Origin of the sequence: Micromonospora sp. NPDC005710 (genome assembly GCF_040630995.1) — a bacterium.
Lineage (GTDB): Bacteria > Actinomycetota > Actinomycetes > Mycobacteriales > Micromonosporaceae > Micromonospora.
This window is the reverse complement of sequence record NZ_JBEXYP010000009.1, coordinates 129,589-185,409: the sequence shown is the minus strand read 5'-3', so window position 1 is coordinate 185,409 and position 55,821 is coordinate 129,589. Positions and strand designations below refer to the sequence as shown.

The 55,821-nt window shown below is 71.3% G+C and carries 56 protein-coding genes and 1 pseudogene (2 of these 57 cut by a window edge); 22 read left to right on the top strand and 35 right to left on the bottom strand.

The window, feature by feature from the left end; genetic code table 11:
• From ABZ406_RS15255 to ABZ406_RS15245, 3 genes are all read left to right on the top strand, one after another.
• Positions 1–813 carry the end of an adenylyl cyclase gene (locus ABZ406_RS15255; protein ID WP_357761005.1) on the top strand. The gene continues 1,062 nt to the left of window position 1, outside the view, so 813 of the gene's 1,875 nt are visible here — the last part of the coding sequence; the start codon falls outside the window, past its left edge; its stop codon occupies positions 811–813.
• Positions 814–1,172: 359 nt separating this feature from the next.
• Entirely contained in the window at positions 1,173–1,319 is a 147-nt protein-coding gene (locus ABZ406_RS15250) for a hypothetical protein (protein ID WP_357761003.1), read from the top strand.
• Complete coding sequence (locus tag ABZ406_RS15245) at positions 1,319–2,548, top strand: putative sulfate exporter family transporter (RefSeq protein WP_357761000.1); 1,230 nt, start codon at positions 1,319–1,321, stop codon at positions 2,546–2,548. Before ABZ406_RS15250 ends, ABZ406_RS15245 begins: the two co-directional genes overlap by 1 nt.
• Before the next feature lie 63 nt (positions 2,549–2,611).
• On the opposite strand, the gene ABZ406_RS15240 is transcribed toward ABZ406_RS15245, so the two are convergent.
• The 6 genes from ABZ406_RS15240 to ABZ406_RS15215 all read right to left on the bottom strand — a co-directional run bounded on the left by ABZ406_RS15240 (position 2,612) and on the right by ABZ406_RS15215 (position 8,539).
• The gene (locus ABZ406_RS15240; RefSeq protein WP_357760997.1) at positions 2,612–4,087 is read right to left on the bottom strand and encodes an acyltransferase; all 1,476 of its coding nucleotides are present in this window, start codon (positions 4,085–4,087) and stop codon (positions 2,612–2,614) included.
• A gap of 128 nt (positions 4,088–4,215) precedes the next feature.
• Positions 4,216–5,376, bottom strand: a complete 1,161-nt coding sequence (gene wecB / locus ABZ406_RS15235) for a UDP-N-acetylglucosamine 2-epimerase (non-hydrolyzing) (protein ID WP_357760994.1) — start codon at positions 5,374–5,376, stop codon at positions 4,216–4,218.
• Between the two features lie 7 nt (positions 5,377–5,383).
• Positions 5,384–6,247, bottom strand: a complete 864-nt coding sequence (locus ABZ406_RS15230; RefSeq protein WP_357760991.1) for a choice-of-anchor P family protein — start codon at positions 6,245–6,247, stop codon at positions 5,384–5,386.
• A 6-nt stretch (positions 6,248–6,253) separates the two neighbouring features.
• A complete protein-coding gene (locus ABZ406_RS15225; protein WP_357760989.1) occupies positions 6,254–7,861 on the bottom strand; it encodes a glycosyltransferase family 2 protein in 1,608 nt (535 codons plus the stop codon).
• The gene (locus tag ABZ406_RS15220; protein WP_357760987.1) at positions 7,851–8,393 is read right to left on the bottom strand and encodes a hypothetical protein; all 543 of its coding nucleotides are present in this window, start codon (positions 8,391–8,393) and stop codon (positions 7,851–7,853) included. The genes ABZ406_RS15225 and ABZ406_RS15220 overlap by 11 nt, the downstream gene beginning before the upstream one ends.
• Entirely contained in the window at positions 8,390–8,539 is a 150-nt protein-coding gene (locus ABZ406_RS15215) for a peptidase (RefSeq protein ID WP_088989215.1), read from the bottom strand. Before ABZ406_RS15215 ends, ABZ406_RS15220 begins: the two co-directional genes overlap by 4 nt.
• A gap of 190 nt (positions 8,540–8,729) precedes the next feature.
• Here ABZ406_RS15215 and ABZ406_RS15210 point away from each other — a divergent pair, with 190 nt between their 5' ends.
• The gene (locus ABZ406_RS15210) at positions 8,730–9,782 is read left to right on the top strand and encodes an LCP family protein (RefSeq protein WP_357760984.1); all 1,053 of its coding nucleotides are present in this window, start codon (positions 8,730–8,732) and stop codon (positions 9,780–9,782) included.
• A gap of 135 nt (positions 9,783–9,917) precedes the next feature.
• On the opposite strand, the gene ABZ406_RS15205 is transcribed toward ABZ406_RS15210, so the two are convergent.
• Positions 9,918–10,127 (bottom strand): hypothetical protein, encoded by a 210-nt coding sequence (locus ABZ406_RS15205; RefSeq protein WP_357760981.1) that lies wholly within the window; start codon positions 10,125–10,127, stop codon positions 9,918–9,920.
• A 172-nt stretch (positions 10,128–10,299) separates the two neighbouring features.
• Here ABZ406_RS15205 and ABZ406_RS15200 point away from each other — a divergent pair, with 172 nt between their 5' ends.
• Together ABZ406_RS15200 and ABZ406_RS15195 are read left to right on the top strand one after the other, a co-directional pair.
• Positions 10,300–10,560, top strand: coding sequence for a hypothetical protein (locus ABZ406_RS15200; RefSeq protein WP_357760979.1), 261 nt, complete (start codon positions 10,300–10,302; stop codon positions 10,558–10,560).
• Positions 10,561–10,649: 89 nt separating this feature from the next.
• Complete coding sequence (locus ABZ406_RS15195) at positions 10,650–10,847, top strand: hypothetical protein (RefSeq protein ID WP_357760976.1); 198 nt, start codon at positions 10,650–10,652, stop codon at positions 10,845–10,847.
• Positions 10,848–10,996: 149 nt separating this feature from the next.
• Here the strand turns inward: ABZ406_RS15195 and ABZ406_RS15190 are convergent, their stop codons facing one another.
• From ABZ406_RS15190 to ABZ406_RS15140, 11 genes are all read right to left on the bottom strand, one after another.
• Positions 10,997–11,860, bottom strand: coding sequence for a TylF/MycF/NovP-related O-methyltransferase (locus ABZ406_RS15190; protein ID WP_357760973.1), 864 nt, complete (start codon positions 11,858–11,860; stop codon positions 10,997–10,999).
• 89 nt (positions 11,861–11,949) lie between these two features.
• Positions 11,950–13,959 carry a hypothetical protein gene (locus tag ABZ406_RS15185; RefSeq protein WP_357760970.1) on the bottom strand — a complete coding sequence of 670 codons (2,010 nt, stop codon included), beginning with the start codon at positions 13,957–13,959 and terminating at the stop codon, positions 11,950–11,952.
• Positions 13,959–15,158 carry a glycosyltransferase gene (locus tag ABZ406_RS15180; RefSeq protein WP_357760968.1) on the bottom strand — a complete coding sequence of 400 codons (1,200 nt, stop codon included), beginning with the start codon at positions 15,156–15,158 and terminating at the stop codon, positions 13,959–13,961. The genes ABZ406_RS15185 and ABZ406_RS15180 overlap by 1 nt, the downstream gene beginning before the upstream one ends.
• Positions 15,158–16,105: a glycosyltransferase family 2 protein gene (locus tag ABZ406_RS15175; RefSeq protein ID WP_357760965.1), complete on the bottom strand. Its 948-nt coding sequence runs from the start codon at positions 16,103–16,105 to the stop codon at positions 15,158–15,160. Before ABZ406_RS15175 ends, ABZ406_RS15180 begins: the two co-directional genes overlap by 1 nt.
• Positions 16,102–17,418, bottom strand: coding sequence for a hypothetical protein (locus ABZ406_RS15170; protein WP_357760962.1), 1,317 nt, complete (start codon positions 17,416–17,418; stop codon positions 16,102–16,104). The genes ABZ406_RS15175 and ABZ406_RS15170 overlap by 4 nt, the downstream gene beginning before the upstream one ends.
• Positions 17,415–18,581 (bottom strand): glycosyltransferase, encoded by a 1,167-nt coding sequence (locus tag ABZ406_RS15165; RefSeq protein ID WP_357760959.1) that lies wholly within the window; start codon positions 18,579–18,581, stop codon positions 17,415–17,417. The genes ABZ406_RS15170 and ABZ406_RS15165 overlap by 4 nt, the downstream gene beginning before the upstream one ends.
• Entirely contained in the window at positions 18,574–19,881 is a 1,308-nt protein-coding gene (locus ABZ406_RS15160) for a glycosyltransferase family 2 protein (RefSeq protein ID WP_357760957.1), read from the bottom strand. Before ABZ406_RS15160 ends, ABZ406_RS15165 begins: the two co-directional genes overlap by 8 nt.
• Positions 19,881–20,732 carry a class I SAM-dependent methyltransferase gene (locus tag ABZ406_RS15155; RefSeq protein ID WP_357760954.1) on the bottom strand — a complete coding sequence of 284 codons (852 nt, stop codon included), beginning with the start codon at positions 20,730–20,732 and terminating at the stop codon, positions 19,881–19,883. Before ABZ406_RS15155 ends, ABZ406_RS15160 begins: the two co-directional genes overlap by 1 nt.
• Positions 20,732–21,580 carry a class I SAM-dependent methyltransferase gene (locus tag ABZ406_RS15150; protein WP_357760951.1) on the bottom strand — a complete coding sequence of 283 codons (849 nt, stop codon included), beginning with the start codon at positions 21,578–21,580 and terminating at the stop codon, positions 20,732–20,734. Before ABZ406_RS15150 ends, ABZ406_RS15155 begins: the two co-directional genes overlap by 1 nt.
• A complete protein-coding gene (locus ABZ406_RS15145) occupies positions 21,577–23,142 on the bottom strand; it encodes an oligosaccharide flippase family protein (protein ID WP_357760948.1) in 1,566 nt (521 codons plus the stop codon). The genes ABZ406_RS15150 and ABZ406_RS15145 overlap by 4 nt, the downstream gene beginning before the upstream one ends.
• Positions 23,135–24,217, bottom strand: a complete 1,083-nt coding sequence (locus ABZ406_RS15140; protein ID WP_357760945.1) for a sugar transferase — start codon at positions 24,215–24,217, stop codon at positions 23,135–23,137. Before ABZ406_RS15140 ends, ABZ406_RS15145 begins: the two co-directional genes overlap by 8 nt.
• A 246-nt stretch (positions 24,218–24,463) precedes the next feature.
• On the opposite strand from ABZ406_RS15140, the gene ABZ406_RS15135 reads away from it, so the two are divergent.
• Entirely contained in the window at positions 24,464–25,516 is a 1,053-nt protein-coding gene (locus ABZ406_RS15135; protein ID WP_357760942.1) for a GDP-mannose 4,6-dehydratase, read from the top strand.
• 124 nt (positions 25,517–25,640) lie between these two features.
• Positions 25,641–28,028, top strand: a complete 2,388-nt coding sequence (locus ABZ406_RS15130; RefSeq protein ID WP_357760940.1) for a discoidin domain-containing protein — start codon at positions 25,641–25,643, stop codon at positions 28,026–28,028.
• 217 nt (positions 28,029–28,245) lie between these two features.
• Here ABZ406_RS15130 and ABZ406_RS15125 read toward each other — a convergent pair whose 3' ends face one another.
• From ABZ406_RS15125 to ABZ406_RS15115, 3 genes are read right to left on the bottom strand one after another with little or no spacing between them, the layout of a single operon-like run.
• Positions 28,246–29,109, bottom strand: coding sequence for a metallophosphoesterase (locus ABZ406_RS15125; RefSeq protein ID WP_357760937.1), 864 nt, complete (start codon positions 29,107–29,109; stop codon positions 28,246–28,248).
• A gap of 58 nt (positions 29,110–29,167) precedes the next feature.
• On the bottom strand, positions 29,168–29,452 hold the full coding sequence (locus tag ABZ406_RS15120; protein ID WP_357760934.1) for a hypothetical protein: 285 nt from the start codon (positions 29,450–29,452) through the stop codon (positions 29,168–29,170).
• A complete protein-coding gene (locus tag ABZ406_RS15115) occupies positions 29,449–29,769 on the bottom strand; it encodes a hypothetical protein (protein ID WP_357760931.1) in 321 nt (106 codons plus the stop codon). The genes ABZ406_RS15120 and ABZ406_RS15115 overlap by 4 nt, the downstream gene beginning before the upstream one ends.
• A gap of 181 nt (positions 29,770–29,950) precedes the next feature.
• Here ABZ406_RS15115 and ABZ406_RS15110 point away from each other — a divergent pair, with 181 nt between their 5' ends.
• Positions 29,951–30,802: an alpha/beta hydrolase gene (locus ABZ406_RS15110; protein ID WP_357760928.1), complete on the top strand. Its 852-nt coding sequence runs from the start codon at positions 29,951–29,953 to the stop codon at positions 30,800–30,802.
• Between the two features lie 89 nt (positions 30,803–30,891).
• Here the strand turns inward: ABZ406_RS15110 and ABZ406_RS15105 are convergent, their stop codons facing one another.
• The 6 genes from ABZ406_RS15105 to ABZ406_RS15080 are packed head-to-tail and all read right to left on the bottom strand — an operon-like array spanning position 30,892 to position 36,509.
• Positions 30,892–31,908, bottom strand: a complete 1,017-nt coding sequence (locus tag ABZ406_RS15105) for a methyltransferase (protein WP_357760925.1) — start codon at positions 31,906–31,908, stop codon at positions 30,892–30,894.
• A 42-nt stretch (positions 31,909–31,950) separates the two neighbouring features.
• Positions 31,951–32,580, bottom strand: coding sequence for a hypothetical protein (locus ABZ406_RS15100; RefSeq protein WP_357760922.1), 630 nt, complete (start codon positions 32,578–32,580; stop codon positions 31,951–31,953).
• A complete protein-coding gene (locus ABZ406_RS15095) occupies positions 32,577–33,983 on the bottom strand; it encodes a selenium-binding family protein (protein WP_357760919.1) in 1,407 nt (468 codons plus the stop codon). Before ABZ406_RS15095 ends, ABZ406_RS15100 begins: the two co-directional genes overlap by 4 nt.
• A 14-nt stretch (positions 33,984–33,997) precedes the next feature.
• Entirely contained in the window at positions 33,998–34,729 is a 732-nt protein-coding gene (locus ABZ406_RS15090) for an ABC transporter ATP-binding protein (RefSeq protein ID WP_357760916.1), read from the bottom strand.
• The gene (locus tag ABZ406_RS15085; RefSeq protein ID WP_357760914.1) at positions 34,702–35,535 is read right to left on the bottom strand and encodes an ABC transporter permease subunit; all 834 of its coding nucleotides are present in this window, start codon (positions 35,533–35,535) and stop codon (positions 34,702–34,704) included. The genes ABZ406_RS15090 and ABZ406_RS15085 overlap by 28 nt, the downstream gene beginning before the upstream one ends.
• Positions 35,532–36,509 (bottom strand): aliphatic sulfonate ABC transporter substrate-binding protein, encoded by a 978-nt coding sequence (locus ABZ406_RS15080; protein WP_357760911.1) that lies wholly within the window; start codon positions 36,507–36,509, stop codon positions 35,532–35,534. Before ABZ406_RS15080 ends, ABZ406_RS15085 begins: the two co-directional genes overlap by 4 nt.
• 190 nt (positions 36,510–36,699) lie before the next feature.
• Between ABZ406_RS15080 and ABZ406_RS15075 the strand changes: the two genes are divergently transcribed.
• A complete protein-coding gene (locus tag ABZ406_RS15075; protein WP_357760908.1) occupies positions 36,700–37,887 on the top strand; it encodes an LLM class flavin-dependent oxidoreductase in 1,188 nt (395 codons plus the stop codon).
• Between the two features lie 96 nt (positions 37,888–37,983).
• Entirely contained in the window at positions 37,984–39,255 is a 1,272-nt protein-coding gene (locus ABZ406_RS15070; protein ID WP_357760905.1) for a hypothetical protein, read from the top strand.
• A 34-nt stretch (positions 39,256–39,289) separates the two neighbouring features.
• Here ABZ406_RS15070 and ABZ406_RS15065 read toward each other — a convergent pair whose 3' ends face one another.
• On the bottom strand, positions 39,290–39,694 hold the full coding sequence (locus ABZ406_RS15065) for a hypothetical protein (protein WP_357760902.1): 405 nt from the start codon (positions 39,692–39,694) through the stop codon (positions 39,290–39,292).
• Positions 39,695–40,003: 309 nt separating this feature from the next.
• On the opposite strand from ABZ406_RS15065, the gene ABZ406_RS15060 reads away from it, so the two are divergent.
• The 6 genes from ABZ406_RS15060 to ABZ406_RS15035 are packed head-to-tail and all read left to right on the top strand — an operon-like array spanning position 40,004 to position 44,587.
• Positions 40,004–40,306: an urease subunit gamma gene (locus tag ABZ406_RS15060; RefSeq protein WP_357760899.1), complete on the top strand. Its 303-nt coding sequence runs from the start codon at positions 40,004–40,006 to the stop codon at positions 40,304–40,306.
• Positions 40,303–40,650 carry an urease subunit beta gene (locus ABZ406_RS15055; RefSeq protein ID WP_357760896.1) on the top strand — a complete coding sequence of 116 codons (348 nt, stop codon included), beginning with the start codon at positions 40,303–40,305 and terminating at the stop codon, positions 40,648–40,650. The genes ABZ406_RS15060 and ABZ406_RS15055 overlap by 4 nt, the downstream gene beginning before the upstream one ends.
• Positions 40,647–42,350, top strand: a complete 1,704-nt coding sequence (locus ABZ406_RS15050) for an urease subunit alpha (RefSeq protein WP_357760894.1) — start codon at positions 40,647–40,649, stop codon at positions 42,348–42,350. Before ABZ406_RS15055 ends, ABZ406_RS15050 begins: the two co-directional genes overlap by 4 nt.
• Positions 42,350–43,096, top strand: a complete 747-nt coding sequence (locus ABZ406_RS15045; RefSeq protein WP_357760891.1) for an urease accessory UreF family protein — start codon at positions 42,350–42,352, stop codon at positions 43,094–43,096. Before ABZ406_RS15050 ends, ABZ406_RS15045 begins: the two co-directional genes overlap by 1 nt.
• 19 nt (positions 43,097–43,115) lie before the next feature.
• Entirely contained in the window at positions 43,116–43,871 is a 756-nt protein-coding gene (gene ureG, locus ABZ406_RS15040) for an urease accessory protein UreG (protein ID WP_357761189.1), read from the top strand.
• A complete protein-coding gene (locus ABZ406_RS15035) occupies positions 43,871–44,587 on the top strand; it encodes an urease accessory protein UreD (protein ID WP_357760888.1) in 717 nt (238 codons plus the stop codon). The genes ureG and ABZ406_RS15035 overlap by 1 nt, the downstream gene beginning before the upstream one ends.
• A gap of 284 nt (positions 44,588–44,871) precedes the next feature.
• On the opposite strand, the gene ABZ406_RS15030 is transcribed toward ABZ406_RS15035, so the two are convergent.
• Positions 44,872–45,345, bottom strand: a complete 474-nt coding sequence (locus ABZ406_RS15030) for a MarR family transcriptional regulator (protein WP_357761186.1) — start codon at positions 45,343–45,345, stop codon at positions 44,872–44,874.
• A 77-nt stretch (positions 45,346–45,422) separates the two neighbouring features.
• Between ABZ406_RS15030 and ABZ406_RS15025 the strand changes: the two are divergent.
• A pseudogene (locus tag ABZ406_RS15025) lies at positions 45,423–46,451 on the top strand (hypothetical protein); the annotation flags it as partial.
• A gap of 104 nt (positions 46,452–46,555) precedes the next feature.
• On the opposite strand, the gene ABZ406_RS15020 reads toward ABZ406_RS15025, so the two are convergent.
• A complete protein-coding gene (locus ABZ406_RS15020; protein WP_357760885.1) occupies positions 46,556–47,515 on the bottom strand; it encodes a TIGR03557 family F420-dependent LLM class oxidoreductase in 960 nt (319 codons plus the stop codon).
• Between the two features lie 235 nt (positions 47,516–47,750).
• A complete protein-coding gene (locus ABZ406_RS15015; protein ID WP_357760882.1) occupies positions 47,751–47,957 on the bottom strand; it encodes a hypothetical protein in 207 nt (68 codons plus the stop codon).
• Between the two features lie 253 nt (positions 47,958–48,210).
• Between ABZ406_RS15015 and ABZ406_RS15010 the strand changes: the two genes are divergently transcribed.
• Entirely contained in the window at positions 48,211–49,038 is an 828-nt protein-coding gene (locus ABZ406_RS15010; protein WP_357760880.1) for a hypothetical protein, read from the top strand.
• Between the two features lie 44 nt (positions 49,039–49,082).
• Here the strand turns inward: ABZ406_RS15010 and ABZ406_RS15005 are convergent, their stop codons facing one another.
• The 3 genes from ABZ406_RS15005 to ABZ406_RS14995 form a co-directional block, all read right to left on the bottom strand.
• Complete coding sequence (locus tag ABZ406_RS15005; protein ID WP_357760877.1) at positions 49,083–50,291, bottom strand: low temperature requirement protein A; 1,209 nt, start codon at positions 50,289–50,291, stop codon at positions 49,083–49,085.
• A 139-nt stretch (positions 50,292–50,430) separates the two neighbouring features.
• Positions 50,431–51,387 (bottom strand): 5'-3' exonuclease, encoded by a 957-nt coding sequence (locus ABZ406_RS15000; RefSeq protein WP_357760874.1) that lies wholly within the window; start codon positions 51,385–51,387, stop codon positions 50,431–50,433.
• Between the two features lie 58 nt (positions 51,388–51,445).
• Positions 51,446–51,673, bottom strand: a complete 228-nt coding sequence (locus tag ABZ406_RS14995) for a hypothetical protein (protein ID WP_357760871.1) — start codon at positions 51,671–51,673, stop codon at positions 51,446–51,448.
• Between the two features lie 175 nt (positions 51,674–51,848).
• Here ABZ406_RS14995 and ABZ406_RS14990 point away from each other — a divergent pair, with 175 nt between their 5' ends.
• Positions 51,849–52,736, top strand: a complete 888-nt coding sequence (locus ABZ406_RS14990; protein WP_357760869.1) for a winged helix-turn-helix transcriptional regulator — start codon at positions 51,849–51,851, stop codon at positions 52,734–52,736.
• Positions 52,737–52,814: 78 nt separating this feature from the next.
• Here the strand turns inward: ABZ406_RS14990 and ABZ406_RS14985 are convergent, their stop codons facing one another.
• Positions 52,815–54,182, bottom strand: coding sequence for a glycosyl hydrolase family 18 protein (locus ABZ406_RS14985; protein ID WP_357760866.1), 1,368 nt, complete (start codon positions 54,180–54,182; stop codon positions 52,815–52,817).
• A gap of 201 nt (positions 54,183–54,383) precedes the next feature.
• Here ABZ406_RS14985 and ABZ406_RS14980 point away from each other — a divergent pair, with 201 nt between their 5' ends.
• Together ABZ406_RS14980 and ABZ406_RS14975 are read left to right on the top strand one after the other, a co-directional pair.
• Entirely contained in the window at positions 54,384–55,499 is a 1,116-nt protein-coding gene (locus ABZ406_RS14980; protein WP_357760863.1) for a Xaa-Pro peptidase family protein, read from the top strand.
• A protein-coding gene (locus ABZ406_RS14975; protein ID WP_357760861.1) for an acyl-CoA dehydrogenase family protein crosses the window boundary here: on the top strand, positions 55,496–55,821 show its beginning. Its footprint extends 817 nt past the window's final position; the window shows 326 of its 1,143 coding nt (coding positions 1–326); it begins with the start codon at positions 55,496–55,498; its stop codon lies off the right edge, out of view. Before ABZ406_RS14980 ends, ABZ406_RS14975 begins: the two co-directional genes overlap by 4 nt.

Sequence of the window (55,821 nt, the reverse complement as noted above, 5' to 3'; positions counted from 1 at the left end):
ACCGTCGTGCTCGGGATCGGGCACGCGACACTCACCGCTGTGAACGGTGCGATCCCGCTGGATGTGGCAGGTGTTCCGGGGGTCATCGTCGCCGGTGTCACGATCGACGCCGGCCTCGTCGAGTCACCGGTGCTGCTGCGGGTCGGGCGTGAGCACGGCCGCAACGCCAGCAGCCCGCACAACCCGACGACGCTCTCCGACGTGTACTTCCGGGTCGGCGGCCCGCACATTGGACGGACCAACACCGCCCTGGAGGTCAACAGCGACAACGTGCTCATCGACCACACCTGGGTGTGGCGCGGCGACCACGGCGTCGAAGGTTTCACCGAGGGCGTCAACGGTGACACCGACCGCTGGCGTACCAACACCGGTCGCTACGGCGCCGTCATCAACGGCGACCACGTGACAGCGACCGGCCTGTTCGTCGAGCACTTCCAGCGTTACAACACGGTCTGGAACGGTGAGCACGGCACCACGATCCTCTACCAGAACGAGCTGCCGTACGACCCGCCGACGCAGGCCGACTGGATGAACGGCGCGGTCGAGGGCTGGGCCGGGTACAAGGTCGGTGACCGGGTGCGTCACCACACCCTGTACGGCGGCGGGGTGTACGTCTTCAACCAGAACAACCCGTCGATCCACACCGAGAACGGGTTCGAGGTGCCGAACCGGCCGGGGGTGCGGCTGCACCACATCATGACCGTCAACCTCAGCGCCGGCACCATCGACCACGTGGTCAACGGTGTCGGAGACGCCGCCGACATGACCAAGGTCGGCGTTCCGATCTACCTCAACGAGTACCCGACCCCGTAGCGGGTTCGGGCGTACCGACGGGGCCGGAGCCGGCGACGGCTCCGGCCCCGTCGTCCGTGCCGGCTGCGGTACCGCAGAACGAGAATCCGCGTCGGCGGTCTTGAATTCCTATCGAGCCGGTAGGAAAACAGGTGAATGCCTGTTGGTCCGCTTCTTACCTCGCGTCGGGTCGTCGACCTGATGCGGACCTCCAGTGAGCTCTGTCCGGGCGCACCCGGCACCGACTGAGCACCGCAGCACCGCACCTTCCTACCGCCGTACCGCCGGTTCGTGACCCCGGCACGGCTTCGCACGCTCGTCACCGCGCTTCTGAACCGATCCGGCCGTGCCGGACCGGTTCACCACCATGGAGGTACGTCATGACCGCTGATCCGTCATCACCCGCCCCGGAGACCGCCGGCGAGTCCCGGCTCGCGCTCAACGAGGACTGGGCGGCGACCATCCTCGGCCTGGGCCTGCTCGCCCTGGTCCTGCTCGGTGCCATCCCGGCCGGGCTGGTGCCCTGATGACCGCCGACGCCACCCGCACGGGCACCGGGCCCGACGCCACCCGCACCGAGGAGGGAACCCCTGTCGACCCCGTGGTCGCCGACGACGCGGTCGAGCCGGGCAGTTCGCCGACCACAGTGGATCCCGCCGAGCCGACAATCGTGGCGCGGGACGGGACGTTCTGGGCCTGGACGGCGCTCGGCCTGCTGATCGTCGTCGGTCTCGCCGCGCTCACCCGCTACCTGGAGCAGAACGTCCCGGCCTGGGCCGAGGGCACCGCCGTCGAGGACGTCGGGGCGGCCGTCGAGTACCCGGTCTACGCGATCCTGCTCGGCCTGCTCGGCAACGTCGCCATCACAGCGCTCGGGTGGCGGGACCGGATCGCCGCCGCCTTCCGGACCGAGTTCTTCATCAAGACCGGCCTGGTGCTGCTCGGGGCGTCGATCAACCTGGCCGTCATCGCCAGCGCCGCCGGACCGGCGATCGCCCAGGCGATCCTGCTGATCAGTGGGGTCTTCCTGTTCACCTGGTGGTTGGCCGGCAGGTTCGGCCTCGACGACAAGCTGCGGGCGTTGCTCGCCTCGGCGGTGTCGATCTGCGGGGTCAGCGCGGCGATCGCTGCCGCCGGGGCGGTGCGGGCACGCCGCGAGCAGTTGGCCTACACGGCGAGTCTGGTCATCCTCTTCGCGCTGCCGTCCATCTTCATCCTGCCCTGGTTGGCCGACGTGTTCGGGCTGTCCGACGCGGTGGCCGGCGCCTGGATCGGCGGCAACATCGACACCACCGCCGCGGTCACCGCGGCGGGGGCGCTCGCCGGTGAGGAGGCGCTCCAGATCGCCAGCATCGTCAAGGTCACCCAGAACGCGCTGATGGGCGTGGTGGCGGTCGCGCTCACCGCGTACTTCACGCTGCGGGTGGAACGACGGCCCGGCGCGGCCCGACCGGGCCTGAGCGAGCTGTGGACGCGGTTCCCGAAGTTCGTCCTCGGCTTCATAGCGGCCTCGGTCATCGCCACCTGGTACCTCGACGCGGCCGGTACGGACGGCAAGGCCACCATCGCCATCGTCAACGACCTGCGCGTGTGGTTTCTGATCCTGGCCTTCGTCAGCATCGGTCTGGAGGTCCGGGTCGCGTCGCTGCGGGAGGCGGGTTGGCGACCGGTGGCGGTGTTCGCCAGCGCCACCGTGTTCAACCTGGCGTTGGCGCTCGGCCTGGCGTCCCTGTTGTTCCGCAACTTCTCGGCCTGAGTCGGCCGGCCCGCCGTTGCTGAGTGGTGGGGCCGGAGCCGTCCGGCTCCGGCCCCACCACCGTCAGCGGGGTGGTGTCGTCGAGATGGTCGGCGCGCGGTGGGACCGACCCGATCGGGTGTGCGAGGTTGGCGTCTTCGCCGGGTCGAACGGAAGGTCCTGCTTGGTCCGGGCTGGCACCTTCAGGAAGGTCGCCGCCGTCTCGGTGGGCCGCTTGAGGCGGCGCGGTGTGGACGCCGTGGCCGGGGCGCTGCTCGTCGACCGACTGTGCCGGGCACCGGCCTTGTGCCGTCCGCTGCCGGTGCGGGCCTCGGCTCCCGCCACTGTCACCGGGCTGGGGATCAGCGCGGGGCGTGGGCTGGTGGCGCGGCCAGCGCGCCGGTGACGTGCCCGCCCGCTGCCGGTCTTGAACCCGAGGGCGGGCCGTTCCACCAGGTGCCAGGAGAGGACGGCGAACAGGAGGGCGCCGAGCAGGCTCAGCACGATGTAGCCGAGCATCCCGAATCGGGTGCCACCGAGGAGGGCGATCATCTGCTGCACCGGGAAGCCGTAGATGTAGATGCCGTAGGTGTAGTCGTGCCGTCGGCTGATACTGGACAGCCGCTTCGGCAGCGCGACGGCCGCGAAGAGCACCAGGTAGGCGAACGCCGGCAGGCCCACCGCGAAGAACCCGCCCAGCCACAGTGAGCCGACAAGCGCGACCCCGGCCAGCACGGCCAGGTTTCTGGTGACCGGAATCCGGTGTGCGTACAGGCGGGCGGCGGCACCGAGCAGGAACAGGAAGCCGAGCATCAGCGTCCAGTCGGCGGCGAACGCGCCGAGCAGCGGGAACGGCCCGATCGCGCCGTGTTGCGGCGGGCGGGAGCTCCAGGTCGGTGCGGTGAAGAAGTCCCGCAGGACCAGGGCGTAACAGGTAGCGGTCAGGACCAGCACCGCACGGGGGGCCCGGTGCAGCACCGAGGTCACCACGAGGATGCCGACGATCCCGTAGAACGCCAGGTCGTACCGGAGAGTCCACAGTGAACCGTCGAACGCGCTCGGCCCGCCGACGATCGAGCCGTACGGGGTTTCCGCGAGCAGCCCGGAGATGGGGAACTGCTCCATCGAGGCGAGGAAGTTCGTCGTGACGTAGTCGAAGGGCCCGTCCGGGTGCGTCCAGAAGCCGTCGAGGCTGCCGTTCTCGTAGAGCGCCGCCAGCGGCGCGAAGACGAACGCGGTGACCAGCAGGCAGGCCCAGAGCCCGGGGAACACCCGCAGTGCGCGGGCGCGGACGTACTGGCGCAGCGTGGAGCGCAGTGCGCTGTCGGTGATCAGGAATCCGGAGATCAGGAAGAATCCGTAGAGGCACATGGTGCCGAGGTCGCTCTGTCGGCCGAAGCTGGCCGCCCCGACGTTCGACTGGGCGAAGCCGAGCGGGCCGGCGTGCGCGATGATCACGCCGCACGCCATCGCCAGGCGAAGTACGCCGAAGGCGTTGTGCTGGGCGGAGTACCTGCCCTGCAGCGTCGCGGATCGCTGCCCGTTCAACTTCGCCTGCACCTGACGACTCCTCTGATCACTGAACTGTTCGGGCCGGCGGCGGAAAGCGCCACCGATCGATGCGTCAATTATCAGTGGATAGAGGGCTTTTGTCCGGAAATTAGGGTGATTGTCCAAATCAGCCGTTGTCAGCCAACGGAAGCCGCAGTGCGACGCCTCTGCGCGACCCGACGGGCCGGTACGTTCAGGAGCCCTGCCAGGGCGACGACCGAGCGGTCACTCGCCCGCCCATCGCCGAACGGCGAGCAGACCACGGTTTCCCGTCCGCTGGCGAGGTGGCGAAGCCCGGCCGAGAGCAGCCGTTCAGGATCGGTGCCCACCAGTTCGCCGCGGCCGGGCGTGAGGGCTTCCGGACGTTCCGTGGTGTCCCTGGTGACCAACAACGGCACCCCCAGGGTGGCGGCCTCCTCCTGGAGCCCACCCGAGTCGGTGACGACCAGGTCGGCTGCCCGCAGCAGCCCGACCATCTGCGGATAGGGCAGCGGTGGGGTGACCCGGGCGTTGGTGACGCCCGCGAGGCCAGTGGTGACCTCCGCGCTGAGCTGTGGGTTCGGGTGGGTGACCATCACGATCTGGGCGTCCGGGCGCTGCCGCGCCAGGCGCCGCAGCCCGTCCACAGTGGCGGCCACTCCGTGACCCCAGTTCTCGCGTCGGTGCACAGTGGCCACCACCAGCTTGCGGGCCGGGTCGACCCAGTCCGGTGCCTGGGCCATGCCGCGCTCGACGAGGTCGTTGAGGGCGTCCACGACGGTGTTGCCGGTCACCACTATCGCGTCGGAGCGAATGCCCTCACCGATGAGGTTCGCCCTGGCCGCCTTGGTCGGCGCCAGGTGCAGCGCGGCGATCCGGGCGAGCATGGCCCGGTTGGCTTCCTCCGGAAACGGCCGGTCCAGGTCGTTGGTCCGAAGTCCGGCCTCCAGGTGGACGACCGGGACGTGCCGCCAGAACGCGGCAGTCCCGCCGGCCAGGGCGGTCGTGGTGTCCCCTTGCACCACGACCGCCGCTGGACGGTGGTGTGTGAGCAGGTCGTCGACTCCCGTGATCAGCGCCGCCGCCAGTTCGGCAAGCGAGCCGGTACGCCGTTGCGGGCGCATGCTCACCTCCGGGTGGAGACCGAACGGGGCGAGTGCCTCGGCGACGCGTCCCGGCTGTTGACCGGTATCCGCCACCCGTACCGTGAACCTCGGATCATCGAGGAGACGGCGGATCAGAGGCGCGGTCTTCACTCCCTCCGGCCTGGTGCCGGCGAGAATCAGGACCTCTCGCGGTGTCGACCTGCTCGCACACATGTCGGGGTCAGCTCCTGGCAGCCGCGCGGCGACGCCGGTAGAGCGAGAACCCGCCGGTGGTGCCGGCCACGAGCGCGCCGATACCGAGCGCGAGCGGTGCCCCGGCCAGCGGGATCACCGGAATGGGGGGTGCGACGGCGTTGGCGCCGCAGCTGGACGTGCCGATGGTCACCCCGGCCAACGCACCACCGAGCGCCGTCAGGTTCAGCGCCGTGACGGTGAGCTGACCCACGCCGGAGCTGCTCTGACCGTTGAGCGTCAGGTTGATCAGCCCCGGGATGCTCAGCCCGGTGTTCGGCGCCGGGTTGACCGGCAGGCTGAGCAGTGTCGTCTCGATGCCGAGGACCGTCGAGACGATCCGAGCGTTGACCAGACTCGCGGTGCCCGTCGCCGACGGGCTGCTGGTGGCCGTGCACGACGAGTAGATGGCGTCCGCGACGAGTGAGATCGTCGCGAGGCCGCTGGTCCCGAGGGTGAGGGTCACGCCGGCACCCGGTGTGACGAGGCAGGACCCGCCAGCACCGATGGTGATCGAGCCGCCGGTGCCGAGCACACCGGCGCAGGCCGCCGACGTGCCGTCGTTGAACGCCCGGACGCTCTGGCCCAGCACGCCGGCGGTGATGACGGTCTGCGCGCCGAGCACTGCCAGTGGGGGATTCTGGTTGCCGGAGATCGACTCGGTGGTGCCGTCGTTTGTGGCCGACGCCGTGCCGGAGCTGGCGAGGCCACCACCGAGCAGGCTGATCTGGAGCGCCGAGGCGGAGGACTGGGAGGTGTCGGCCATCGCCGGAGAGGCTGCCAGGACGACCATGGCGAGACCACCGGCCAGCACCGCGGCGGTGCGGGCGAGACCGGATCTAACTCGAGGCATAGATGTCTACTTTCTGGTGTGGGCGATTGTGGGGCGGTCTGTGGTGGGGGTGGTGAGGTGTGTGAGGTGACTGAGGTGTCGGGGCGGTCGGATCGACCGCGGCCCGTCGGTACGGCCCGACCGGCGCCCCGGCTGCAGGCGGCGCGGCTGGGCCGGTACGGCGGCCCGGCCCACGGCGGCTTGGCCGCCCACGGCGGCCTTGTCGCCCACGGTCACGCTGCCCCCGGCAGCCTGTCCGACGACGACGCGTCCGACAGCCCGAGCCGCGGCCGGTTCGGGCTGCGGATCGGCGGCGCGGGCGGTCTTCTGCCAGTCGGTGCGGGCCGTCACCATGCGGGCGAAGGCCAGCCAGACCGCCAGCGACTGGGCGTAGCTGTACAGCCAGTGGCAGACGCCGAGCAGCAGGGCCTTGGGGATCGACAGCTGCGGCTCACAACGGATCCGGTAGACGATGCCCCACAGGGCGAACGGTCCGATGCCGAAGACGAGCACCAGCGGGGGTACGCCCCAGCCGCCACTGCTCCACCAGCCGCGCAGGCCACCCATGGTGTTGTCGATGTACCAGGACATCACCACCAGGCAGGCGAGGTAGATCGGTGTGCCGAGCAGTTGGGTCCACGGTGCGGCGAGGAAGTGCGCGATCTCCAGGGTGGCCGAGTTGCGGATCCGCGGCGAGCGCAGCACCTTGCCGAGGTAGCGGCCACACTGCATCGACCCCTGGGCCCAGCGGGTGCGCTGCCGCACCAGCGGGCGGATCCGGGTCAACGCCTCCTGCGCCACCCAACTCTCCGGGCAGTACTCGGTGCGTCCTCCGGCCAGCAGGATGTGCAGGCCCAGCTCGAAGTCCTCCAGGAGTGCGCCGTGCCACGGTGTGCCGTGCTGGTCGGCGATCTCGTTGAGCAGGGACAGCCGCGTGAACTGACCGTTGCCGCCCATCGCCACGCTGCCGGTGCGCCGACGCAGCGACTGCATGGCGGCGATCGGGGCGCGGAACTCCATGTCCTGTAGCCGGATCAGCAGCCGTCCCCAGCCACTGACAGCGGTCGGTTGGGCGTACCGGCGCGGTGCGCACTGCAGCATCCGCACCTCCACCTGGACCGCGCCGACCTCTGCCGAGCCGAAGTACTGACGGCCGGACAGGGCGACCGGTCCCTGGGGGTCGAGTCGGCTGTCGGCGTCCAGGACACCGACGATCACCCGGGTACGGTCCGCGTTCGCCGGTAGGGACTGTTCGATGCGTCGCCAGGCGGCGTTGAGCGCGGCGCCCTTGCCCTGTCGCGCGTCCGGCAGTTGACGCTGGACCACGTGCACCCGCGGCTGGTCGGTGAAGGCCGCCAGCTCGGCGAGGGTGCCGTCGTCCGACGCGTCGTCGACGCACCAGACGGTCGCCTGCGGAAAGTCGCAGAGCAGCCGCCGCACCGTGTCGCCGATGACCGACGCCTCGTTGCGGCACGGCACGATGATGTGCCAGTCGAGGCCGTCCGGGCTGCCGCCCCGACTACGCCCGCTCTTCAGGTGGAACACCAGGATGCTCAGCACGTACGCGCAGAAGCTGACGCACAGCAGGAACGCCGCGGTGTTGAGCAGGGCGAGTGACTGCGTCTCAGTGGACACCGGCGACCGTCCCGGAGATCCGCTTGGTCCGGCTGACCAGGACGACGAAGAGGATCGTGACGGCGATCAGACCGGCGGTCGTGATCACCGAGCCGATCAGCACGTGGCTGCGTTCGTAGCCCAGCTTGAAGCCCCAGGTCTGCATCGAGACCACCACCGCGCCGAGTCGGATCTGGTTGACGGTGACCAGCAGGACGACTGCCATCGCCAGGGCGTTCAGTCCCCGCGCCAGTGAGATGCGGCGGAACCCGATCAACGTCGACGCGAGCACGATCGGTGGGATCAGCAACATGGCGACCGAGCAGCCGCTGGAAACCATGAAGCCGACCCACCGCTCGTCCAGCGGGAAGATCACTGCCGCGCCGATGGATCTGGTGTCCGCCAACCCGACGGCGTTGACGAGATGGGCGTTCAGCCACGCCTCCGCGCTGGCGATGTCGTGCCACCGCCAGAGGGTGGCAACGGCGATGAGGACTCCGATCAGGCCACCCGCGCCGGCGCGCAGCCATGACCCGCCTCGGGAACCTGTCATCGCTCGCGGCCCAGCATGGCGACGAGCCACAGTGCCAGACCCAGCACGACCAGCCCGACGCCGACCAGCAACCAGGACTGGACGGCTACCCCGGTGGCGGCAAGGCCTCCGCCGATGTGTGGCCCCTTGGTGGGTACTCCGTACATGCCAACTCCCTCGCTCACTCGAAGGCCAGAATGGCACCGGCGAATCGGGCAAACAGGATAAAGCGGCATAGAGACCCTAAAGAGTGATTAAATGCTTCACGAGTGTGGCAGGCGAGCGATGTGAACGGCTGCATCCCTTGCCCCGCAACAGGTTTCAGCGTCTTCGAGAGTCCGTACAGAGGTGGTCAAGATGGTGACCGGTATCCCCGGCCGCACGGTCACGCCGACGCCGTCGAGGTGGCGCGCGATGGCCGGCTGGAAGAAGGCGGGCCTCGCCCTGCTCCTCATGGTCGGCGTGCTCTGCGCCGGCCTCGTGACCGTCGGCTTCGGGCTTAAGCACCGCTACGAGAGCCGGGTGCAGCGCGAGGACATCCTCGGCCAGGGCACCGGGCCCCACGACGACCGCCGGTGGGAGTCGGGCCCGCTCAACCTCCTGTTGCTCGGATCGGACTCCCGCGACGGCGAGCCGGACCAGGCCCTCTACCCGGGTCAGCGGTCGGACACCATCATGCTGGTGCACGTCGACGCCGACCGGGAGGCGGCCACCGTCGTCTCGATCCCCCGGGACAGTTACGTCGACGTACCCGCGGCGGGGGAGACCTGGGCCGGCGGCCCCAACAAGATCAATGCCGCGTTCGCCTTCGGTGGGGCCGCGCTGGCCGCCGAGACGGTCGCCAAGCTCACCGGGCTGCCACTCGACGGCGTCCTGGTGGCCAACTTCGCCGCCGTCCGCAAACTGGTGGACGCGGTGGAGGGCATCAACGTCTGCCTGCCGTACACCGTCAAGTCGTCGGACACCGGCGTCACCTGGCCCGTCGGCTGCCACGACCTGGACGGCAAGGCGGCCGACGACCTGATGCGGCAGCGGCACGGCGTGCCCGGCGGCGACTTCGGCCGCATCTACGACCAGCAGCTCGTGGTACGCGCCCTGGCCGAGCGGGTCACCGCGACGAGCCTGCTCACCAGCCCGACGCGGCTCGACCGGGTCCTCACCACGGCAGCCGAATCACTCATCGTCGACCGCGACCTGAACCTGTCCGATCTCGCGCTCGCGCTGCGCAAGGTGAAGCCGGAGACGGTCCAGTTCGTCACCGTGCCGTTCACCGACGCGAATCTGCAGACCCCGGCCGGATCCGCCGTGCGACTGGACGAGGTCCGATCCCCGGCGCTCTTCAGCGCCCTGCGCGAGGACCGGGTGGCGCAGTGGCTCGCTGCCAACCCGCAGACACCGCCGGCGAACTGAGCAACCCCGACGTTTTCGCAGAATCCCTGACTGATCGGAAGTTGACGCGGCGGCGAGCAGGTCACGTCGAGCTTGTGCGGGACGATCATCACGTCGAGTAGTTCTCGGACGTCCTGATGTGCCCGTCGTCCTGAGCTACTCGTCCTCGTCGGCCGGGCGCGGGCGCCGGTGCTCCCGGATGTACTTCTCGACGTCCGCCTTCAGCCAGATCGACCCGACGCTCAGGACCTGGTACGGCTCGGGGAACGCGGGGTGCTCCCGGATCTGGCGGAACCGCGAACGCCCGACGCCGAGCATGGCCAAGATCTCGCCTGCGGCGACAAGCTCTCCCGGTCCCTTACCCATGCCGACGAAGGTAGACCGAGGCGATCGGGCCAATATGAACGCGCCTTTGTTGGCACGCCAATGTTGACAGGGGGGTAGGAGTCGAGGTCCGATGGACTCAAGGCCCCTGCCTAATGCCGGTCAGACACGGCAGGCGGGGTGCCGCCCTCGACTGACACCCCGGAGGTGGGACGTGAAGCCTGACCCTGAACTGGAGCGTCTGCGCGAGCGGGTGGGGGAGCTGGAAACCTCACTCCGACTCTCCCGGCGGCAGCTGTTCGACGCACGTAGTCGTCTGGCCGCCATCGCGCGGATCACCGGTGACCTGGATCGGGCGAGCCGGGCACCCGGGGTGGTGTTCGGCTCGGTCAACGTGGTCTTGAACGGCGAGCACTCACCGCTGCGCCGGCTGAATCGGTGGTCGTCGGTCCGCTACCGGGGGGTTCAGCGGTGAGTGGCCAGCGGCACAGCCCGATCCGACCCTTCTGGTTCTGCGCCTCGTGCGTCCGCCCTTGGCCGTGTGACAGGGCGAAGGCCGAACTGGTGGCGGACTACGCCGACGAGCCGAAGCTACTCGGTGTCGACATGGCCGACTGTCTGACCGAGGCCAGCCGCGACCTGGGCGCGCTGTACTGGGCCCCGCCTGATCCGGTCGAGCACTACGGGCGGTTCCTCGGGTGGGTGAAGCAGGCTCTGGCCGCCAGCCGGTCCCGGAATCCGGGTCACTTCCCCTGGTATTGAGCGTCGTGCTGCCGGCTATGGCGTCGTCACAGCGTGCCGCCAGTCGATCATCCAGTGCGGTTCGGTGCATGCTCACGCTACCGGGCGGGCACGGAAACGGCGGGTGGGAGGCCCGGAAACCCCCCATCCGCCGGCCCTGTCAAGAAGGTCTAGCGCGACCGGCGCCAGTAGCGGCAGGTCCAGTCCACCTGGTGCAGCTCGTCCACGATGCCGTGCTCGGCGCGGAAGTCGTCGACTGCCTGCTTGCAGCCGCGTACCGCGTGGTAGTCATCAATGATCACGTAGCCCCCGACGGACAGCTTCGGGTAGAGCGAGCGCAGCGCCACCATCGTCGAGTCGTAGAGGTCCCCGTCGAGACGCATCACCGAGATCTGCTCCACCGGCGCCGTCGGCAGGGTGTCGGAGAACCAGCCCTTGAGGAACCGGACCTGGTCGTCGAGCAGCCCGTACCGGTCGAAGTTCGCCTTCACCTGCTCCAACGACACCGCGAGGAAGGGCACCTGCCAGAGCGCGTCCTCGACATCCTCGACCCGGTGGGCTGCCGGCTTCGGCAGGCCACGGAACGAGTCAGCGACCCACACCGTCCGGTCCCGGTCGCCGTAGGCGCGCAGCATCCCGCGCATGAAGATGACCGCCCCGCCCCGCCACACGCCGGTCTCGATCAGGTCACCGGGCACGCCCCGCTCCAACACGTCCTTGACGCATCGTTCCAGGTTGTCCAACCGGCGTAGCCCGATCATGGTCTCGGCCTCCGGCGGCCAGTCCCGGCCATTGGCTCGCGCCTCCTCGTCGAAGGGGAACTGGAGCACCAGCTCCAGGCCCTTGCGTTGCAGCAGGTGCCGGCCGCGCTGGAGGATCCGGCCGTGCAGGGACCCCTGGCGCGGCTGGTAGGGCATCCACGTCTCGCGGAAGACGTACCTGGTCAGCGCCTTCTTGAGCAGGTCGCAGTACAGGGCGCGGGGGTCGTCCAGCGTCGGCTCGGACGTCTGGGTCGGTAGCAACATCTCACTCATCGGTCTGTCTCCTTGTCAGTGTGTCGTGTGTAGCCAGCTGGGCGGGCCGCCTGTCGCGGACGGGCCGCCGACCGTTGCTCCGGCCGTCGTCAGCCCCGGCGATCGGCGTCGCCGACGACCACCGCCCGCCGCAGGACGACGGACCCGGTGGGGGGTTGTTCCGCACTCGACCGCCCGGCGGCCAGCAACTCCTGGCCGAAGACCGGCCAGCGGTCCGCGAGGTCGGCCGCCGGGGCGTCCGGTGACGCCTCCGGCAGCGCCGCCTCCGCTGCCGGCCGTCGCCAGGCCATCTCGGGCCGGGCCAACGGTCGGCCGAGAACACCCACCGCGCCGCCCCAGGTCGCCGCCGCGGGCTCGGGCTGGGCCGTGGACGTCGGCACCTGCTCGGGCTGGTCCGGAACGTCCGTCACCACCGGGTTGGGCTGGGTGACGGCATCCTCGATCCGGGTCGGCTCGGCCGCCGCCGTCGCGGACGCGCCCCCGGTGCCGACCGGCGTTCGTTCGGCCGTCGTACTTGTGACCGTCGTACTCGCGGCCGGCTGACTGTCGACCGGCCGGCTGTCGACGGGCTCGTGGTCGACAGTCATGCCGTCGACCGTCCGGCCCTCGACGGTCCTGCCGGTCGCGCCCGACTCACCCGAGCCCGGGCTCTGCCGGCGGTGCCGTCCGGGTGGCCCGGACTTGTCCTCGACGAGGGCGCTGACCAGCTCACGAATGACAGCGCCCTGGGCGCCCGCCCTCGTCACCGGCAGCGCCAGGGCGTCCGGGGTCGCGCCCGGCACCAGGGCCGGTTGCGCACTGCTCGGCCGGTGGTCCGTCCGGGACACCGCGCCGATCACCACGACACCGGCGAGCGGAAGCCCGAGCTGTTGCACGAGTCGGGCCGCCCGGGTGCTGTCGTCCAGGTTCGTCCGACCGGAGCGGACGACGAGCAGCACACCGTCCGCGTGCTGGGCGAACGCCGAGATCTCGCGCCCGGCCAGGATGGGCGGGGCGTGGACGAGCACGCAGTCCTCGTCCTCACCCAGCGCGTTGAGCAGCCCACCCAACTCGTTCAGGGCCTCCGTGTCGGCGCCCTCGCGGGGCTCGGCCGGCAGCACGGTGAGGGTGGGGAAGTCGGCAAGGCGCACCGGAGGGCACTTCTGGGTCAGGACCTGCTGCCACGTGTGCGGCGCATCGGGAAAGTGGCCGGACAGCACCGGATCGCGTACCGCCCCGTCCACGAGCGTGGCCCGGCAGTGCTCGTCGGCCATGCCGAGACCGAGGAGGGCGGTCACCAACGCCTTTCCGTCGTCGTCGTGGGCGCTGGTGACGAGCAGCCGTCGACGGGGCAGGGGGGCGGTGAGCACGCTGAGCGTCGAGATCGCGGCGCGTACCGCGTCGGCGACGTCGCCGCGCCGGTACAGCGCGGAGGCGTGATGGCGGGCGAAGCGGCGCGGCAGCTTCGGTAGCACCCCCACCACCGGCAGACCCAGGCGCGCCTCGATCTGACCGATGTCGCGCAGGCGACTGTCGAACCGGTCGCGCAGGATGGTCGCGCCCCAGCCGGCCAGCAGGCCGGCCAGGGCCCCGAGCACGCCGTTGAGCAGCGGTTTCGGGAAGGCCGGCCGGGTCGGTGCGCTGGCGGTGTCGAGGACCCGGGCGTTGATGCTCGTGGTACCGCCCATGTCCAGTCGACCCAGCTGTTGACTGACGGCGTGGGAGGCGGCGTTCGCGATCGCGGCGGCCTGCGTACCGGTGCCGGCGCTCGCGTGCACGGTGATGATCTGAAGACCGAGTTCGTACTCGCCGCTGACGTGACCCAGCACCGCCCGTTCGGGCAGTTGCAGGGAACGCGCCGCCTCCAGCGCCACCTCCCGGGACCCGACCAGGCGGGCGATGGTGGGCGTGAGGGTCTGCGCGAGGGCCAGGTCCGCCGGTTTGTCCACGTCGGTCTGCTCGGCGCTGACCAGCACGGAGGCCTCCGCCTCGTAGCGGGCCGGAAGAAGCTGGGTCACTCCCTGCGCCGCGGCCAGGCCCGCGCACAGGCCGAGCAGCGGTACGCCCACCCGGCGCCAGGAGGCACCGAGCAGACCTTTGACATCTATCGACGCGCTCATCAGGCGATCGCCTCTCTTGTTGAATGCCCGGCCTCGGCGGGCGCTGTGCGGAGGGACCGGGCCGGGGACCGCAGTCCGCGCCAGGTAGTGCAGAGGGTCTCGGCGATCCGGTCCCAGCCGAACTCGGCGCCGGCGCGGGCCAGCCCTCGGTTGGCCAGTTGGCCGCAGAGGGCCGGGTCGTCGCGAAGTCGGGCGAGGCGGGCGGCGAGTGCGGGGACGTCACCGGCCGGAAAGACCAGACCGGCATCGCCCACCACGTACGGGATCTCGCCGACGTCACTGCCCACGACGGGTACGCCACAGGCCATCGCCTCGACCAGCACCCGGCCGAACTGTTCGCGCAGCGGGATGCCGATCCACGGCAGGGTGTTGCGCTGCACCACCTCGACCGACGGCATCGCCAACACGTCCATGTCGTTGAGCAGCGCCGGCAGGTCGGCGTGCCCGGCCCAGCCGTGCCGGTGCACCCGGCCTGGTCGGCGTTCGGCGGCCCGCTCGATCTCGGCGCTGAGGCTGCCGTCCCCGACGAGCGACACGTCGCAGTCGATCAGTTCGGCGGCCCGCAGCAGGTCGACCACACCCTTGTGCGGCTCGAACCGCCCGACGAACCCGACGGTGAACGGGCGGGCTGCCGCACCGGTGGGCAGCGGCTGGAACATCCGGGTGTCCACGCCGAGCGGCACGATCGTGGCGGGGCCCCGGTAACCCTTGACCCGCAGCACGTTCAGCGCCGCGGGCGTGATCGGGAAGGCGTGGTTGACGGACAGGTAGGACTGCCGCTCGATCCGGGGGAACGGCACCGGGAACCGGGTCACCACGTTCTGCGCGGCGTACAGCGTGGTGGGCACCCCGGCCCAGCAGCGTTGACGCAGCCGCAAAGCCTGCCAGGTGGTGAGGTACGCGGCCTCGCCGATGACGTGCAGGATGTCCGGGCGGGCGGTGGTCACGTCGTGCTGGCCGGGCAGCCGGAACAGCACCGAGGCCATGTGCCCGGTCAACGACTCACCGAGCAGGTGCGGAACGACGTGGTAGCGCAGCCGGTGGTGTCGGCGGGCCAGTCGGGCCAGTTCCCGTCGGGTCGCCGGGGACACGTCCGCGGCGAGCACGGTGAGGGTGACGTCCGGCTGTTCGCACAGCACGTCGAACAGGTCGGTCCAGTGCTCGGTGCGCTTGCCGACGACAGTGGTCAGGACGTGCATCACGCTCCTCCTCTCGTTTCGGGTCGGGTGACAGCGATTCGGCCGACGCGGGTCCAGGCCCGCAGCCGGGCGGTCCCGGCTCGGGGTTGCAGTGGCATCCGCGCCCCGGCCAGTCCGATACCGATCAGTGCGCGCAGCAGCACCACGCCGCGTACCGCGCGCAGGGTGCCGGCTCGGTGGCGGGCGAAGAACCGCAGCATGCTGCGGTACAGGTGGGGCCAGATCCAGGCCGGGTCGGAGCTGCTCGCCCCGCCGGAGTGCACGGCGGTCACCGAGGGCACGTAGAGCACCTCGGCGCCGCGCCGGGCGGCCTGGAGGCACAGTTCCTCGTCCTCGTAGTACAGGAAGTAGCCCTCGTCGAGGCCACCGATCGCCACGAACAGCTCACGGCGCACCGCCAGGCAGGCTCCGGACAGCCAGTCCACCGCGACCGGCGTCGCCCCTCGCACACACGCGTCGTACGCGGCCCGCCGCTGTCGGCCGCTGAGCAGCCGCCGTAGCGGGACCGGCACCAGCGCCCCACCGAAGCGGCTGGCGAGCACCGTGACGAGGGATTCGAAGCGGTGGGCGCTGATCGCGACCCGACCGTGCGCGTCGATGAGCCGTGGTCCCGCGATGCCCACCGACGGTCGGTCGTGGAGCACCCGGACCAGTTCCGCGACAGTGCCGGGGGCGACCACGCAGTCCGGGTTGACCAGGAGTACGACGTCGGTGTCGACCCCGGCGGCGGCCCGGTTCACGGCGGTGGCGAACCCGCTGTTCGTGGGGCTGGCGAGGACCGTCACCTCGGGGAAGTGGCGCCGGACGAGGTCGACGGTGCCGTCGGTGGAGGCGTTGTCCACCAACCGCACCGGCACCTGCGCGCGCCGCAGCGCGCTCAGGGCGGCGACGATCTGTCGCGCCGAGTTGTGGGTGACCACCACTGCTGTGGCGTCGGCCGCGATCATGCCGCCACCCCCGTTCGGGTGAGGGCGCCCCGCAGCAGCGGCGGCCGGGCGAGTCGCCGCAGCCGCGCGTGCTCATGGTGTGCCGTGAGGAGGGTCAGCGCCGGCAGCAGGCCCAGCTCCCAGTGCCCGTCGGTGGGTGCCGCGAACAGGGCGGCGGCCAGGAAGCCGCAGGACAACGCCGCGAACGGCAGCGCGATCCCGTCGCGACTGCGCAGACCGACGCGGATGCTGCGCACGATCGGCCAGAGGACCAGCAGCAGCCCGACCAACCCGAGGTTGGCGAGGACTGTGACGTAGAAGGCGTGGTAAACCGGCCCGACGTCGGTGAAGGTGAACCCGGACAGGTAGATGTCCGGAGTGGTCTGTCCGAGGCCCGCCCCGACCAGCGGCTGGTCGGCGAAGACCCCGAGGCCCACCTCGGACTCCACCCCGCGGTAACCGGCGGACTGCTCGAAACCCTTGGTGATCTCTGTGGCCCGCTCGCGTACCCCCGGTTGCAGGGCGAGGAACGCGGCCACCGCGACCGCCGCCGCGGCGGTCGCGGCCAGGCCGGTCCGGATCGTGCGCCCGCCGCGGACCAGCATGATCAGCCCGGTGAGCGCCGCGGCGAGCCAGATTCCCCGGTACGACGCGAGGAGCACGTCGACGGCGAAGAACCCACCGAGCAGGAGCGCACCGGCCCGACGCCAGCCCCGCACCCGGCCGGCGATCCAGATCAACGCGGGGATCGCCATGAGCGTGATGAGCCCGCCGTGCCGCCCCGGTGTCGTCACCGAGATGGCGGTGAAGGCCCCGGCCAGCACCACGTACAGGATGCCGGCGGCCAGGATCCGACGGGGCGTGGTGAGGGTGTGGGTGGCGACGAAGAAGTACACCGGGATCGTGGCCACCTGGTACGCGGCGACAAGCACCTCCGCCGGGAGGTTGCCGACGGCCAGGCCGTAGGTGGCCGCCACGACTGTCAACCCGACCAGGACCAGCATCCCCACGTCGGCGGCGGTGCGCCGGCTGCGCGTCTCCACCCCGAGCCAGTGACGGACGGCCAGCGCCGCGCCGCCGGCGGCCAGCAACAGCACCTTCACCGCGATGTAGCCGCGCACGTCACCGCCGCTGAGCAGAGCGCCGACCACGGCGCCGCCGATGATGCCGACCGGCAGCACGGCCCAGGGCCAGAGCAGGAACGCACCGGCACACAACACACCGATGGCGGCAGCCAGGCCGACCGGTCCGGGCAGCAGGGTGACCCCGGTCACCACTCCGCCCAGGGCGGCGCCGGCGAGCACCACGCCGGGGGCGACGACAGGCACTCTCATCGCGGCAGCCCCGCCAGCAGGGATCGCAACTGGACGCCCCGCGCCGACCAACTGTTGCGGGTGGCGACCTCTCGGCGTCGGGCGGCGGCGTCCGGCGCGTCGGCGCGCTCCAGCGCGTCGGCCAGCGCCGCGGCGAAACTCGCCGGATCGTCGGCGAGGGCGATGGTGTCGCCCAGTGCCCGCAGCGCCGGCAGAGGTGTCGCGACGACGGGCTTGCCGAGAGCCAGGTATTCGTAGCACTTCTTCGGGTGCACGTAGTCGATCAGCCCGCCGACCCGGTAGGGGATGATGGTGACGTCGCAGGCCCGCAGGATGCCCGGGACGTCCGCGAAGCGGACGCTGTCGACGAGCTCCACGTTGGACAGGCCGGTGAGCGGGGCACGGCCGGCCCGGGTGGACGGGCCGATCAGCACGAACGTCCACTCGGGGTGCGCCCGTGCCACAGTGGCGACGAGGTCCGCGTCGAAGGCCCGGGTGTCGACAGCCCCGCTGTAGCCGATCAGTGGTCGGCGCAGGCTGAGCAACCACGGCGCGACCGGGCCGTCCGGCGAGAAGCGGTCCGGGTCGCATCCGTTGGCCAGCACCACCGGCGCCGGGTCCGACGCGGGCATCCGGTCCGGCAGCGCGGCCGAGGAGGCGAGGACGAGGTCGGCGGCTCCGACCGCGGAGCGCAGCGCGCGGCGCAGGTGCGGACGGTTCCAGGGCCGGGTGAACGTCCAGTCCAGGTCGGTGGCGTCGTAGACGACGGCGGACGCGTCCAGCCGGGCGGCGACCGGCGCGGCCAGGTCCTCGTCCAGCCACAGCAGGCGGACGGACGCCGCCTGCCTCCGGAACCACCGGCGCAGGACGCGCGCGGCGAGCCAACGGTTCACCCGGTTGACCGGGGGCAGGTGCCGACCGAACGGCAGAAGCGCCGGCCCCGCGCACTGCCACAGACCGTCGGCCACCTGCTGAATCTGGACCCGCCAGCGGGGGAGGTGCCCGGCCGGGTCGACGAAGAGCACCCGGTGGTCGACGGTCAGCTCACGGGCCAGCGCGTGCTGACGGTGGGCGCCGTTCGCCCACGGCGTACCACTGAAGATGACCACCCAGTCGCGGTCCTCGGCGGGCGGCGGCACGATCGCCGGGGCCGCCGACCGCACGGCGGTGGTGTGCTCAGCCACGGCCAGACCGTTCCATCGGCCGTGGTGCACCGGCGGGCAGCAACTCGTCCTCGCCGAGGCGGCCGAGCACCGGGCGGGCACGCTCGTCGTCGAGTCGCAGCAGACGGGCGCCGGCGTGCCGGTCCAGCCAGCCCCGTAGTGCGCCGGCCGCGATTCGCCGGTTGATCCAGTTGAGCAGCGGCACCGCATCACCAAGCGGCAGTGCGGTCGGTGCGACGGCGTGCCAGGCCTCCGAACCGATGGGCGTCACCTCGCACCGCCAGCGCGGCCGGCGTCCCGGCGGGTCCACGAAGAGCAACCGTTGCCCGGGCGCCAACTGCCCCAGCACCGTCGAGTGCCCGTCGACGGACCATCGGGTCCGGCTGAACAGCACCACCCAGTCGCGGGTGTCACCGTCGGGCAGCGGGCCGACGTCGCCGCGCAGCGCGGCGAGCAGATCGCCCAGGCCCAGCTGTACGGATCGACCGAAGAGTCGCTTGACCAGGTGGTCGGCGAGCAGCGCGGCCCGGAACACCGGCAACCGGTACCGGGGCTGAGTCATCCGTAGATACCCGACCAGGCTGCCCAGCAGGTGCCGGAAGCGGATGGTCGGCCCGAGCAGCCGACATGACGCGCCCCGGCTGTGTGTCACCACCGCGTCCGGGAGCATCCACAGCTGGTGGCCGGCCTGGTCGAGTTGCCGGGCGAGGACCGCGTCGTTCCAGTAGACGGGGAACGTCTCGTCGAAGATGGTCTGCTGTCCGAGCACACTGCGGCGCAGCAGCATGCAACTGCCCGAGGCGAGTTGCCGGGGCCGGCTGAAGTCCTCGCCCCGCATCTGGAACCGGTGCAGCGCCTGCCGGAACCCGGGCAGTCGGCGCAGCGCGGTCACCAGCGCGATGGTGGCGACGAAGCTGGGCTGTTGGACGTAGTGCTGCTGGAAGGTGCCGTCCGGGTTGAGGTACAGCGGGCTGACCCCCGCCACGTCCGGCCGTTCCCGCAGGTGGTCGAGCATCCGGGTCAGCGCGCCCGGGTGGAACCGGATGTCGCTGTTGAGTAGCAGGATCAACTGCCCGTTCGCCCGGCGGTACGCCTGGTTGACGGCGGCGGCGAACCCGGTGTTGTGGTTGTTGCGGATCAGTCGGACCCGGGGCTGGGCGGCGAGCAGGTCGGCCGAGCCGTCGGACGAGCCGTTGTCGACGGCCACCACCTCGTAGTCCAGCTCGGGGTCTGCTGTCGACGCCAGCGACTCCAGACACTGCCGGGTCTGTTCGCGGGTGTTCCAGCTGACCAGCAGCACCGACAGCAGCGGGGCGCCCATCACGACACCACCCGGTCGTCACGGCGGGCGAAGATCCGCAGCAGGTCACCGAGCTGCGGGTGGGTGACCCTGGGCGAGCGGCTGGCGGCGACGTCGGCGACCAGCAGGTCCCGCGCGTTGCGCAGCCGCGCCGCCGGCTGCCAGTAGAACCGGGAGAAGACCGTGTCGTGGGAGATCACCCGGAAGCCGGACTCCACGAGCATCCGGCTCAACGTGTCCGGGGTGAAGTGCCAGCGGTGGTACGCGGGGGCGATCGCGGGCCAGTCGGTGCCGAGCCGGTGGGCGGCGGCGGAGGCGATGTTCGGTACCTCGAGAGCGAGCCAGCCGCCGGGGGTGAGGGTGGTGTGGGCGGCGCGGAGGAAGGCGCGGGGGTCTTCGACGTGTTCGAGGACGTGGAAGGCGCAGACGACGTCGGCGGTGAGTGTCGGTGCGATGGTCTCGAAGTAGCCCTGGCGTACGGGCATGTGGAGGTGGTCGCGGGCGAAGCTGGCGGCGGCGTGGCTGACCTCGATGCCGCTGGCCGCGATCCCGGCCTGGTGGGCGGCTTCGAGGAAGTAGCCTCCGGCGCAGCCGGCTTCCAGCAGGACCGTGGGTCGGACGCCGGACAGCAGCCAGCGCAACCGCCGACTCGCCTCGAACCGGCGCTGACCCGCGGAGGCGAAGTAGTCCTGGTACCCGTCCGTCGTGTAGTACGCCTCGTCGTACAGCTCCTCCGGGGCCGGGGCGCTGCCCGCGGTCCAGACGAAGCCGCAGTCCGGGCAGCTCCACAGCAGCTCGCCGAGGGTCGGCGTGTGCCCACCGGCGCGGCCGCAGAGCTGGCAGCGGACCAGCTCGATCCCATCGAGTTTCATCAGGTGCTCCGTCCGGTTCGTGGCGCCCGGGCGATCACCCGGAGCAGGTCGCCGAGGCGTGGGTGGGTCAGCCGCGGTGAGCGGAGCCCGAGCACGTCGGCGGGAAGAAGATGTCGGGCGTGCCGCAGTCGGTAGGCGAGCGGCATGTAGTACCGGAAGACGGTGGTGTCCTGCCGGACCACCTCGAAGCCGAGGTCGCTCACCAGTCGGACCAGGGTGTCGGGGGTGAAGTGCCAGCGGTGGTAGCGCGGCTGCAGGCCCGGCCAGTCGGTGCCGAGCCGGTGCGCGGCGGCGGAGGCGATGTTCGGTACCTCGAGGGCGAGCCAGCCGCCGGGGGTGAGGGCGTTGTGCGCGGCGTGCAGGAAGGCGCGGGGGTCTTCGACGTGTTCGAGGACGTGGAAGGCGCAGACGACGTCGGCGGTGAGTGTCGGTGCGATGGTTTCGAAGTGACCCTGGCGTACGGGCATGTGGAGGTGGTCGCGGGCGAAGCTGGCGGCGGCATGGCTGACCTCGATGCCGCTGGCAGTGATCCCGGCGCGGTGGGCGGCTTCGAGGAAGTAACCACCGGCGGGACCGGCTTCCAGCAGGACCGTGGGGCGAACGGTGGACAGCAGCCAGCGCAGCCGCCGCCGTGCCTCGAACCGGCGTGGCGCGGCCCGGAAGTAGTCGTCGTAGCCGCCCTCGGCGAAGTAGTCCTCGTCGTAGCGCCCGTCCTCGGCGGCCTGCTCCTGCGCGGTCCAGCTGAAGCCGCAGCCTTCGCACCGGCGCAGCAGCCCGCCGAGTCGGGGCAGGTGGGCCTGCCGTGGCCCACACAGCACGCACCGTGCGGTGCGGTGGTCGACGCTCATCGCGGACCGCCGGTGCTCGGCGACAGCACTGCTGTCGGCGCGCGCAGCAGCCGGTGCAGCCGCATCCGGTCGTTCGCGCCGACGTGTCCGCCGGCGATCAGCAGCGCGCCGGCGACGAGCACTGCCAGACCTGCCCGGGTGGACACCGCGAGGGCGGCGTCGAGTCGTCCCGGGCCGTCCGGCAGGAACTGACCGGCCGCCGCGGTGACCAGTCCGGCCGCGACGGCCGCGGCGAGCGGCGGCCAGATCGCCCGGGCCAGCGGGGCCAGCGGCCGGGCCGTGGCGGTGTGGAAGTGGACGAGGAAGTACCCGGTGCTGAGGACCACCGCCAGGGCTGTCGACAGCGGTACGCCGAGCGGCCCGCACAGCAGCAGCATCGGCACCGTGAGGGCCAGGTTGAGGACGACGGAGAGCAGCACGTACCGCGTCTCCAGGCCCGGTCGGCCCTCGGCGCGGGCGGCGATCGTCGCCGCCCCGGTGATGAGGTTGAGGGCGTACGCGGGCGCGAGGATCATGATGTTCGCCGCAGCCCAGGGGACCTGGTGGCCCAACCACAGCCGGACCAGCGGGTCGGCGCTGACCATCAGGGCCGCGGTGGCCGGGGCGAGGAACAGGGCGAGGTACCGGGTGGCGGCCAGGTAGAACCGGTCCAGCCAGCCGGTTCCCCTGGTGACAGTGCGGGCGACCGCCGCGGGGAACAGCACGATGAGGGCGAACCCGGGGGGCAGACGGAGCAGGTTGAGCAGGCGACTGCCCAGGTCGAAGCCGCCGGCCACGGCGGGGCCGAAGGCGCCACCGAGGACGAGGCGGTCGAGTTCCACGTTGACCATTCCGGCGCCGCTGGACACCTGCACCCGCAGGCCGTAGCCGCCGATCCGGCGGAGGTCGGCCCGGTCGGTCCGTCCCCATCGCGGGGACAGGTCCGGGCACTGGCGGTGGGTCGTCGCGGCGAGCAGGAGCGTACGGATCAGCCCGGTGGCGGCGGCCGAGGCGGCCAACGCCACCAGACCACCGCCGAGGCGGACCACGAGGATGGCGAGCGCCGCCCCGAGGATCGCGGTGCCGGCGCTGATCGCGGCGAGTGACCCGTACCGCTGGCCGCCTTCGAGCACGGCCCGCCACGGCAGTTCCACGGCGCCGGCCACCAGGCCGACGACCAGCCAGAGGGTGGCCTGCCACGCCTCGTCGGCCAGGTCACCGAGGCGCAGGAGCCCGACGAGCCACGGCCAGCACGTGCCGAGCGCCCCCAGGGTGAGCAGGCCCAGCAGCACAGCCCAGCCGAGCCCCAGCCCGAGCAGCCGACGCACCAGATCCCGGTCGGCCGGGCTCTCGGCCCGGGCCACCTCGCGGACCAGCGCGGAGCCGAGTCCGAGGTCGATCAGGGCGGCCATCGCCAGCAGGCCGGCGAGCACGACCCAGATCCCGAACTCCCGCGGCCCGAGTCGCTGGTAGATGACCGGCACCGAGACCAGCCCGGACACCGCCATGATCACCCGCGCGGCCAGCATGCTTGCCGTGTTGCGGGTGACCCGGGTTTCGACAGCCTGTGCCGTACTAGCCACGGGGGAACCCCCGGAACAGCTCGACGACTGTCAGCAGGAGCAGGGCCAGGTCGACACGCATCGAGCGGCAGTTGAGGTAGAGCAGGTCACAGCGGAGCTTGTCCTCGACGGTGGCCGCGTACCCGCCGGTGAGCTGGGCGATGCCGGTCAGCCCCGGTCGGATCAGGTGCCGCAGGTCGTAGTCGGGCAGCCGGGCGAAGCCGGCGATGAACTCCGGCCGTTCCGGGCGGGGCCCGACGAGACTCATCTCGCCGCGCAACACGTTCCACAACTGGGGCAACTCGTCCAGCCGGGACCGTCGTAGCCAGCGGCCAAGTCGGGTGATCCGGACGTCGTCCGGCAGCGCCAGGACCGGGCCGGTGGCCTGCTCCGCGCCGACCCGCATGGTCCGGAACTTGACCACCCGGAACAGCCGTCCGCCCGCGCCGACGCGGTGCTGGAGGTAGAACGGTGGGCCGGTGAACGACACCACGGCGGCGATCACCGCGATCAGCGGGATCACCACGACGGCGCAGAGCAGGATCACGCTGAGGTCGAAGAACCGCTTCAGCCGCTCGCCCCGGGGTCGGCCGGCCCCCGATCCGAGCCGGATCCAGGGCAGGCCACCGAAGCGCGCCATCGCGGGCGCCCGCAGCAGGCCGTAGACAGGTCGGGCCAGCACCATGATCTCGACGCCGGCACTCATGCAGCTGGTGACGATGCGGTCGTCGATGCTCTCCAGGGAGTGCTTGAGCAACAGGAGCCGAGGACGGACCCTGGCCAGCACCCTCGCGAATTCCTCGGCGCAGGTGGGCACCGGGAGTCGGACGGCGACATCGAACTCGTCGTCGAGGCGGTCGGGCGTGGTGGCGGCATCGTTTGCCTCGAGCACCACCACGCGGGCCCGCCGTCTGTGCTGGTCGGGCCGGTTGGCCTGCTCGTAGCGGGCGAACAGCTCCTGGAGCTGCAGCGGTATCTCCGGGCGTTGCCGCGTCTCGGACCTCGGCGCCGTGGCAAGGTCGTGCGAGGTCGCGCTCTCGTTGCCCGGCTCCGGAGCTGAGTTCGGGGTCACGGGTTCCGGGGTCTTTCTCAACACGCCGACCTCCTTCTCCGTCACGTACAGCGAGGGCTCGGGGTGAGCACCCGGGGAGTAAGTTACTAGTCCCAAATGCCCCAATAGTCCCGGATGGGCAAAAACAGGACATCTAGCTCTGAACCTCCCATACCGGCTCGAAACATTGGGTGAAACATCCCTTTCGTAGGTATTCGGTGGGTTACGGTCGTGCCCGGTCGTCCGGTTGCTGCTGAGGGCCGACAACCCCGTCGTTGCAAGGAGTTCCACATGGACCAGCCAGTTGTTGCCGTCGGTGTCGAACCGCCGGTGGACCTGATTCCCGGACGCGTGCTCGTGACCGGGGGCGCCGGCTTCATCGGCAGCCACGTGGTAGCCCGGCTGATGCTGATGGGTAGCCAGGTCCGGGTGCTCGACAACTTCTCGACCGGCCGGATCGAGAACCTGGCCGACGCCGCGTACGGCGGGCTGACCGAGGCGGACGTCGTCTCGGGCGACATCCGTACGCCGGAGGGTGTCGAGGTCATCCACCAGTGGCAGCCGGACGTGGTGGTGCACCTCGCGGCACAGCCGAGCGTTCCCGCGGCCCGTCGCTCACCCCTGTACGACGCCGACGTGAACGTGTTCGGCACCGTCAACGTGCTGGACGCCTGCGCCCGCGCTGGCGTACGGCTGGTGATCAACGCGGCCAGCAGCGCCATCTTCGGCACCGTCGCGGCCCACGACCTGCCGGTCCGCGAGGACCACCCGATCGCCCCGGTGAGCCCGTACGGCGTCAGCAAGGCCGCCGGTGTGCACTACCTCGACTGGTACGGGCGTCAGCACGGTCTGGCGTACACCTCGATGGTCTTCGGAAATGTCTACGGCCCTCGGCAGGAGGGCAGCGACTGCGGCGTGGTGTCCCTGATGGCCGACGCGTTGCTCGGGGGTCGGCAGGTGGTGATCTACGACGACGGCACCCAGACCCGGGACTTCATCCACGTCAGCGACGTCGCCGAAGCGATCGCCGTCGCCTGTCACCACCCCGGGGTGGGGATGGTCAACATTTCCTCGGGTCGGCAGACGAGCGTGAACGAGGTCTATGACACGGTCCGGGAGGCGTCCGGCGTCGGCAACGCGGCCCGGTACGAGCCGCTGCCCTGGCCGGGCGAGGTGCGCCACATGGCGCTGGACACCAGGAAGGCGCGCGAACTGCTCGGCTGGTATCCGAAGATCGGCTTCACCGAGGGCGTACGGATGACAGTGCGCGACGCCCGCCGCCGCCACGCCGGAAGCCAGATCCTGTCCCCGGTGCGGGCGCTGGAGCAGAGCGTCAGCCACTGACCGCCCAGCCAGTAATTCCCGTCATCTGATCCGGATTTTCATTGATCAGTCTAACTCTTGCGGGTCGGCATCCACTACTGCCACGATGGCCGTCAATGCCTTCCGTCCCGAAGGAGTGGTCGTCATGGCGGTATCCCGCCGCAGGTTCGTCACATCGGTGCTGGCCGGGTCCGCCCTCGCCACCGCCTCCACCACCGAACTGCTCACCAGCCTGTCCAGCCCCGCGCACGCCGCCAGTCCCCCCGGGGACGTGGTCGGCAAGGTGACGGTCGGCTACCAGGGCTGGTTCAGTGCCCCCGGCGACGGCGCGCCGATCGGCGGATGGTGGCACTGGGGTCGCGACCGGTTCCAGCCGCCCTCACCCGCCAACACCACGATCGTGTCCTGGCCGGACATGCGCGAGTACACGCGCACCTATCCCACCGCGTACCCCAACCTGGGCAACGGCCAGCCGGCCACCCTCTTCTCCTCGTACGACCAGCAGACGGTGGACACCCACTTCCGCTGGATGCAGGAGAACGGCTGCGACACCGCCGCGCTGCAACGGTTCAACCCGACGGGCGACGAGGGCCCGACCCGCGACGCGATGACCCAGAAGGTCCGCTCGGCGGCCGAACGCCACAACCGCAAGTTCTACATCATGTACGACGTCACCGACTGGCTCACCTTCCAATCGGAGATCAAGACCGACTGGACGACCAACATGGCGGCGCACACCGCGTCCTCCGCGTACGCCCGGCAGAACGGCAAACCTGTCGTCTGCATCTGGGGGTTCGGCTTCAGCGAGCCCAGCCGTCCCTTCACCCCGGGCCCCTGCCTGGAGGTCATCAACTGGTTCAAGGCGCAGGGCTGCTACGTCATCGGCGGCGTGCCCACCTGGTGGCGGCAGGGCATCGAGGACTCCCGTCCCGGCTTCCTCGACGTCTACCACTCCTTCCACGCGATCTCCCCGTGGATGGTCTACCGGGCCAGGACCGTGGAGGAGTTGGACTCGTACTACAACAACGTGAACGTCGGCGACATGGCCGACTGCGCGGCGCGCGGCATCGACTACCTGCCCTGCGTGATGCCCGGCGACCTCGCCGGTGGGCACCGCAAGCACGGCGACTTCTACTGGCGACACATCTACAACATGGTCCGGCTCGGCTCGCAGGGCCTGTACGTGTCCATGTTCGACGAGTACAACGAGGGCAACCAGATCGCCAAGACCTCCGAGACCCAGGCCACCACCCCGGCCGGCGCGAACATCAGGGCCCTCGACGAGGACGGCGTGGCCTGCTCCTCCGACTACTACCTGCGGATCACCGCCGACGGCGGCCGGATGCTCAAGGGGCAGCTCGCGCTCACCGCCGTACGCCCCACGCCACCGATGGTCGGCACCCCACCCCCGACCGGCGGTGACCTCGCCGCCGGCCGGTCCACGTCGGCCAGCAGCCAGGGCGGCGGGTTCCCGGCGTCGAACGCGGTGGACTCGAACGCCGGCAGTTACTGGGAGAGCGGCGGCGGCTCCTTCCCGCACTGGTGGCAGGTCGACCTCGGCGCCAGCCACCAAGTCAACAAGCTCGTGGTGCGGCTGCCCGCCGGTTGGGGCGCACGCACCCAGACCATCACCGTGCAGGGCAGCGTCGACGGCAACTCCTTCGCCACCATCGCCGGGGCCTCCGCGTTCGCCTTCGACCCGGCGACCGGCAACACCGTCACCCGCACGCTGACGGCCAACACGGCCCGCTACGTCCGCCTCAGCATCAGCGCCAACACCGGCTGGCCGGCGGGCCAACTCGCCCAGGTCGAGGTGTACGCCGGGAGCACCGTCCCGGACAACCCGCCGAGCACCCCGAGCGGCCTCACCGTCACCGGCAAGACCTCGACGAGCGTGTCCCTGTCCTGGACGGCCTCCACCGACGACACGGGGGTGACCGGCTACCAGGTACGCCAGGGCGGCACCGTCGTCGCCACCGTCACCGGCACCACGGCGACGGTGAGCGGCCTCAGCCCGTCCACCGCGTACACCTTCACGGTCGTCGCCCGCGACGCCGCCGGCAACACCTCCAGCGCGTCCTCGGCGGTCACCGTCACCACTGACGCCGCGGCCAACTCCGACCTGGCCCGGGGTCGATCCACCAGCGAGAGCAGCCACGTCCAGAGCTACGGTTCGGGCAACGTGGTCGACGGTGACGCGAACAGCTACTGGGAGAGCAACAACAGCGCGTTCCCGCAGTGGGTGCAGGTAGACCTGGGTTCTTCGCGGACGGTCGGGCGGGTGGTGTTGAAGCTGCCGCCGTCGTCGGCCTGGGGTGCTCGGACGCAGACCCTGTCCGTGCAGGGCAGCACCGACGGAAGCAGCTTCGGCACGCTCGTCGGCTCAGCGGGGCGGACCTTCGACCCGGCCAGCGGCAACCAGGTGACGTTGACCTTCACTGCCGCGCAAACCCGCTACGTGCGGATCACCGTCACCGGAAACACCGGCTGGCCGGCCGGGCAACTGTCCACTGTCGAGGCCTACGCAAGCTGACGAATCGCCTCGTCGACCCGCACGGCCTCGTCGATCATGGAGTTGTGGTGGGCTACAAAAGCCTCCTAGAGCCTCAAATCAGGCACCACAACTCCATGATCGACCGGCTCGGCCCGCGATCTTGCACTTTCTGTCCTGGCCAAAGGGGCGCTCTGCGCGAATGGATATCCGTAACTGCAAGATCGGCGCGAAGCTGGCCACGGCCACGGCCACGGGCTTAGCTGACAGACGTGCGGCGGCGTACGTCGTCGGCTGGGTTGATGGTGCGGATCGGGTTGGGTACCTCGCCTCGGGGCTGCCACTCTCTGGGGTAGCCGAGGGAGACCTCCTCGAAACGGACCCCGTCGTGGAACGTGGTGCGGGGGATGTGCAGGTGCCCGTAGACCACTGTGGCGGCGTCGAAGCGCAGGTGCCAGTCGCCGGTGCGCACGGTGCCGCACCACTGGGCGAAGACCGGGTACCGCAGGACGTCGGTGGGTTCCCGCACCAGCGGGTAGTGGTTGACCAGCACCGTTGGCAGGGCCCTGTCGCGTTCGGCCAGTCGGCGTTCGGTTTCGGCGACCCGGGCCGCGCACCAGGCCTCCCGGCTCGGGTACGGGTCGGGGTGCAGCAGCGCCTCGTCGGTGCACACCACCCCTGCCTCGTACGCCAGGGCCAGTGACTCCTGCTGGGTGCGCGCCTCGGGCACCCGGAACGTGTAGTCGTAAAGCACGAAGAGGGGGGCGATGGTGGCCGGGCCGCCGTCACCGTCCCAGACCGGGTACGGGTCCTCCGGGGTGAGCACCCCCAGCCGTCGGCACATCCGCACCAGTTCGAGGTAGCGTTCCTCGCCGCGCAGCGTGACCGGGTCACGCGCTGGCGTCCACAGCTCGTGGTTGCCCGGCGCCCAGACGACGCGGGCGAACCGGCTGCTCAGCAGCCCGAGCGCCCACTCGATGTCGGCGAACTGGTCGGCGACGTCCCCGGCGACGAGCAGCCAGTCGCCGTCGTTGTCCGGGTGCAACTCCTGCACGAACGCGCGGTTCTGCGGGTGGCCGACGTGCAGGTCGCTGACAGCGCGCAGCCGGGGCGGAAGGCTCACCACCCGAGGCTAGGCCGTCGGGACCGATGACGACACCCCTGTCGCGCGAGTGGGCACGTCAGCAGAACCAGCCGTCCTGCACCCAGCCGCGCCGGTTGATGTGCCCGTAGGCGAAGCCGTAGACGTAGCCGCCGCTGCGGGGGCCCTCGACCAGGAACGTCTGACCCTGGTAGAGGGTGCCCATCCAGGCGCCGACGGGCTGGGTGCGGACGAACAGGTCACCCGCGCACACCGTCTCCCGTTGACCGATCGTGCCGTTGGCGGCCTGAGCGGGGGCTGGCAGGGCGACTGTCGCGGCGACGATCGCGGCGAGCAGGCCGGCGAGTGCCCGACGTCGGGTCACCACGAGTCGTACCCGCCGATGCACTCGGCGCGCAGGTAGCCCCAGTCGTTGGGGCCGAAGTCGAAGGACGCGGCCCATCCGTTGTAGACCGGGTGCGCCCCCGGCGTGTGGCCGATCTTGTTGCCGTAGGCGAGGGTGCGCTTCAAGCCGGTGGGCCCGCCGGCCGAGTCGTAGTTGGCGTAGAAGCTGGCGCTCTGGCAGACCACTATGGCGTGCCGTGGCACCACCGGGTCGGCGTGGGCCGGTGTGGCGCCCAGTGCGACAGTGGCCGCTCCGATGGCCAACGCGGCGGCCGTCGCTCGCTTTCGTAGGGGCATGCCCACCTCCCGTACGCCGAAACTTTTCTACCGGCGAGCGTACCGATAGCGTCGATAAATGTCGATGGGGAGGCGGGTGGGCGAGTGGGCGGCCGAGGCGCCTTCGGTGGCCCGCATATCCGGCGGCCGGGCGGGAAAGCGCGGGGCGTCCGACAGCCCGAGACCGGAGCAGGAGACAAACATGCCTTTCATCACCGTGGGAACGGAAAACTCCGCGCCCATCGACCTGTACTACGAGGATCACGGTTCCGGTAAGCCGGTGGTGCTGATCCACGGCTTCCCGTTCAACGGCGCAACCTGGGAGAAGGAAACAAGGGCGCTGCTCGACGCCGGATACCGGACAATCACCTACGACCGGCGCGGATACGGCAACTCCGCCCAGCCGGCGTTCGGGTACGACTACAACACGTTCGCGGCGGACCTGGACGTGTTGATGACCGAACTGGACCTCAACGACGTGACGCTCGTGGGTCACTCGATGGGCACCGGCGAGGTCATCCGGTACCTGGGCAACTACGGCTCGCAGCGCGTCAGCCGGGCCGTGGTGCTCAGCCCGCTGCAACCGATGCTGGCCAAGGCGAACGACAACCCGGAGGGCGTCGACCGGAAGCTCTTCAAGGGCTTCCAGGACGCCATCATCAAGGACCGCTTCGCCTACCTGACGTCGTTCTGTGACGCGTTCTTCAACCCGGACCAGAACATGGGCAAGCGGGTCAGCGAAGAGGCGTACCGGGCGCACTGGCAGATCGGCGCGATGGCCTCCGGTAAGGCAACCCACGACAGCGTGGACGCCTGGCAGGAGGACTTCCGCCAGGACCTGCCGAAGATCAACATTCCGGTGCTGATCGTGCAGGGTGACCAGGACCGGGTGCTGCCGTATCCGGTGACCGGTCAGCGGCTCGCGCCGATGATGCCGACCGGCCAGCTCATCACCCTCAAGGGCGCGCCGCACGGTATTCCGTGGACCCACGCCGACGAGGTCAACAAGGCGATCATGGACTTCATGAAGCAGCCCGCGAAGGCTCGCGCCTGACCCGTGCCGGTAGCCGATCGGACGCCCGCGCCCTGAGGCGCCGCGACACCCGGCCCACGGTTCGCACCGGGGCCGGGTGTCCTCGTCGGTCAGGGTCGGCGGGCCACCACCGCGCCGTTGGCGCCCGGCGCGTCGAACGGCACGGTACGCACGTCGACGAAGCCGGCGTCGGTGAGCCAGGCCGCGTACTCGGCCCCCGAGTAGTTCCGCCCGCCCTCGGTCTCCACAAGCATGTTCATTCCCATCAGGGCCGCCTCCGGCGGCCCGGTGCGGTCGTCGTTGAGCAGCAGCTCGCAGACGACGATCGCCCCGCCGGGCGGCAACGCCGCGTGGCACCGGGCCAGCAACGCCCTGTTGGTGGGCTCGTCCCAGTCGTGCAGGATCATGCTGAGCAGGATGACGTCGTGCCCGTCGGGCAGCGCCGGGTCGGCGAGGAAGTCACCGGCCACGGCGTCGATCCGCCCGGTCAGGCCCGCCTCCGCGATCCGCTCCCGGGCCCGGACGCACACGTGCGGCAGATCCAGGACCGTCGCCCGCAGCTCGGGCAGGCGGCGGCAGAACTCGATCGGGAAGGCCCCGGCACCGCCACCCACGTCGAGCAGCCGGCGGTGCGTGGAGAAGTCGTACGCGTCGGCCAACGCGCTGGCGGTGAAGCTGGACGTGGAGAACATCGCGTCCCAGAACTGCGCCAGCATCTCCGGGTCGGCGGTGTCGAACATCGACTGTTGGGTCTCCGGGTCCCAGGTCAACGGCCGGTCAGTGCGCAAGGCCTCGCCGATACGGTGCCAGGGCAGGTAGGTGCGCAGATCCGAGTAGCGCACCTGCGCACCGAAGTAGTAGGGGCGACCCTCGACCAGGAACTGCTCCGCCAACTCGGAGTTGCGGTATCCGTCGCCGGCCTTCTCGAGCAGGCCGAGCGAGGCGCTGGCGGCCAGCAGCAGGTCCGCGGGTCGGTCGGGCAGCCCGAACTCGGCTGCGGCCTGCTCGACGGTCATCGTCCGCCCGCCGGCCAACCGGGTGAACAGGCCCAGCTCGACGCCGGCCGCGAGGGTCTTGAAGCCCCACACACCGGCCACCAGGCTCATCAGGGGAGTCGGAGTGATCACCACGACATGAGATCACAGATCGGATGTTTCCACGATGGATGGTCACGCCCGGATCAACGTCACCAACCCCGCGGCGACCAGCACCCCGGCCCAGAGCCGGTCGACGTTGAACCAGGCCCGACGCAGCACACCGACACCGAGCACCTGGTAGACGAGCATCGCCACGGCCAGCGCGACGCCGAGCATGGCCACCGTGTGCACCCCGGCCGCCACGAGGCCGGAGAGCGCACCGACCGGCGCGGCGGCCAGGTGCCCGGCGTGACCCCCGGGCACCGGCTGGGCCACCAGCACCGGCACCAGCATCAGCCCCGCGCCGTGCGCCGACGACATCAGGAACGACCAGGCCGCGAGCTGCGCCGCCGACAGTCGCATCCCCGCCCAGCGGAAGTGCCGCTCGGAGAGCAGCCGCCACAGCCCGAAGGCGACGAGCAGCACACCACCGACCACCGCGAGGGCGCTGCTCGCCGTCACCGAGCGGGTCGCCGCCACAAGCGCGGCGACGATCGCCACCGAGGCGAGATGCCCCGCCGCGATCGGCGGCAGGGCGCGCAGCAACGCCGGGCGACTCCGCTCCTGGAGACCCCGGGCCACCGCGAACAACCAACCCATCGCCGGGTTCAGACCGTGGAACGCGCCGAGCGCGGCGAGCGTCGCCAGTGTGGTGACGGTCACGGGAAGCAGTACGAGTCGGAGGAGGCGTCCCCGCCCTGCAACCGGGTCTGGTGCACCCGCAGACCCCGGAACTCCTCCCCGTGCGGAAAGAACCGCTCGTCCGGGGTGAGCCCGCCGGTGTCCACGTCGACGTCGAGCTTGGCCAGCCAGGCGCCCACCCCGTCGGGGTAGAACTGGTCGTCCCAGGAGCCGTAGAGCGAGTTGCTGACGTAGACCCGCCGCCCGTCCCGGCTGACCTCCACCATCTGCGGGCCACCGGCCAACGCCTCGTCCGGGGCGGACGGGTGCGCGGTCCGACGGACGATCCCACCGAGGTGCACCGAGCCCGTCTGCACCGGGTGCAGTGGGTCGCTGACGTCGTACTGGCGCAGTTCCCCGGTGCCCCAGCAGGAGACGTAGAGGAACCGGTCGTCGACCGACAGGTCGATGTCGGTCACCAGCGGTGGCACCGCCCCGAACGGCTTGAGCAGGTCGGGCAGGGCCGCCGGGTCGGCCGGCTCGGCCGGGATGTCGATCACCTTGGTGACCGCCCAGGCGTCCCCGTCGCGGTGCCACAACCAGATCGAGGCGGACAGGTCCTCGACACTGATCACCACCCCGACGAACCCGTACGACTTCGTCGGGTCGTGCGCCGGCCGCAGCTCCAGCGGCATCTGGTACTGGTCGCCGAGGTCGACCCGTTGGACGTGCCGGCGTTTTGCGAGGTCCCAGAAGTGAATGGCGTGTCCGTAGCGTCGGCCCAGCAGCAACTCACCGACGATGCCGTCCTCGATCATCGTCGGGGTGCCCCACTCGCTGGTGACGAGCACGTCCTGGGTCAGGTGCCACCACACGTCGTACGCCAGGAACTGCGGGCCCCGGTCGGCCTCCCAGGCCCCGCGTACCTCGAAGGTGGTGTGGTCGAGGATGGCGATGCCACCCGGGCCCTCCGCGCCGTCCGCCCCGCCGAGGGCGGAGAGGTAGATGCCGTCCGGGCCACAGTGCACCGTGTGCGGCCGCGAGTAGCCGGCGCGCTTCGCCAGCTCCTCCGCCCCGATCACCTTGACGATCTGCGGTTGGCGTGGGTCGGGTCGGGTGTCGAGCACGTGGATGCGCGACGACCGCAGGCCGGGCACGATCAGGTAGCGCCGCTCGACGTGCGGGTGCGGGGCGGTCGGGCAGAGCGCACTGCTGCACGCGTTCCAGCCGAAGTGGTGCAGCTCGTCACCGACGTATGGCAGGTCGGTCCAGCCGACGACCCGGCCGTAGTCGGGGGAGTCGGGGTCGGTGTCCAGCACCACTATGGCGTCCGGACGGCTGGCCGACCGGTCGAAGGCCGCCACGTAGGCGAGTTTCTCCGCCGGCGCGGTCACCGCCTCCCGGGGCGAGGGGTAGAACGTGGGATCGGGGGTCCAGCGGGTCATCACAGCTCCGCTCGTCAGGTGGTGGGAACGCCGAGTCGGTCGAGCAGGTGGCGGCGCAGCGCGCCGAACGCCGGGTCGTCCGGCGTACGGGTGGAACCGAGGTCGACGGGCATCTCCGCGGCGATGCGGCAGTCGTCGAGGAGCAGGATCCGGTCGGCGAGCAGCAGGGCCTCGTCCACGTCGTGGGTGACCAGCAGGGCGGCGAAGCCGTGCTCCGCGCGCAGCCGGCGCAGCAGGATCTGCATCCGTAGTCGGGTCAGCGCGTCCAGGGCGCCGAACGGTTCGTCGAGCAGCAGCAGGTCCGGTTCGCGGACCAGGGCCCGCGCCACGGCCACGCGCTGCGCCTGCCCGCCGGACAGCTCGGCCGGCCAGGCGCGGTGCCGCTCGGCGAGGCCGACCTCGGCCAGCGCCCGCCGGATCCGCCCCGGGCCGTCCGCGCCGGACAGCCCGAGCCCCACGTTGTCCGCCACGCGTTTCCACGGCAGCAACCGGTGCTCCTGGAAGACCACTGCCGCGGTGCCGTGCACGACGCTCTTCCCGCTGGCCTCGCCGTCCAACCCGGCGAGAATCCGCAGGAGTGTGCTCTTGCCGGAACCGCTGCCGCCGAGCAGGGCCACCACCTCACCGCGGGCGATGGTCAGGTCGACCCCGGCCAGCACGACCGTCGGCCCGAACGCTCGGCGCACCGCATGGGCGGTCAGCACCGGCTCGGTGCCGTTCAGGTGGCCCGCAGCCCGCGACGCCATGTCAACATCCTCCTCTCCAGCACACGCAACGCACTGTCGGATATCAGCCCGAGCAGGGCGTAGACGAGCAGGCCGAGCACCACCACGTCGGTCTGGCTGAACTCCCGCGCCTCCATCATCAGAAAGCCGATCCCGGTCTGGGCGTTCACCTGTTCGCCGACGACCAGGCTGAGCCAGGCCGCCCCGATCGCCAGCCGCAGGCCGAGGAAGAGCGACGGCAGCGCCCCGGGCAGCACCACGTGGCGCAGTCGGGCGGCCGGGCCGAGACCACAGGTGCGGGCCGCCTCCACCAGTCGCTCGTCGATGTCCCGGATGCCGGCGTAGGTGTTGAAGTAGATGGGGAAGAACGCGCCCAGAGCCACCAGGCTGATCTTGAGTGACTCACCGATGCCGACCCAGATGATCAGCAACGGGACCAGCCCGAGGTGCGGCAGCATCCGGGCCATCTGCACCGGCGGGTCGACCAGGTCGTCACCGAGCCGCAGCAGCCCGGCCACGGTGCCCAGGGCCAGGGCCAGGAGACCGCCGATGAGCAGGCCCGCCCCGGCCCGGGTGAGCGAGTCCAGCAGGTGGATGCCGAGCGTCCCGTCCCGGCTCAGCCGCCAACCGGTGGCCAGCACGTCGCTGGGCGCTGGCAACTTCTCGGCCGCCAGCAACCCGGTCCGTGCGGCCAACTCCCAGCTCAGGACCAGCACCACCGGGCTCACCACCCGCCGCCAGCGCCGGGCCGGCCGCTGACGACGGGGTACGACAGGTGCCGCCGCCGCGACCTCGTCGGGCGCCTCGACGAGCGTCGTACGACTCACTGGAACACCGCGCTGAACCGGTCGTCCACCCGGGATCGGAGGTCGACCGGACCCGGGATGAGTTCCAGGGCGATGAAGCTGTCGGTGATCGCCTGGAGTTCGTCGCCGATGGCCGGGGTGACCGGCGCGAGAGGTTTCGCACTGCGGGCCAGGGCGCGGCTGGTGACGTCCTGCGGGATCTTCAGCTCCGGCGCGAGGGTGGCGGCTCGCTCCTCGGGGTGGGCGATGCCCCAGTCGGTCACCTCGCGGTAGCGCTGGAGGAACGCCTTGACGTCGTCCGACCGCTTGTCGACCGCATCGGGTGCGGCCAGGACGTACTCGCGGTTGCTGGCCAGGCCGGTCGCGTCGGCGAGCACCTGGACCCCCGGTTGTTCGGCCAGGGCGAAGTACGGGTCCCAGATGACCCAGGCGTCGATCTGGCCGTTGTCGAACGCGGGCCGTCCCTCGGCGGGCTTGAGGTACTTGACCTGGATGTCCTTCAGGGTCATGTTGTTCGCCTCCAGGAGCCGGACCAGCAGCCAGTGCACGTTCGACCCCTTGTTGAGGGCCACCGTCCTGCCCCTGAGGTCGGCGAAGCTGCGATAGCCCTTGTCGGCCTTGACCAGCACGGCCTCGCCCTGCGGGATCGGCGCCGAGGTGCCGATGATGGAGAACGGGATCTTCCCGGCGGCGGCGAAGACGGGCGGCGCCTCGCCGGTCTGCCCGATGTCGATCGAGCCGGCCTTGAGCGCCTCGGTGAGCGCCGGGCCGCTCTCGAACAGCGACCACTCCACATCCGGTGCCGCGCCGCGCGCCTTGACCAGGCTCAGCCCGCCGAAGCGCTGGTAGCCGATCCGGAGTTTGCCAGTGCTGCCGCCGGCGTCGGCGGGTCCGCCGCACGCGCTCACCGCGACAGTGGCGAGCAGTGCCACGGTGGTGAGCGCGGCCGTCAGGAGGCGGCGTTGCGGTGGGCGGCTCGTCGACGGGGTGGGCATGGCGGCTCCTCGGGTCGGGACATGCGGGGGTGGTGGCGCATCGACAGGTGTCGGCGCCGGCAGTAGCCTACTAACCCGATAGGTTTTATGGGTAGGCTGTCGGTGGGATCGTCCCACCCCTCAGGAGGTGCCCGCCCGCTCCGCGCGCACCCGCCCCCCACCCGCCGCCCCCCGCACGGAAAGAGCCGAGATGACCCTCACCTTCCACTGGTTCCTGCCCACCAACGGCGACAGCCGGGACATCGTCGGCGGCGGACACGGCGTACCGACAGGTGCCGCCGGAGGCGCCCGCCCGGCCAGCGTGGCGTACCTCGGGCAGATCGCCCGCAGCGCCGAGCAACTCGGCTTCGTCGGCGCGCTCACCCCGACCGGGGCCTGGTGCGAGGACGCCTGGCTCAGCACCGCGATGCTCACCGAGGTGACCGAGCGACTCAAGTTCCTGGTCGCCTTCCGGCCCGGGCTGCTGGCCCCCACACTGGCCGCCCAGATGGCCTCGACCTTCCAGCGGCTGTCCCGGGGCCGGCTGCTGCTCAACGTGGTCACCGGCGGCGAGTCACAGGAGCAGCGCTCCTACGGTGACTTCCTGGACAAGGACGCCCGGTACGCGCGGGCCGACGAGTTCCTGCACGTGGTGCGCGCACTCTGGCGCGGCGAGACCGTCGACCACGACGGCACCCACGTCCGCGTCGAACAGGCGCGGCTGCACCGGCTGCCCGACCCGGTGCCGCCGGTCTACTTCGGTGGATCCTCCGCGGCGGCTCTCCCGGTGGCGGTCCGGCACAGCGACGTCTACCTCACCTGGGGCGAACCGCCGGCCCTGGTCGCCGAGAAACTGGAACGGGTCCGGGCGCTGGCGGCCGACGCCGGACGGGAGCTGCGCTTCGGCATCCGACTGCACGTCATCGTGCGGGACACCGCCGAACAGGCCTGGGCGCAGGCCCAGCGCCTCCTCGACGGTGTTTCCGAGACCGACCTCCGGGCCGTGCAGGAGGGGCTGCGCCGCAGCGAGTCCGAGGGACAGCGCCGGATGCTCGACCTGCACGGTGGCTCCCGCGACGGGCTCGAGGTCGCCCCCAACCTGTGGGCGGGGGTCGGCCTGGTCCGCGGCGGGGCCGGCACCGCGCTGGTGGGCAGCCACGCCGAGGTCGCCGACCGGATCGCCGAATACCACGCGCTCGGCATCGACGAGTTCATCCTCTCCGGCTATCCGCACCTGGAGGAGGCGTACTGGTTCGGAGAGGGCGTGCTGCCCATCCTGCGCGACCGGGGGCTGTGGCGGCACCCCGACGGAACGCCCGGGGTGGCGGAGAACGTCGACGTCCCGTTCGCCGGGGTGCCGACGCCGCGCCCGGCACCGCAGCCGGTCGCGGCCCACTGACCGGCCGCAACCCGGTGGTGGGCGCCCCGGTGAGCACCGGCTGACTTGTCGTGCCGTGCTACCACTGGGGCACATCCGCGAACTGGTGGTGATCTGGTGGACGACATGCCGTTCGTCGACGAGGAGTTCGACATCGAGCCGGTCGACGAGCCCGAGGTCGCCGACCGGCTCGATCCGATGCCGTGGTGGATCACCCACGGCGAACGGATTGACGCCACGGTCCTGGCCAACCGCAGGAAGGAGCGCGAGGAGTTCAGGCGGCGCGGCCTTCCGGCCGGCTACGACACGTTCTGGGGCCACGTCGACGACGACCCGGTGTCGGTGACGGCCACCGTACGGGGCGCCAGGCTCACGCTCGACTGGCTCGACGTCGCGTTGCACCCGTTGCGGACGCCGCAGCGGCTACCGCTCGTTCTCGGCGTCCTGGTGGCCGCCATCGCGGCGTTCGGCATCGTCGGCGGGTCACTGGCCGACCGGGTGGTGGCCTCGGCCACGAGCCTCCTTCTCGGGGCTGTGGCGGCGCTCGTCGTGTCCCGCCTCGCCGTTGGGTACCGCGTGGCGGCGATCGGGGGCGCTGTCGCGGCCGTGGCGAGCGTGGCGGTGTCGGCCACCCCCGAGATTCATCCGACACGTTGGTACGACGTCCTGGTGGGACTCGCTTTCGCGGGTTCCGGTCTGGCCGCCGCCGCGCTGTGGTCCTCGGTGTGCGTGTGGCGCGTCGAGCGGGATGTCTGGACGCGTCCGCACCTGGCGCTGGTCGCCGCTCTCCTCGAGTTCGGCGAGTGCGTCGACGCGGATCCCGCGCCACCGGACCGACGCCGTGCCGTGCAGGCCCTTGACCGCGCCGCGAACCGGTTCGAGTTCGCGTGGCATCGGGCGAACCGGACCGGCGTCGACGTCACCGATCGGCAGTTGCGCGGGTGGGCCGGCAGAATCCGCGCGGAGACGCGGGAGTTGCAGCGCGGCGTCGCGTTCGACGCGCCGTCCAGGGTCCACCTGCTGCTGCGCACCTACCTGCTGATCCAGGCGATCGTCAACCGACACTCCCTCGAGGACAACGAGGAACTCTGGGTACGGCACGGCAGTTGGCACAGACCGCCGACGTCGGCTGTCGCCCGGCTCTGGGCACGGGGCAAGCAGTCCGGTCGCTACCTGCGGCAATGCCTGCTCGCCGCCGTCCTCGCGATCACCGCCCTGCTCCTGCTCGCGGTCACCGTGTGGAACGCCGTGCCGACCTTCATCGGGGCACACGTGTCCCGCGACCTGGGTTCCGCGCTGACCTTCGACCCGACGATGCGCGTGTTCGTCGCGACGATCAGCCTGTCGTTGTTCGCGGTCGCCGGGCGTGCGTTCACCCACCGACGGTGACCGAGGTGCCGGCGCAGGAACGCCAGGACACTGGCTAGCCGGGCCGGCCGGCCCGGCGTCGGGCGAACCGCCGCGCGGGGAAGCTGACCGCCATGCTGCCGGCCGCCATGCCGAGCAGCACCAGAATCCCACCGACCACCCACAACCCGCTGTCGTCGGTCGACGCGGCCCGCCACGACCAGGCCGCCGTGAACGCCACCGTCATCACCGGCGCCACCAACCACGGGCTGAGCCGCGTCCCGGCGAGCGCGGCCAGCAGCGCGAGCGTCACCACACAGCCGATCACCTGCCACGGCTCGTACGGGCCGCTGCTCGCACCGGTCTGCGCGTCGACCGTGTACTCGGTGTCCCAGCCCAACCAGAGGATCCACACCCCGACCGTTGCCACCGCCAGGAACAGAACACCGAGCAGTGCGCGGGTACCCCTCGTCGCCGTCATCCGGCGATCATGCCCTGCCCACCGCCGGACCGGTACCCGGCGGCCAGCCGCACGACCCGCGCCGGACTGTTGCCTCGGCCGGTGGTGATCCTCTACGGTCTGCTCAGCGGTGGGCGGTGCGGTCCGCATCCGACCCGACACCGCCGGTTGCCCGTCGCGCGGGCCGGGATGGTGGAGTCCCGGAGCGCCCCGTCGGCGGTGACCCGGCGGTCGTGTGACTCCCAGCTCGTCCCCGGGCGCTGATGCCCGGTGCGGCTCCGTGCCGAGCCGACGGCGAGCAGGGCACGCCGACCCCACCGGGAGAGCCCAGTGTTCCTCAGCCCGCACGAGCAGGACCGCCTGCTCATCCACGTCGCGGCCGATGTCGCCCGCGCCCGCCGCGAACGCGGCCTGCGCCTCAACTACCCCGAAGCCGTCGCGGTGATCACCGCGTTCCTCCTCGAAGGGGCCCGCGACGGCCGGTCGGTGATCGACCTGATGTCCGCCGGCCGGGCGGTGCTCGGTCGTGACGACGTCCAGGACGGCATCCCCGAGCTGCTGAGGGAGGTGCAGGTGGAGGCAACATTCCCGGACGGCACCAAGCTGGTGACTGTGCACCACCCGATCCCGTGATCCCCGGGGAGATCCTGCCGGCGGCCGACCCGGTCGAGATCAACGTGGGTCGTCCGGTGACCACACTGCTCGTGGTCAACACCGCCGACCGTCCGGTACAGGTCGGCTCGCACTATCACTTCGCCGAAGCCAACCCGGCGCTGTCGTTCGACCGGGGCGCGGCCTGGGGGCAGCGGCTCGCCGTTGCGGCGGGCACCTCGGTCCGGTTCGAGCCGGGCATCAGCCGCACCGTGGACCTCGTACCACTCGGCGGAGCACGGATCGTGCCGGGCCTGCGCGGAGAGTGCGCGGGGCCGTTGGACCCGTCGCCGCACGCGGCGGTTGCCGACGGGTCGCCGCGGTGAGCGCCGTGCGGCGGGACCGCTACATCGACCTGTACGGGCCGACGACAGGTGACCGCATCCGGCTGGCCGACACCAACCTGCTGATCGAGGTGGAGACCGACCACTGCGTGGGCGGCGACGAGGCGGTCTTCGGCGGCGGGAAGGTGATCCGCGAGTCGATGGGGCAGGCCCGTACCACCCGCGCCGAGGGCGCACTGGACACCGTCATCACCGGCGCCGTGGTGCTCGACCACTGGGGCGTGGTCAAGGCCGACGTGGGGCTGCGCGACGGGCGCATCGTGGCGCTCGGCCGGGCCGGCAACCCGGACACCATGCCCGGTGTCCACCCCGACCTGGTCATCGGTCCGTCAACGGAGGTGATCGCCGGCAACGGCCGGATCCTCACCGCCGGCGCGGTCGACACCCACGTGCACTTCATCTGCCCGCAGATCGTCACCGAGGCGCTGGCCAGTGGCATCACCACGATGGTCGGCGGCGGCACCGGGCCGGCCGAGGGGACCCGCGCGACGACAGTCACCCCGAACGCCTGGCACCTGGCCCGGATGCACGAGGCGCTGGACACCCTGCCGGTGAACGTGCTGCTGCTCGGCAAGGGCAACACCGTCTCCAGCGAGGCGCTGTGGGAACAGTTGCGGGCCGGCGCGGGCGGTTTCAAACTGCACGAGGACTGGGGCACGACGCCGGCGGCGATCGACGCCTGCCTGCGGGTGGCTGACGCGTCCGGGGTGCAGGTGTCGATCCACACCGACACGCTCAACGAGGCCGGGTTCGTCGCCGACACCCTGCGGGCGATCGGTGGACGGGCGATCCACTCGTACCACACCGAGGGAGCCGGTGGCGGGCACGCACCGGACATCATCACAGTGGCCAGCGAACCGAACGTGTTGCCGTCGTCGACCAACCCGACCCGGCCGTACACCGCCAACACCCTGGCCGAGCACCTGGACATGTTGATGGTCTGCCACCACCTCAACCCGTCGGTGCCGGAGGACCTGGCGTTCGCCGAGAGCCGCATCCGACCGTCCACGATGGCCGCCGAGGATCTGCTGCACGACCTCGGCGCGATCTCCATCATCGGGTCCGACGCGCAGGCGATGGGCCGGGTCGGCGAGGTGATCATGCGGACCTGGCAGAGCGCCCACGTGATGAAGGACCGGGTCGGCGCGCTGCCGGGTGACGGGCCCGCCGACAACCACCGGGCCCGACGGTACGTGGCGAAGTACACCATCTGCGCGGCGATGGCCAACGGACTGGAGCGGGAGGTCGGCTCGGTCGAGCCGGGCAAGCTCGCCGACCTGGTGCTCTGGGACCCGGCGTTCTTCGGCGTCCGGCCGCACCTGGTGCTCAAGGGCGGCATGATCGCGTACGCCCAGATGGGCGACGCCAACGCCTCGATCCCGACACCGCAGCCGATGCTGCCGCGGCCGATGTTCGGGGCGTACGGCGCGGCGGCGGCCGCCACCAGCCTGGCCTTCGTGGCCCCGGCGGCCCTGGACGCCGGACTCCGCCTGGACGTGCGTCGCCGGGTGGTGCCGGTGAGCGACGTGCGATCGCGGGGCAAGGCCGACCTGCCGGAGAACAACGCGATGCCGCACATCGAGGTGGACCCGGACACCTTCACGGTGCGGATCGACGGGCAGGTGGTGGAGCCGGACCCGGTGACCCGGCTGCCGATGGCCCAGCGGTACTTCCTGTTCTGATGGCGACGCCGAGCCTGCTGTTGTTGTTGGCCGACGGGCGCTTCCCGGCCGGGGCGCACGCGCACTCCGGTGGTCTGGAGGCGGCCGTCGCCGCCGGCCGGGTCAGCGACCTGGCCTCGTTGGAGGCGTTCCTGGCCGGACGGTTGGCCACCGCCGGTCTGGTCGGTGCGGCGTTCGCGGCGGCCGCACACCGGGCGGCGGTGGCCGTGACCGCCGACCCGGGCGCGCCGGCGGGGTCCGCCGCCCGGTCGGACGCGCCGGCTGAGTCCGACGCTCGGTCGGGGGCGCTGGCTCGGCTCGACGCGGAGCTGGACGCCCGTACCGCAGCTCCGGCGCTACGGGCTGTCTCGCGCCGACAGGGCCGGGCACTGCTGCGGGCCGGTCGGGCCATCTGGCCGGACGCCCCGTTCGCCGACCTGCCCGCGACGCCAGGTGGCGCACACCAGCCGCTGGTGCTCGGGCTGCTCTGCGCGGCGGCCGGCCTGTCCCGCGTCGAGACCGCCACGATCGCCGCGTACGGGACGCTGACCGGGACGGCCAGCGCCGGCGTCCGCCTGCTCGGCCTCGACCCGTACCAGGTCCAGGCCCTGCTTGTCGGCCTGGCCGACGCCTGCGACGGCACGGCCGCCGACGCGGCGCGGGCCGCCGACGACCCACCGGAGCGGCTGCCGGCCGCCGCCGCTCCACTCGCCGACATCCATGCCGAAATCCATGCCACCTGGGAGGTGCGTCTCTTTGCGTCCTGACACCGTTGTGCCGAGCGCTGTGCCCGCCGTCGAACCGACCACGCCGCCGCCGGCCGTCCCACCCCACGACGAGACCGTCCCGCACACCCATCCGGAAGCGGGGGTGGACCCCCATCCGCCGCTGGCTCCTGCCGGTCGTGCCCTGCGGGTCGGCATCGGCGGCCCGGTCGGTTCCGGCAAGACGGCCCTGGTGGCCGCACTCTGCCGTGCCTTCGCCGACGAGCTTCGGCTCGGCGTGGTGACGAACGACATCTACACGACCGAGGACGCCGACTTCCTCCGACGGGCCGGGGTGCTGGACCCGTCCCGGATCCGCGCGGTGGAGACCGGTTGCTGCCCACACACGGCGATCCGCGACGACATCGGCGCCAACCTGGACGCCATCGACGAACTGGCCGAGGCGGTCGGCCCGTTGGACCTGGTCCTCGTGGAGAGCGGTGGGGACAATCTGACCGCGACCTTCAGCCGGGGGCTCGTCGATCGGCAGATCTTCGTGGTCGACGTGGCTGGCGGCGACAAGGTGCCCCGCAAGGGCGGGCCAGGGGTCACCTCCGCCGACCTTCTCGTGATCAACAAAACCGACCTGGCGCCGATGGTGGGTGCCGATCTCGCCGTCATGGATCGTGACGCGCGGGCCCGGCGCGGGGAACTTCCGACACTGTTCCTGTCCATCGTGGGCGACCCCACGGCAACGTCGGTCGCGGCCTGGATCCGGCACGAGTTGGCCCACCACGCCGCCCTGCACCCGCTCGCCACGCCGGTCGGCCCAGCCTGATGCGAGCGCGCGCCCGGCTGGTTGCCCGGGCCGACGGTCGGGGCGGTACGGCCCTTGTCGAGCTGCACGGCGAAACACCGTTGCTGCTGCGCCAGACCCCTACCGACCGTGGTGTCGCCACCGTGCACCTCGTCGGCGGGGCGGCCGGACCGCTCGCCGGGGACGATCTGCGCCTGGAGATCGAGGTCGGCCCCGGCGCGGCGGTCCGGGTGCACAGCGTGGCGGCGTCGATCGCCCTGCCGGGTCGCGCGGGCGCCGTCTCCCGGATGGCGGTGCGGGCGGTGGTGCACGCTGACGCCATGCTGCACTGGCTTCCCGAGCAGTTGGTCGCCGCGGCCGGCTGCGCGCACCTCGCCGAGTCCCGGATCGAACTGGCCGCCGGGGCGAGCCTGCGGTGGCGCGACGAGCTGATCTGCGGCCGGTACGGCGAGGCGCCCGGCGGCGCCGTCGTGCACACCCAGGTCGACTACGGGGGCCGGCCACTGCTGCGCCAGTCCCTCGCGGTGGGACCGCACGCGCCGGGCTGGGCCGGCCCGGCGGTGCTCGGCGGCGCCACGGCCACCGGGTCGCTCCTGGTGGTCGACCCGTCGCAACCCGCCGAACCTCCGACGGCCGAGGGCAGCGTCGCCCGGTTGCCGTTGACCGGCGGGCCGGCGACGCTGTGGACCGCCACCGCCCCCGACGCGCACACCCTGCGCGCTTACCTGACCGTCTAGGAAGCCGCACCCCGGCCGGGTGCCACATTGGCGGTCTGGCCGGTCTTGGCGCGATGCCGTCTTCGCGCTGCGCGACGCCGCCCTGGCCCCCGTGTCAGCGTCGGCGTCGGCGGACTCTCTTTGGAGAGCGTGATGTCTGTGAGTCATCGTGATGACTCACAGACATCACGCTCTTTGCCGTGTGGGGGTGGCAGGCCGGGCCACGCTCGAGGCCGCGCCGGACGCCCGGAAGTCCGCACGCCCGGAGGCTCGGGTACGGGCGAGCGGGGGAAGCGGCGGGGCGGTCAGCGGTGGAGGACGTCAGCAACGCCGGCATCGACGCGATCGTCACGACGGGCTGGGTCGTGCCGGCGGGCTGGGCCGTGCCGGCGGGCGGGTTCCTGGCGGCGCGCCGGGTCGAGGCGGCCGATCAGGTCGTCGAGCTGGCGTACGAGGTTGGCGGCCGGTGGCACCCCCGACTCGCTGATCTCGGCCATGCCGGTACCCGGGATGCCCAGCTCGGGGATGCCCAGCTCGGCGATGCTGGCCCGGACCCGCTCGTCCAGGCGGGCGTGCTCACGCCGGCCCCGAGCGGTCAGGTACGCCCTGATGCGTCGGCGGTCGATCGGGTCGATCCGGCGGAAGACGAAGTTGCGGTCGACGAGCTGGTCGACGAGCTTGGTGAGGGTGCCCGGTGGCAGCGACGCCTCGATCGACACCTCGCTCATCGGATGGCCCTGGCCGTCGGCGAGCAGGCAGAGCACCCGCCACGCCTCGATGCTGAGCTCGTCCTCGGCCAGGACGGCGCCCAGCCGGCGGGAGAGCAGCCGCTCGGCGCGGGTGAGCGAGCGCAGCGCCCCCGCACAACCCGGCCGACGACACCGCCGGTCTGCCGGTGATCTACCATGCCATCACCATCGACGGCGCGGGCGCCACTATCGCCCGGGACGCCCAGGCCGCTCCGTTCCGCTTCTTCACCGTTCGGGACGGCGGCGAGCTGACCCTGCGCGACGTGGAACTGCACAACGGCCGCTCGGCCATCGAGGGCGGCAGCGTGCACGTGGTGCACGGCGCCACCGCCGTGGTGGAACGGGTCACCGTCACCCAGAGCACCTCGCTGTCGCCCGAGGGTGGCGGCGGCGGCATCTTCAACGACGGCAACATGGTGGTCACCGACTCCACGTTCGTCGGCAACAGCGCCTCCGGCGCCGCGGGCAAGGGCGGGGGCCTGCTCAACGGTGGCGTACTGACGCTGAAGCGCTCCGAGTTCCACCGCAACAGCGCCAACGCCTACGGCGGCGGGCTCGGCAACTACCGTGGGGCCGCCGACGTGGAGAGCGTCTCCTTCACCCAGAACAGCGCCGCTCAGGGTGGCGGGCTGGCCAGCTTCTCGGCCCGGACGAAGGTCTCCGACACCGAGCTGCTGAACAACACCGCGCAAATCGGCGGCGGCGCCGCCAACTCCGACGCGGTGCTGGTGCTGCGCACGATGACCATCCGCGGCAACACGTCCACAGTCAACGGCGGCGGCATCTCGACGGTGAAGGGCCTGACGCCCATCGACGACAGCGTCATCGACGGCAACACCACCCACGGTCTCGGGGCCGGGATCTACGCCGAGAAGGCGAACCTGCTGGTCCGCGGCAGCGACGTGACCCGTAACGAGGCCGTCGGCGCGGCGTCCAAGGGCGGTGGCATCTACGCCAACGCGGGTTCGGTGGCGATCTACACCAGCAAGGTCACCCACAACGCCTCGACGCTGAAGCCCGGCGGCGTCTTCGGCATGCACGCCCAGGTCAAGATCGACGATGAGAGCGTGGTCGTCGAGAACGAGCCGACCAACTGCGAGGGCAGCCAGGTACCGATCGCGCACTGCTTCCGCTGACCACACCCGCGCACCCATCCCGAGCCGCAGGCGAACCGCCCCGATGAGCGGTCGGGGCGGTTCGCCGCATCCCGCTCCGGTCGTCGGGCGGTTGCCCGCCGGCGTCAACCCATCGCGCGCAGGCGACCGGACAGGTCGCCGGCGAAGAAGTCGAGGAAGCCGTCCGGGTCGGGGCCGGCGTTCTGCAGGACGATGTGGTCGAAGCCCGCCTCGACGTACGACCGGACCTTGGCGACGTGCGGTTCCGGGTCCGGGCCGACGGCGAAGAGTTGCCTGATGTGCTTCTCCTCGACGTACGCGCTGGCCGCGTCGAAGTTGACCGGGTTCGGCAGCTCACTCATCACCTTCCAGCCGGTGACCATCCACCGGCTGGTCTGCAACACCGCCCGCACCGCCTGTTGCTCGTCGGTGGCCCAGGCCAGTGGCACCTCGGCGTAGCGCGGGCCGGAACCCTGGGCGCGGCGGTAGTGCTCGACGATCGACGCGTCCGGTTCGGTGGCGAACAGGCCGTCGCCCAGCTCGGCGGCGAGCCGCGCCGAGACCTCACCGCTGGCCGCCACCGCGATCACCGGAAGGGTGTCCGGCAGATCGAAGACCCGGGCGTCCTCCAGGTGCAGGTGCCGGCCCTCGTACGACTGGTAGCCGCCCTGCCAGAGCAGCCGGATGATTTCCAGCGCCTCGCGTAGTCGCTCGTGTCGGCCCCGCACGCTGGGGAAACCCTGGCCGACCACGTGTTCGTTGAGCCGTTCGCCAGCGCCGACCCCGAGGGTGAACCGGCCGTCGGAGATCAGTGCCATGGTCGCCGCGGCCTGGGCGATGATCGCCGGGTGGTAGCGGACGGTCGGGCAGGTGACGCCGGTGGCGAGGCGGAGGGTGCTGGTCTTGGCCGCGATGGCACCGAGCACGCTCCAGGTGAAGGACGAGTGTCCCTGGGCATCCAGCCACGGGTGGAAGTGGTCGCTCATCTCGACGAAGTCGAAGCCGGCCCGTTCGGCCAGGACGGCCTGTCGGATGATCTCCTGCGGGCCGTACCCCTCCGAGGCCAACTTGTAGCCGATCTGCATGCCCGCACCCCGATCGCGTCCGCCGTCTGAGGCCTCGGCGGTTCCCGTCGCGGGCAGCACCAAACGCCGTCAATCAGCAAACCAGCCTCCTAGGATGCCCTAGCGGGTGTGCGCCCGACGACAACGACGATGATCCGAGGGGGGAGAAGGCGGGCTGGGCCCCAGGGTTCAGCCCGCCAAACGCGGACCGGCCCGTACCCCACCGAGGGGGTACGGGCCGGTCGACGGCTGTTGCCTACTTGGAAGGCTCGGGCAGCTTGCAGTCGATCTTCGGGTTGGCGCCGATGTAGTTCAACGGCCCGGCCACGACGGTGACCAGGATGGTGCCGGCCTCGGCGCAGTTGGTGTCGTCGCCGCTGTAGTAACCGCGCTGGCCGGCGGCGACAGCGCCGATAACCAACCAGATCACGACGATGACTCCGAGAATCGAGGTGCCGCGCATAGCTGCCTCCTGAGGTATGTGGTGGATCTGAGGTGCAGCCGTTGTACCCAATCGGGTCTCGCGGCTAACGGTTGCGTGCTAAGACCCACGACCGGATCCCCCATCCGGCCGATGCGGTCCGCCGTTGTGTACCGCCCGGGCATCCACCACCCGCACGGGGAAGCGCCTGTCGGCTATCGGATCGACGACCGACCTCGCCGCCATCCGGGTGAGTGGACGTAGAACTGCCTCACGGCCCCGCCGAGGAGGACTAATGGACGCGCCGACACCGCCCCTCTACATCGACCGCCCCGAGGATGTCGCGGTCGCGGCCCGCGCGCTGGCTCGCGGCGCGATCGTCGCGGCGGCGTTCGCCAACTTCTACGTCATCGTGACGCGCCCCGACGCGGCCGCCGTACGCCGGGTCAACCTGGCCAAGGGGCGACCGGTCCACCAGGTCGGCAGCATCACCACGGCGATCGGCCGGATCCCCGGAATGTTCGACTGGACGCGGATCTCGCCCCGCCTGCCTGTCGGTCGGGTGCGAGCGTTGATGGACGCCCTCTACGGTGCCGGGCCGTTCGGTTTCCGCGGTCCCGCGGCGGAGCGGCTCCCCGAGCACCTCACCCAGATCGACCAGGGGATGCGGACCACCCAGGTGATCGCACCGGGGCTGACCTGCCCGTCCAATGTCTTCTTCGAGCGGGCTCTCGCCGAGACGGGGTCGGATCACCTCTACATCACCTCGGCGAACCGGTCCCGCCATCTCACTGGTGCCGCGGAGGAACCGGCGCACTGGAAGGCGGGCGCCCTCGCCGCCGACTTCGCCCACCTCGACGATCTGGTGGTGCTGGTCCACCGGGACGAGGCCGCGGCCCGCGCCGCGTACCCGGGCTACCTCACCACCTCGGTCACCCTGCTCTCGTTCCACGCGCCGGAGGGTGACCTCGAAGAACCACCGGTGCTCACCGTGGACCGGCACGGGTCGCTGCACCTGGACGACGTCCGTCGCGCCGCCGCGCCGCTCGGCCTTCAGGTCCGCCTGGCCGGCACCGCCCGGCAACGGTTGCGGGTCCGGGGGTACGCCGGCGCGCTCGTGTGAGTGGCTGTCGCTCGGGCGCGACGCGCGTCGGCGGGGTGGATGGTTCAGTGCGGCGGCGAGGGGACCTCGGGCGGTTTGCCGTGGCTGCGCCGGAAGTCCGCGTAGGCCACGCCGGCAAGCACCAACAGCCCACCGAGGGAGGTGAACACCGGCGGCAGGTACAGCAGGCCGGGGGCGATGGTCAGCAACGCCAGCACTCCGCCGGGCCGGGACCACGAGACCCGGCTGAACACCTCGTACTCGAAGGAGGCCCGCCCGGCCAGGAACAGCGCCGGGCCGCCGAGGATCACCGCCAGCCACGCCGGCGGGGTCCGTCCGGCCGGCTCGTGCAACACCAGGTGGAAGCCGGACGCCGTGGTCACCACGCCGGCGATCATCAACAGATGGGTGTACGGGGCGCTGAACAGGAACTTCCTCGGTGACTGGGCCGCTTTGATGGCGGTCGGCAGCAGCTCGCCGGACTTGTGGACGTAGATCCGCCAGAGCAGCAGTGTGGTCAGGAACGCCACCGCGAAGGCTCCGATGTTCTGGGCCTCGGTGTGCTCCATGCTGAACATCGTGCCGATCGTCAGGATGGCGTCGCCGAGCGCGATGATGAAGAACTGCTGGTAGCGCTCGGAGAGGTGCTCCGCCGTGACGTTGCGCTGTTTCTCGGGCACCACCCCGAGACCCGGCACCGGGTACGCCAGACGGAAGCCGACGTAGTCGATGGCGAGCGCGGTGGCCCAGCACGCGATGCGGGCGTCCCCGCTGACGAACGCACCGATGAGCCAGGGGATCGCCGACACCGCGAACCAGAGGAAGATGCGGGCGGCGCGGCGCTGGGTCTGCGGTTCGCGGCGTACCGCGGGCATCAGGAACAGCCCACGCCCGAGGTGGATCGCCACGTACGTGCCGGCGAAGACGATCCCTCGGTCGTTGAACGCCTCCGGGATGGCGGTGGTCATCAGCAGCGCGCCGAACATCACGGCGCTGATCAGCAGCTTGATCTCGGTGCGTTCCGGGTCGTACAGGTCGGTGACGAGCGTGGTGATGGTCCAGGTCCACCAGACGGCGGCCAGCAGGATCAGTGCCTCGGCGGCCCGGTGCCAGTCGAGCTGGACGACCATTCCCCGCGAGATGAGCGCCAGCGCGACCACGTACACCAGGTCGAAGAAGAGTTCGAGGAGGGTGACCCGGCGCGGGCCCTCCGGGTCGCGTACCGGCGGACCGCTGGCCTGCGGCGATCCGGGCTCCGGCGCGGGGAGGTGCACGGGTTACTCCTGCGGAACCTCTCGACTCGACGGACCTGTCCGGTCCACCTCAACGGACGGTAACCAGCGGGCGAGCGCGGGATTCCGCGTTCGCCCGCACGTCCCCCGACCGGGGTGGAGCGATCCGGGTGTCGGGGTGTTACTCCGCTTGCGGAGACGTCGACGACCTGTCGTCGCCCCGAGGGGCGGCGAGGGCGTCGACCAGGCGGCGGGCCGAGCCGGCCAGGTTCCATCGTTGGGCCAGCTCGAGCAGCCGGTCCGGGTCGGCCGGGGCGCTCGGCAGCGCGGTGGGCAGCTCCGGCAGGGGTACGTCCAGGGCGACCCGGACCACTGTCGGCGCGACGCCCAGGTAGTCGCGTGCCGCGACCAGTTTGGCGCGCAGGCCCGGCGCGAAGGACGAGTCGGAGTCGTCGAGCGCGGCCAGGATGCCGGCGATGCTGCCGTACCGCTCGATCAGCCGTGCGGCGGTCTTCTCCCCGACGCCGGCCACCCCGGGCAACCCGTCACTCGGGTCGCCGCGCAGCGCGGCGAAGTCGGCGTACCGGTCGGCGGGCACACCGTAGCGGGAGCGCACCGCGGCGTCGTCGCAGTCGTCGAGTTTGGCCACACCGCGCCCGACGTAGAGCAGCCGGACCGGTCGGGCGTCGTCGACGAGTTGGAACAGGTCCCGGTCGCCGGAGACCACCTCGACCGGCCCCGGTTGGGTCACCGAGAGGGTGCCGAGCACGTCGTCCGCCTCGTAACCTGTCGCGCCGACGGCGGTGATGCCCACCGCCGCGAGGACCTCCAGGATCATCGGCACCTGCGGGGAGAGGGTGTCCGGAACGATCTCGCCGCCCTGCGGGGCGACCCGGTGCGCCTTGTACGACGGCAGCAGGTCCACCCGCCACGCGGGACGCCAGTCGTAGTCCAGTGCGCAGATCATCCGGTCGGCGCCGCGCACCCGGATCAGGGTGGCGAGCATGTCGAGGAAGCCGCGCACCGCGTTGACCGGGGTGCCGTCCTCGGCCCTGGCGGCGGACTCCGGAATGCCGAAGTATGCCCGGAAGTAGAGGCTGGCTGCGTCGATCAGCAGGATCGGGGGTCGGTTTGCCACGCCGGACAGCCTGGCACAACGGTCCGACGATCGGGCGTACGCCCGGCCGCCGGTGGGGTCAGCGTCGCTCGTCGGGCCGGTAGACGGTCTCCCGCCGGGCCAGGTACTGCACGACGTAGCTGGTCACCAGCAGCAGGATCGCCACCACCACCTCGACCCAGGCGGCGACGCCGTCGGCGACGGTGACGCCGATGATCAGCAGGACGAGGCCGACGAGCGCGAGGACCCCGGCCCAGAGTTGGCGGCGACGGCGTGTCGCCGCCCGGTTCGCTGCGTTTCCTGCCACCTCTGTCCTCCCGGTCAGGGCGCCCGCGCGGGCGCCCCGATCCCAGGCTAGGGCGGAGAGGAGGCGTGGGGGGCCGGAAGACGACAGTGCGGGCTGGTCGTCGTCCCCCGTTCCGACCCACCACGTTCCAATCTGGAACGGACTATAGTCGGAGCGGGACCAACGGAGGTAGCCGGTGCGGAGAGAAGATCTTGCCGATGCGGACTGCGGCATCGCGCAGGCGCTCGGCGTGCTGGGGGACTGGTGGACGTTCCTCATCGTGCGTGACGTCGCCGGGGGGACGACCCGCTTCGACGCGCTCCAGCGTGAGCTGGGCGTCAGCCGTCGGGCGCTGACCGAGCGCCTCGGCGCGCTCGTCGAGCACGGTGTGCTGGAGCGCCGGCCGTACTCGCGACACCCGCCGCGCTACGACTACCTGCTCACCGGGAAGGGCGAAGGGCTCCTGCCGGTGCTGATCGCGCTTCAGGACTGGGGAACGAGGCACGTGATGGGTGAGGGTGAGGTGACCGCTACGGCCGGCGCCGGCTCGGCCGAGGCGCGCCGCGTGCAGGACCTGGTCGGTCGGCGGTTGCCCGAGGTCGTCCTGCCCGCCGCCGACGGAAAGCCGGTGGCGGTGGCCGCGACGGACGCGTGGACGGTGCTCTACCTGTTCCCCGGCGCGTACGCGCCGGGCACCCACGGCTATCCACCCGGGTGGGACAAGATTCCCGGTGCCCGGGGCTGCACCCTGGAGTCGACCACCTACGCGAGGCGTCATCAGGACTTCCAGAGCGCCGGTGCCCGGGTGTACGGCGTCAGCACCCAACGGCCCGACCAGCTCGCCGACTTCACCGCGTACGCCGAACTGCCGTTTCCGCTGCTGTCCGACGAGGATGGTCGGCTGGGGGCGGGGTTGCTGCTGCCGGTGTTCCGCGCTGGGGGGATGACCCGGTTCAAGCGGCTGACGCTGCTGGTCGACCCGCAGGCGGTGGTGCGCGCCGTGCAGTTCCCGGTCACCGACCCGGCCGGCTCGGTGCAGGAGATGCTCACAGTGGTCCGCGAGTACGCAGGGGCCCCCGGCTGACGCGTTCGCGTCGACCGGGGGCCCCTGTGAGCCGGCTGCTCCCTGGACCCCTGCGGGGCCGGGGGCGTACGGGCGGTGTCAGGCCGGGAGCGTCCAGCGCTGGTTGGCGCCGGCGAAGCACTCCCAGATCTGCAACCGGGTGCCGTCGGCGGAGGTGTTGTCGGTGACGTCGAGGCACTTGTTCGACTGCGGGTTGCGCAGGGTGCCGTTGGACTGCGCCTGCCAGACCTGCGCGCCGCTGCCGTTGCAGTCCCAGAGCTGGACCTTCGCGCCGTTGGCGGTGGAGCCGCTGGTGATGTCGGCGCACTTGCCGAGGGCGCGCAGCGTGCTGTCGCTGGCCACGGTCCAGGTCTGGGCGTTGCTGCCGTTGCAGCCCCAGAGCTGGATGGCGGCGCCGTTGGCGGTGCTCGCCGAGGCCACGTCGACGCACTTGCCGCCGAGCCCGGTGATCCGGCCGGTGCGACCGGTCGGCGGCGGGGTGGTGCCGCCCATGATGGTGTCGTACATGGCGCTGACCAGTGAGGTCGAGCCGGTGGTGTCCTGCGACAGCTCCCAGTTCATCACGCCGCCGGCGTTGGCCAGCGCCCACTGCGTCTTACGCTTGACCGTCGGGACGCCGTTGTAGCACTGCTGCGCGCCGCCGGCCGTGGTGCAGTCCCGGTTGGCGTTGGCCGGGTCCATCGCGACGAGCGCGGAGTAGGTGTAGTACCCGGGGCGGCTGTAGAACGGGATGCCGAGGACCGCCTTACTGGCCGGCAGGCCGCGGGCCTTCCACAGGTTGATGCTGTTGATCGACCAGTCGTAGTTGGAGTGCGGGCTTCCGCCGTCGTACGCCATGATGTTGAGCCAGTCGACCTGGTTGAACACGGCCGTCTGGACGCCCTGGACGCTGCCGCCCTCGGAGACCACGGCGGCGGTGAGCAGCTTGCCGCGACTGTGCAGGGCGCTGCCGAGCTGGGTCATGAGCGCCGTGTAGTTGTTGGCCGAGGTGCCCGGGTCGGGGTACTCCCAGTCCATGTCGACGCCGTCCAGGTTGTACTGGTTGACGAAGTTGACCAGGTTGTTGACGAAGGCGGTGCGGCTGGTGGAGTTGGCGGCAAGCGCCTCGAAGGCCGAGTCGTTGCCGTCGTTCCAACCGCCGACGGCGATGGAGACCTTGACGTTGTTGGCGTGCCCCTGCGAGACCAGCGAGGAGAGCCGGGCCCCGTCCACCCCTTGCAGGGTGCCGTTGCTGTTGGGCAGCACGAACGCGTAGTTGATGTGGGTGAGCTTGTTGTACTGGATGGCGTTGATGTTGCCGGCCCAGGAGGGCATGTAGCCGACGCTCTTGAAGTTGTTCGGCAGCACCACGGCCTGCGCGGCGGTGGAGGTGACGGTGAGGGTCGCGGCGGCGGTGGCCAACGCGAGCAGGCCGGCGGCGAGGGCGCGGCGCAGTGGTGAGGACATCGGGGGCCTTCCCGTGGGCGGGGGACGACGCCCGCCCACGCGGTTTGTCGCGGGCGGGATGAGGGGAACGCAGGGGGCGTGTGGGCCTCGAGGCAGCCAAATCTTAAAGAGTGTTAACTGTCCGAGTCAATCAACGTCGGTAGATTTATGGCCAGTCGGCGTGAATATGGGGTTTGCCCAAACGACCGTTAAGCTGACGGGGTGGGAATCGACGAGCTGTATCCGCCGGACCGGCTGATCGCCGCGCAGCGCGCCACGGCCGCCGCCGGCCTGGACGCCCTGCTGCTCACCCCCGGCTCCGACCTGCGCTACCTGACCGGGTACGACGCCCACGCGGGGGAGCGGCTGACCTGCCTCGTGCTGCCCGCCCAGGGCGAGCCGACCCTCGTCGTGCCCCGGCTCGAACGCCCGGCCGCCGAGGCGTCCCCGGCGCCGGCCACCGGGGTACGCATCGTCGACCACGTCGACGGCACCGACCCGTACCCCCTTGTCGTCGCCGCCCTCGACGGCCCGGTCGCGGCGGTCGGGCTCGCCGACCGGATGTGGGCCGAGCAGGTCCTCGGCCTGCGCGCGGCGCTGCCCGACGCCGTGCAACGGCTCGCCGGGGAGGTGCTGCGCGAGCTGCGCATCCGCAAGTCCCCGGCGGAGATCGCGGCCCTCGCCGAGGCCGGCGCGGCGATCGACGAGGTGCACCTGCGGATGGGCGAGTGGCTACGCCCCGGTCGTACCGAGGCCGAGGTGGCCACCGACATCGCCGCGGCGATCCGCGCCGCCGGGCACGTGACAGTCGACTTCGTCATCGTGGCGGCCGGGCCGAACGGGGCCAGCCCTCACCACGGCACCTCCGACCGGCCCGTTGGCGCCGGCGAGCCGGTGGTCGTCGACATCGGCGGCACGATGGCCTCCGGCTACCGCTCGGACTGCACCCGCACCTACCTCGCGGGCGGGTCGGCTCCGGCGGACTTCCTTGACTACTACGCGGTCCTGCGCGACGCCCAACGCGACGCCGTCGCGGCGGTGCGAGAGGGAATCACCGGCGCGGCGGCCGACGCCGCGGCCCGGGAACCGATCGCCGCCGCCGGCTACGGTGCCGCGTTCCTGCACCGCACCGGCCACGGCATCGGCCTGGACGGGCACGAGGAGCCGTACCTGGTGGCCGGCAACGAGCGACCCCTCGAGGCCGGCATGGCGTTCTCCATCGAACCGGGCATCTACCTGGCGGGCCGGCACGGCGCCCGCATCGAGGACATCGTCGTCTGCACCACGGACGGCGTGCAACGGCTCAACACCACCCCCACGGAGCTCATCGCGCTATGACTGTCGACCGGATCCTCCCCACCGACGAGGCCCACGACCTGCTGGGTCTCGCCACCGAGCTCGCCGACCGTGAGCTCGCGCCGAAGGCCGCGGCCTTCGAGGAACGCGCCGAGTTCCCCCGCGAGGTGCTGCGCACGCTGGGCCGGGCCGGCCTGCTCGGCCTGCCCTACCCCGAGGAACACGGCGGCGCGGCCCAGCCGTACGAGGTGTACCTGCAGGTGCTGGAGATCCTGGCCAGCCGCTGGCTCGCGGTCGCCGAGGCGGTCAGCGTGCACACCCTGTCCTGCTACCCGGTGGCCGCGTTCGGCAGCGACGAGCAGCG

Bases quoted from the DNA above. Each gene is read 5' to 3' on its own strand.
- ABZ406_RS15250 (WP_357761003.1), top strand. From the start codon at position 1,173: ATGACCGCTGATCCGTCATCACCCGCCCCGGAGACCGCCGGCGAGTCC.
- ABZ406_RS15245 (WP_357761000.1), top strand. From the start codon at position 1,319: ATGACCGCCGACGCCACCCGCACGGGCACCGGGCCCGACGCCACCCGC.
- wecB (WP_357760994.1), bottom strand. From the start codon at position 5,376: ATGTGTGCGAGCAGGTCGACACCGCGAGAGGTCCTGATTCTCGCCGGC.
- ABZ406_RS15230 (WP_357760991.1), bottom strand. From the start codon at position 6,247: ATGCCTCGAGTTAGATCCGGTCTCGCCCGCACCGCCGCGGTGCTGGCC.
- ABZ406_RS15220 (WP_357760987.1), bottom strand. From the start codon at position 8,393: ATGACAGGTTCCCGAGGCGGGTCATGGCTGCGCGCCGGCGCGGGTGGC.
- ABZ406_RS15215 (WP_088989215.1), bottom strand. From the start codon at position 8,539: ATGTACGGAGTACCCACCAAGGGGCCACACATCGGCGGAGGCCTTGCC.
- ABZ406_RS15210 (WP_357760984.1), top strand. From the start codon at position 8,730: ATGGTGACCGGTATCCCCGGCCGCACGGTCACGCCGACGCCGTCGAGG.
- ABZ406_RS15205 (WP_357760981.1), bottom strand. From the start codon at position 10,127: ATGGGTAAGGGACCGGGAGAGCTTGTCGCCGCAGGCGAGATCTTGGCC.
- ABZ406_RS15190 (WP_357760973.1), bottom strand. From the start codon at position 11,860: ATGAGTGAGATGTTGCTACCGACCCAGACGTCCGAGCCGACGCTGGAC.
- ABZ406_RS15185 (WP_357760970.1), bottom strand. From the start codon at position 13,959: ATGAGCGCGTCGATAGATGTCAAAGGTCTGCTCGGTGCCTCCTGGCGC.
- ABZ406_RS15180 (WP_357760968.1), bottom strand. From the start codon at position 15,158: ATGCACGTCCTGACCACTGTCGTCGGCAAGCGCACCGAGCACTGGACC.
- ABZ406_RS15175 (WP_357760965.1), bottom strand. From the start codon at position 16,105: ATGATCGCGGCCGACGCCACAGCAGTGGTGGTCACCCACAACTCGGCG.
- ABZ406_RS15170 (WP_357760962.1), bottom strand. From the start codon at position 17,418: ATGAGAGTGCCTGTCGTCGCCCCCGGCGTGGTGCTCGCCGGCGCCGCC.
- ABZ406_RS15160 (WP_357760957.1), bottom strand. From the start codon at position 19,881: ATGGGCGCCCCGCTGCTGTCGGTGCTGCTGGTCAGCTGGAACACCCGC.
- ABZ406_RS15155 (WP_357760954.1), bottom strand. From the start codon at position 20,732: ATGAAACTCGATGGGATCGAGCTGGTCCGCTGCCAGCTCTGCGGCCGC.
- ABZ406_RS15150 (WP_357760951.1), bottom strand. From the start codon at position 21,580: ATGAGCGTCGACCACCGCACCGCACGGTGCGTGCTGTGTGGGCCACGG.
- ABZ406_RS15135 (WP_357760942.1), top strand. From the start codon at position 24,464: ATGGACCAGCCAGTTGTTGCCGTCGGTGTCGAACCGCCGGTGGACCTG.
- ABZ406_RS15130 (WP_357760940.1), top strand. From the start codon at position 25,641: ATGGCGGTATCCCGCCGCAGGTTCGTCACATCGGTGCTGGCCGGGTCC.
- ABZ406_RS15115 (WP_357760931.1), bottom strand. From the start codon at position 29,769: ATGCCCCTACGAAAGCGAGCGACGGCCGCCGCGTTGGCCATCGGAGCG.
- ABZ406_RS15110 (WP_357760928.1), top strand. From the start codon at position 29,951: ATGCCTTTCATCACCGTGGGAACGGAAAACTCCGCGCCCATCGACCTG.
- ABZ406_RS15095 (WP_357760919.1), bottom strand. From the start codon at position 33,983: ATGACCCGCTGGACCCCCGATCCCACGTTCTACCCCTCGCCCCGGGAG.
- ABZ406_RS15090 (WP_357760916.1), bottom strand. From the start codon at position 34,729: ATGGCGTCGCGGGCTGCGGGCCACCTGAACGGCACCGAGCCGGTGCTG.
- ABZ406_RS15080 (WP_357760911.1), bottom strand. From the start codon at position 36,509: ATGCCCACCCCGTCGACGAGCCGCCCACCGCAACGCCGCCTCCTGACG.
- ABZ406_RS15075 (WP_357760908.1), top strand. From the start codon at position 36,700: ATGACCCTCACCTTCCACTGGTTCCTGCCCACCAACGGCGACAGCCGG.
- ABZ406_RS15065 (WP_357760902.1), bottom strand. From the start codon at position 39,694: ATGACGGCGACGAGGGGTACCCGCGCACTGCTCGGTGTTCTGTTCCTG.
- ABZ406_RS15045 (WP_357760891.1), top strand. From the start codon at position 42,350: ATGGCGACGCCGAGCCTGCTGTTGTTGTTGGCCGACGGGCGCTTCCCG.
- ABZ406_RS15035 (WP_357760888.1), top strand. From the start codon at position 43,871: ATGCGAGCGCGCGCCCGGCTGGTTGCCCGGGCCGACGGTCGGGGCGGT.
- ABZ406_RS15020 (WP_357760885.1), bottom strand. From the start codon at position 47,515: ATGCAGATCGGCTACAAGTTGGCCTCGGAGGGGTACGGCCCGCAGGAG.
- ABZ406_RS15015 (WP_357760882.1), bottom strand. From the start codon at position 47,957: ATGCGCGGCACCTCGATTCTCGGAGTCATCGTCGTGATCTGGTTGGTT.
- ABZ406_RS15010 (WP_357760880.1), top strand. From the start codon at position 48,211: ATGGACGCGCCGACACCGCCCCTCTACATCGACCGCCCCGAGGATGTC.
- ABZ406_RS14985 (WP_357760866.1), bottom strand. From the start codon at position 54,182: ATGTCCTCACCACTGCGCCGCGCCCTCGCCGCCGGCCTGCTCGCGTTG.